Source organism: Erwinia sp. 2186 (assembly GCF_057812255.1).
In genome coordinates this window covers 3,895,787-3,953,457 of the sequence record NZ_CM173824.1, presented here as the reverse complement: position 1 = coordinate 3,953,457, position 57,671 = coordinate 3,895,787, and the positions used below count along the sequence as shown (strand labels likewise).

The 57,671-nt window shown below is 55.2% G+C and carries 46 protein-coding genes and 1 pseudogene (2 of these 47 running past the window's edge); 24 read left to right on the top strand and 23 right to left on the bottom strand.

All coding sequences use genetic code 11. The features are described from left to right. The 3 genes from ACXKZG_RS18530 to aroP form a co-directional block, all read right to left on the bottom strand. Window positions 1-47, bottom strand: the beginning of a protein-coding gene (locus ACXKZG_RS18530) for a glycoside hydrolase family 43 protein (protein ID WP_488875250.1). 931 nt of this gene lie to the left of the window's left edge; 47 of the gene's 978 nt are visible here — the first part of the coding sequence; the start codon lies at window positions 45-47; its stop codon lies beyond the left edge, outside the window. Beyond that, window positions 47-1,453 (bottom strand): glycoside-pentoside-hexuronide (GPH):cation symporter, encoded by a 1,407-nt coding sequence (locus tag ACXKZG_RS18525; RefSeq protein WP_013200780.1) that lies wholly within the window; start codon window positions 1,451-1,453, stop codon window positions 47-49. Before ACXKZG_RS18525 ends, ACXKZG_RS18530 begins: the two co-directional genes overlap by 1 nt. A gap of 221 nt (window positions 1,454-1,674) precedes the next feature. Next, entirely contained in the window at window positions 1,675-3,030 is a 1,356-nt protein-coding gene (aroP, locus tag ACXKZG_RS18520; protein ID WP_053140215.1) for an aromatic amino acid transporter AroP, read from the bottom strand. Between the two features lie 505 nt (window positions 3,031-3,535). On the opposite strand from aroP, the gene pdhR reads away from it, so the two are divergent. From pdhR to yacL, 6 genes are all read left to right on the top strand, one after another. After that, the gene (gene pdhR, locus ACXKZG_RS18515; RefSeq protein ID WP_013200782.1) at window positions 3,536-4,300 is read left to right on the top strand and encodes a pyruvate dehydrogenase complex transcriptional repressor PdhR; all 765 of its coding nucleotides are present in this window, start codon (window positions 3,536-3,538) and stop codon (window positions 4,298-4,300) included. 143 nt (window positions 4,301-4,443) lie between these two features. Next, a complete protein-coding gene (gene aceE, locus ACXKZG_RS18510) occupies window positions 4,444-7,107 on the top strand; it encodes a pyruvate dehydrogenase (acetyl-transferring), homodimeric type (protein ID WP_013200783.1) in 2,664 nt (887 codons plus the stop codon). 13 nt (window positions 7,108-7,120) lie between these two features. Further along, a complete protein-coding gene (gene aceF / locus ACXKZG_RS18505) occupies window positions 7,121-9,019 on the top strand; it encodes a pyruvate dehydrogenase complex dihydrolipoyllysine-residue acetyltransferase (protein ID WP_455916017.1) in 1,899 nt (632 codons plus the stop codon). Window positions 9,020-9,202: 183 nt separating this feature from the next. Further along, on the top strand, window positions 9,203-10,627 hold the full coding sequence (gene lpdA / locus ACXKZG_RS18500) for a dihydrolipoyl dehydrogenase (protein WP_013200785.1): 1,425 nt from the start codon (window positions 9,203-9,205) through the stop codon (window positions 10,625-10,627). 266 nt (window positions 10,628-10,893) lie between these two features. Next, window positions 10,894-13,491 carry a bifunctional aconitate hydratase 2/2-methylisocitrate dehydratase gene (gene acnB, locus ACXKZG_RS18495; RefSeq protein ID WP_013200786.1) on the top strand — a complete coding sequence of 866 codons (2,598 nt, stop codon included), beginning with the start codon at window positions 10,894-10,896 and terminating at the stop codon, window positions 13,489-13,491. Between the two features lie 183 nt (window positions 13,492-13,674). Beyond that, entirely contained in the window at window positions 13,675-14,037 is a 363-nt protein-coding gene (gene yacL, locus ACXKZG_RS18490) for a protein YacL (RefSeq protein ID WP_013200795.1), read from the top strand. Window positions 14,038-14,095: 58 nt separating this feature from the next. Here yacL and speD read toward each other — a convergent pair whose 3' ends face one another. The 3 genes from speD to ACXKZG_RS18475 form a co-directional block, all read right to left on the bottom strand. Next, window positions 14,096-14,905 (bottom strand): adenosylmethionine decarboxylase, encoded by an 810-nt coding sequence (gene speD / locus ACXKZG_RS18485; RefSeq protein WP_013200806.1) that lies wholly within the window; start codon window positions 14,903-14,905, stop codon window positions 14,096-14,098. A 14-nt stretch (window positions 14,906-14,919) separates the two neighbouring features. Beyond that, on the bottom strand, window positions 14,920-15,789 hold the full coding sequence (gene speE / locus ACXKZG_RS18480; protein ID WP_488875249.1) for a polyamine aminopropyltransferase: 870 nt from the start codon (window positions 15,787-15,789) through the stop codon (window positions 14,920-14,922). Between the two features lie 109 nt (window positions 15,790-15,898). After that, complete coding sequence (locus tag ACXKZG_RS18475; protein WP_013200808.1) at window positions 15,899-16,246, bottom strand: YacC family pilotin-like protein; 348 nt, start codon at window positions 16,244-16,246, stop codon at window positions 15,899-15,901. Window positions 16,247-16,432: 186 nt separating this feature from the next. Here ACXKZG_RS18475 and cueO point away from each other — a divergent pair, with 186 nt between their 5' ends. Together cueO and ACXKZG_RS18465 are read left to right on the top strand one after the other, a co-directional pair. Continuing rightward, the gene (gene cueO, locus ACXKZG_RS18470) at window positions 16,433-18,100 is read left to right on the top strand and encodes a multicopper oxidase CueO (RefSeq protein WP_488875248.1); all 1,668 of its coding nucleotides are present in this window, start codon (window positions 16,433-16,435) and stop codon (window positions 18,098-18,100) included. A gap of 404 nt (window positions 18,101-18,504) precedes the next feature. Continuing rightward, on the top strand, window positions 18,505-19,473 hold the full coding sequence (locus ACXKZG_RS18465; RefSeq protein WP_488875247.1) for a glycosyltransferase family 8 protein: 969 nt from the start codon (window positions 18,505-18,507) through the stop codon (window positions 19,471-19,473). Here the strand turns inward: ACXKZG_RS18465 and ACXKZG_RS18460 are convergent. Next, the gene (locus ACXKZG_RS18460) at window positions 19,470-20,753 is read right to left on the bottom strand and encodes a cystathionine gamma-synthase family protein (RefSeq protein WP_013200811.1); all 1,284 of its coding nucleotides are present in this window, start codon (window positions 20,751-20,753) and stop codon (window positions 19,470-19,472) included. The two genes, ACXKZG_RS18465 and ACXKZG_RS18460, sit on opposite strands and share 4 nt — an antisense overlap. 255 nt (window positions 20,754-21,008) lie before the next feature. On the opposite strand from ACXKZG_RS18460, the gene hpt reads away from it, so the two are divergent. Next, window positions 21,009-21,545, top strand: a complete 537-nt coding sequence (gene hpt, locus ACXKZG_RS18455) for a hypoxanthine phosphoribosyltransferase (protein WP_013200812.1) — start codon at window positions 21,009-21,011, stop codon at window positions 21,543-21,545. Window positions 21,546-21,615: 70 nt separating this feature from the next. Here hpt and can read toward each other — a convergent pair whose 3' ends face one another. After that, entirely contained in the window at window positions 21,616-22,278 is a 663-nt protein-coding gene (gene can / locus ACXKZG_RS18450) for a carbonate dehydratase (protein WP_013200813.1), read from the bottom strand. A gap of 107 nt (window positions 22,279-22,385) precedes the next feature. On the opposite strand from can, the gene ACXKZG_RS18445 reads away from it, so the two are divergent. The 3 genes from ACXKZG_RS18445 (at window position 22,386) to ACXKZG_RS18435 (ending at window position 25,536) form a co-directional block, all read left to right on the top strand. After that, a complete protein-coding gene (locus ACXKZG_RS18445; protein ID WP_013200814.1) occupies window positions 22,386-23,312 on the top strand; it encodes an ABC transporter ATP-binding protein in 927 nt (308 codons plus the stop codon). Next, window positions 23,309-24,079, top strand: coding sequence for an ABC transporter permease (locus ACXKZG_RS18440; protein WP_053140176.1), 771 nt, complete (start codon window positions 23,309-23,311; stop codon window positions 24,077-24,079). Before ACXKZG_RS18445 ends, ACXKZG_RS18440 begins: the two co-directional genes overlap by 4 nt. Window positions 24,080-24,522: 443 nt before the next feature. Continuing rightward, a complete protein-coding gene (locus ACXKZG_RS18435) occupies window positions 24,523-25,536 on the top strand; it encodes an acyltransferase family protein (protein ID WP_013200816.1) in 1,014 nt (337 codons plus the stop codon). Window positions 25,537-25,616: 80 nt separating this feature from the next. Here the strand turns inward: ACXKZG_RS18435 and panD are convergent, their stop codons facing one another. The 9 genes from panD to thpR all read right to left on the bottom strand — a co-directional run bounded on the left by panD (window position 25,617) and on the right by thpR (window position 32,638). Next, complete coding sequence (gene panD, locus ACXKZG_RS18430; protein ID WP_013200817.1) at window positions 25,617-25,997, bottom strand: aspartate 1-decarboxylase; 381 nt, start codon at window positions 25,995-25,997, stop codon at window positions 25,617-25,619. Between the two features lie 65 nt (window positions 25,998-26,062). Beyond that, window positions 26,063-26,917: a pantoate--beta-alanine ligase gene (panC, locus tag ACXKZG_RS18425; protein ID WP_013200818.1), complete on the bottom strand. Its 855-nt coding sequence runs from the start codon at window positions 26,915-26,917 to the stop codon at window positions 26,063-26,065. 15 nt (window positions 26,918-26,932) lie between these two features. Beyond that, on the bottom strand, window positions 26,933-27,727 hold the full coding sequence (gene panB / locus ACXKZG_RS18420) for a 3-methyl-2-oxobutanoate hydroxymethyltransferase (RefSeq protein WP_105760816.1): 795 nt from the start codon (window positions 27,725-27,727) through the stop codon (window positions 26,933-26,935). Between the two features lie 60 nt (window positions 27,728-27,787). Next, window positions 27,788-28,267, bottom strand: a complete 480-nt coding sequence (gene folK, locus ACXKZG_RS18415) for a 2-amino-4-hydroxy-6-hydroxymethyldihydropteridine diphosphokinase (RefSeq protein ID WP_041691910.1) — start codon at window positions 28,265-28,267, stop codon at window positions 27,788-27,790. After that, window positions 28,264-29,685 (bottom strand): polynucleotide adenylyltransferase PcnB, encoded by a 1,422-nt coding sequence (gene pcnB / locus ACXKZG_RS18410; RefSeq protein ID WP_206404491.1) that lies wholly within the window; start codon window positions 29,683-29,685, stop codon window positions 28,264-28,266. The genes folK and pcnB overlap by 4 nt, the downstream gene beginning before the upstream one ends. A 128-nt stretch (window positions 29,686-29,813) precedes the next feature. Then, complete coding sequence (gluQRS, locus tag ACXKZG_RS18405; protein ID WP_488876285.1) at window positions 29,814-30,698, bottom strand: tRNA glutamyl-Q(34) synthetase GluQRS; 885 nt, start codon at window positions 30,696-30,698, stop codon at window positions 29,814-29,816. Between the two features lie 62 nt (window positions 30,699-30,760). Beyond that, window positions 30,761-31,216: an RNA polymerase-binding protein DksA gene (gene dksA / locus ACXKZG_RS18400; RefSeq protein WP_013200823.1), complete on the bottom strand. Its 456-nt coding sequence runs from the start codon at window positions 31,214-31,216 to the stop codon at window positions 30,761-30,763. A 181-nt stretch (window positions 31,217-31,397) separates the two neighbouring features. Next, window positions 31,398-32,102, bottom strand: a complete 705-nt coding sequence (gene sfsA, locus ACXKZG_RS18395) for a DNA/RNA nuclease SfsA (RefSeq protein ID WP_013200824.1) — start codon at window positions 32,100-32,102, stop codon at window positions 31,398-31,400. Beyond that, a complete protein-coding gene (gene thpR, locus ACXKZG_RS18390) occupies window positions 32,099-32,638 on the bottom strand; it encodes an RNA 2',3'-cyclic phosphodiesterase (RefSeq protein ID WP_151038221.1) in 540 nt (179 codons plus the stop codon). The genes sfsA and thpR overlap by 4 nt, the downstream gene beginning before the upstream one ends. A gap of 56 nt (window positions 32,639-32,694) precedes the next feature. Here thpR and hrpB point away from each other — a divergent pair, with 56 nt between their 5' ends. The 6 genes from hrpB (at window position 32,695) to fhuB (ending at window position 44,003) form a co-directional block, all read left to right on the top strand. Continuing rightward, entirely contained in the window at window positions 32,695-35,157 is a 2,463-nt protein-coding gene (gene hrpB / locus ACXKZG_RS18385) for an ATP-dependent helicase HrpB (RefSeq protein WP_488876284.1), read from the top strand. 107 nt (window positions 35,158-35,264) lie between these two features. After that, the gene (mrcB, locus tag ACXKZG_RS18380; protein WP_488875246.1) at window positions 35,265-37,766 is read left to right on the top strand and encodes a bifunctional glycosyl transferase/transpeptidase; all 2,502 of its coding nucleotides are present in this window, start codon (window positions 35,265-35,267) and stop codon (window positions 37,764-37,766) included. A 293-nt stretch (window positions 37,767-38,059) separates the two neighbouring features. Further along, window positions 38,060-40,288 carry a ferrichrome porin FhuA gene (gene fhuA / locus ACXKZG_RS18375; protein ID WP_488875245.1) on the top strand — a complete coding sequence of 743 codons (2,229 nt, stop codon included), beginning with the start codon at window positions 38,060-38,062 and terminating at the stop codon, window positions 40,286-40,288. A 48-nt stretch (window positions 40,289-40,336) separates the two neighbouring features. Then, window positions 40,337-41,131, top strand: a complete 795-nt coding sequence (gene fhuC, locus ACXKZG_RS18370) for a Fe3+-hydroxamate ABC transporter ATP-binding protein FhuC (protein WP_053140150.1) — start codon at window positions 40,337-40,339, stop codon at window positions 41,129-41,131. A gap of 8 nt (window positions 41,132-41,139) precedes the next feature. Further along, window positions 41,140-42,024, top strand: a complete 885-nt coding sequence (gene fhuD, locus ACXKZG_RS18365) for a Fe(3+)-hydroxamate ABC transporter substrate-binding protein FhuD (protein ID WP_134823501.1) — start codon at window positions 41,140-41,142, stop codon at window positions 42,022-42,024. Continuing rightward, on the top strand, window positions 42,021-44,003 hold the full coding sequence (gene fhuB / locus ACXKZG_RS18360) for a Fe(3+)-hydroxamate ABC transporter permease FhuB (protein WP_488875244.1): 1,983 nt from the start codon (window positions 42,021-42,023) through the stop codon (window positions 44,001-44,003). Before fhuD ends, fhuB begins: the two co-directional genes overlap by 4 nt. Window positions 44,004-44,113: 110 nt before the next feature. Here fhuB and hemL read toward each other — a convergent pair whose 3' ends face one another. Continuing rightward, a complete protein-coding gene (hemL, locus tag ACXKZG_RS18355; RefSeq protein WP_013200832.1) occupies window positions 44,114-45,397 on the bottom strand; it encodes a glutamate-1-semialdehyde 2,1-aminomutase in 1,284 nt (427 codons plus the stop codon). A 221-nt stretch (window positions 45,398-45,618) separates the two neighbouring features. On the opposite strand from hemL, the pseudogene clcA reads away from it, so the two are divergent. The 3 genes and pseudogenes from clcA to ACXKZG_RS18340 all read left to right on the top strand — a co-directional run. Continuing rightward, window positions 45,619-47,013 (top strand): annotated as a pseudogene (clcA, locus tag ACXKZG_RS18350) (H(+)/Cl(-) exchange transporter ClcA); the annotation flags it as partial. Between the two features lie 89 nt (window positions 47,014-47,102). Then, window positions 47,103-47,447, top strand: a complete 345-nt coding sequence (gene erpA, locus ACXKZG_RS18345) for an iron-sulfur cluster insertion protein ErpA (RefSeq protein ID WP_041691911.1) — start codon at window positions 47,103-47,105, stop codon at window positions 47,445-47,447. Window positions 47,448-47,614: 167 nt separating this feature from the next. Further along, entirely contained in the window at window positions 47,615-47,827 is a 213-nt protein-coding gene (locus tag ACXKZG_RS18340) for a hypothetical protein (RefSeq protein ID WP_157868005.1), read from the top strand. A 50-nt stretch (window positions 47,828-47,877) separates the two neighbouring features. Here ACXKZG_RS18340 and btuF read toward each other — a convergent pair whose 3' ends face one another. Both btuF and mtnN read right to left on the bottom strand, forming a co-directional pair. Next, window positions 47,878-48,675, bottom strand: a complete 798-nt coding sequence (gene btuF, locus ACXKZG_RS18335; protein ID WP_134823504.1) for a vitamin B12 ABC transporter substrate-binding protein BtuF — start codon at window positions 48,673-48,675, stop codon at window positions 47,878-47,880. Next, on the bottom strand, window positions 48,668-49,366 hold the full coding sequence (mtnN, locus tag ACXKZG_RS18330) for a 5'-methylthioadenosine/S-adenosylhomocysteine nucleosidase (RefSeq protein ID WP_013200836.1): 699 nt from the start codon (window positions 49,364-49,366) through the stop codon (window positions 48,668-48,670). Before mtnN ends, btuF begins: the two co-directional genes overlap by 8 nt. A gap of 120 nt (window positions 49,367-49,486) precedes the next feature. On the opposite strand from mtnN, the gene dgt reads away from it, so the two are divergent. From dgt to ACXKZG_RS18315, 3 genes are all read left to right on the top strand, one after another. Further along, a complete protein-coding gene (gene dgt / locus ACXKZG_RS18325; protein ID WP_053140755.1) occupies window positions 49,487-50,992 on the top strand; it encodes a dGTPase in 1,506 nt (501 codons plus the stop codon). A 145-nt stretch (window positions 50,993-51,137) separates the two neighbouring features. After that, on the top strand, window positions 51,138-52,595 hold the full coding sequence (degP, locus tag ACXKZG_RS18320) for a serine endoprotease DegP (protein WP_013200838.1): 1,458 nt from the start codon (window positions 51,138-51,140) through the stop codon (window positions 52,593-52,595). 173 nt (window positions 52,596-52,768) lie between these two features. Continuing rightward, window positions 52,769-53,926: a CdaR family transcriptional regulator gene (locus ACXKZG_RS18315; protein WP_013200839.1), complete on the top strand. Its 1,158-nt coding sequence runs from the start codon at window positions 52,769-52,771 to the stop codon at window positions 53,924-53,926. A gap of 132 nt (window positions 53,927-54,058) precedes the next feature. On the opposite strand, the gene ACXKZG_RS18310 is transcribed toward ACXKZG_RS18315, so the two are convergent. The 3 genes from ACXKZG_RS18310 to glnD form a co-directional block, all read right to left on the bottom strand. Beyond that, entirely contained in the window at window positions 54,059-54,451 is a 393-nt protein-coding gene (locus tag ACXKZG_RS18310) for a DUF3461 family protein (protein WP_013200840.1), read from the bottom strand. A gap of 325 nt (window positions 54,452-54,776) precedes the next feature. Beyond that, a complete protein-coding gene (gene dapD / locus ACXKZG_RS18305; protein WP_013200841.1) occupies window positions 54,777-55,601 on the bottom strand; it encodes a 2,3,4,5-tetrahydropyridine-2,6-dicarboxylate N-succinyltransferase in 825 nt (274 codons plus the stop codon). 114 nt (window positions 55,602-55,715) lie between these two features. Beyond that, on the bottom strand, window positions 55,716-57,671 hold the 3' portion of the coding sequence (gene glnD / locus ACXKZG_RS18300) for a bifunctional uridylyltransferase/uridylyl-removing protein GlnD (RefSeq protein WP_013200842.1). It continues 690 nt past the right edge of the window; 1,956 of the gene's 2,646 nt are visible here — the last part of the coding sequence; its start codon lies beyond the right edge, outside the window; its stop codon occupies window positions 55,716-55,718.

Sequence of the window (57,671 nt, the reverse complement as noted above, 5' to 3'; positions counted from 1 at the left end):
TCGGCGCGCTGCTCGATTAACGGGTTTTGCCAGAGTGAGGAAGTCATTATGTATTCACCGGTTTGGTTGGGGATTTACTGTCGTGATAGTCGTTCAATTCCTGGAAATTCTGCCGACGCTTCTCCAGGTCCTGCTGGATTTGCAGCATCATCGGACGATCCACTTTCAGTAGGCGAACCACGCCGGCGGTGATCAGATAGCCCACGCCAGGGATCACGGTAAACAGCAGCATAATGCCGTTGATGGCACTCGGTGCCTGCGCTTTGGCGCCAGCGTCGTAGCCATAATAAGAGAGCAGGAAGCCCACCATGGCACCGGCGACCGCAAGTCCCACTTTCAGGAAGAACAGATTGCCGGAGAAGCTGATGCCGGTAATGCGTTTCCCGGTTTTCCATTCACCGTAGTCATCCACGTCGGCCATCAGCGACCAGTGCAGCGGCGAAGGGATCTGATGCAGGATATTCAGCACAAAGTACATCACTACCACCAGCACGGTAGCGTGAGGATCGAGGAAGTAGAAGCCGCTGGAGAAAATCGCCAGCACGATGTTGGTCCAGAAAAATACCTTCAGTTTGCACCAGCGGTCGGTCATCACCTTCGCCAGCGTACTGCCAATCATCATGCCAATGACGCCCAGGCTGATAAACAGCGTGGCGAAGTGCGTTGACTGGCCCATCACCCAGGTGACGTAGTACATGGTGGCCGCCATACGGATAAAGCCGGGGCAGACGTTGCAGAAGGTCAGCAAAAGGATGCGAACCCACTGGTCGTTTTTCCACACGGCCTTCAGGTCAGATTTCAGATCGTCATTGCTGGGCACCGCCGGGTGGATACGTTCGCGCACCGTGGCGAAACAGAACAGGAACATGCACAGGCCAATCAGCGCCAGCACGCTCATCGCCATTTGGTAACCGCGGGCTTTGTTTTCTCCGCCAAACCACTCCGCCATCGGCAGCAGGGAAAGGGACAGGATCAGGGTGGCGATACCGACCATCACAAAGCGGTAAGACTGGCAGGAGACGCGTTCGCTCGGGTCATTGGTGATCACGCCGCCCAGCGAGCAATAGGGAATATTGATCGCCGTATAGGTCAGCGACATCAGGAAGTAGGTGACAAAGGCATAGATAACCTTGCTGTTATAGGTCCATTCTGGCGTGGTAAACATCAGCACGCTGAACAGCACATAGGGCAGGGAAATCCACAGCAGCCAGGGCCGGAAGCGGCCATATTTGCTCTGCGTTCTGTCGGCAATCGCGCCCATGATTGGGTCGGTCACCGCATCGATAACCCGTACCGACAGCAGCAGCACGCCGACCAGCGCGGGCGCCAGACCAAACACGTCTGTGTAGAAATAATTAAGGAACAGCATGATGGCGCCGCCGATCATATTGCAGCCCGCATCGCCCATGCCGTAGCCAATCTTCTCTTTAATCGAAAGTGCAGTGCCCTTCATGGATTTTTCCCTTACTGGAATCATGAAGTGCAGTATTAATGGCTTAGGGGTGATTTGCGCTGGTGGAAAGCGTCGCAGAGATGGACAAAATCCCTGTCGGCGAGAAAGTGTGAGGTGGATAACATTTATGCTTTCAGGCGAGGAAGCCGACGATGAACAGTAAGCAGAACTGGTGAACGAGCGGAAGTAAAAGAAGAGGGCACGGGCGTGCCCTCTTGCTGTCAGGCTTTCTGAGACCGCGACTTGAGCATATAGCCCACGCCCAGAATGGCAATCCACACCGGGATCAACCAGACGGAGATCGCCATGCCTGGCGTCATCGCCATAATCACCAGAATACCGGCCAGGAACAGCAGGCAGAGATAGTTACCCACGGGATACAGCAGCGCCTTAAAGCGGGTGACCACGCCCTGCTGATCTTTCTTACGGCGGAACTTCAGGTGCGCCAGGCTGATCATCGCCCAGTTAATCACCAGCGCCGACACCACCAGAGCCATCAGCAGACCGAAGGCCTCACCCGGCATCAGATAGTTGATCAGTACGCAGAAGGCGGTGGCGGCAGCAGAAACCGCGATGGCCATTACCGGCACGCCGCGTGAATCGACCTTCAGCAGCGCTTTCGGGCCGTTGCCCTGTTGCGCCAGGCCAAACAGCATACGGCTGTTGCAGTAAACGCAGCTGTTATATACCGACAGCGCCGCCGTCAGGATCACCACGTTCAGCGCATTCGCCACCAGGCTGTCGCCCAGCTCGTGGAAAATCATCACGAACGGGCTGGCTCCGCCAATCACTTTGGTCCACGGATACAGCGACAGCAGCACGGTCAGTGAGCCGATATAGAAGATCAGGATGCGGTACAGTACCTGGTTGGTCGCTTTCGGGATGCTTTGCTCTGGGTTATCCGCTTCTGCCGCGGTGATGCCAACCAGCTCAAGGCCACCGAAGGAGAACATGATCACCGCCATCGCCATCACCAGACCGGAAATGCCGTTCGGGAAGAAACCGCCACGATCCCACAGGTTGGAGACGCGCGCTTCAGGTCCGGCATGGCCACCGAACAGTAACCAGCAGCCGAACACAATCATCGCCACGACCGCAGCCACTTTAATGATCGAGAACCAGAACTCCATCTCACCGTACACTTTTACGTTGGTCAGGTTGATGGCATTGATCACCACGAAGAACACGGCGGCAGACACCCAGGTCGGAATATCCGGATACCAGTACTGGATGTATTTGCCGACGGCGGTCAGTTCCGCCATCGCCACCAGCACATACAGGATCCAGTAGTTCCAGCCAGAGGCGAAACCGGCAAAATTGCCCCAGTACTTGTAGGCAAAGTGGCTGAAGGAACCGGCTACCGGCTCTTCGACCACCATTTCACCCAGCTGGCGCATAATCAGGAAGGCAATAAAGCCGCCGATCGCGTAGCCCAGCAGCACCGACGGGCCCGCCATGCGGATGGTATCGGCAATGCCGAGAAACAGGCCGGTACCCACGGCACCGCCCAACGCGATCAGCTGAATATGGCGGTTTTTCAATCCCCGCTTCAGCGTTTCGCCCTGTGTTTGTTCCATATAAACCTCATGATGTCGTTATTATTTTCAACAAAAGACGCGTCTTTGTCAGTCAGTTGTCACAGGTAACGTATTGAAAAATTTACAGTGCCAGAGACACTAAAAAGAGGCTCATGCTACCTTCGCGACAAGAATAGTGATAAGCGGGGGCTATTGCACTCGCTTTCGCTTTTTGTGCGGGAGAATGCCTAAAAATTCATCGCTTAATCACAATTCATGTTTCTGTCACAAACCCGACCAAAAGACGAATAACGTTGCCTTATGGCAGGTGGATTTTTACCCACTAAACGCTTGCCTTGTTTCAGAAAAGTTAAAAAATTTAACATTTGAAACACCCCGCTTTTCCACCCCATTTTCGGGACTCTTCCTCTATGGGAAAACGAGACGTGGGTCCTGTTTCAGTGGGTTGCCATATGGACATAAGGTGAATACTTTGTTAGTTTACGGGCACCTTTTTGCAATTGGTATTACCAATTAACTTCGGCAAATGGCAGAAGAAGGGATGATGGCCTACAGTAAAATCCGCCAACCAAAGCTATCCGATGCTATCGAGCAACAGCTCGAGTCCCTGATTATGGAAGGGACCCTGCGTCCGGGTGAAAAGCTGCTCCCGGAACGTGAGCTCGCAAAACAGTTTGATGTCTCCCGTCCTTCTCTGCGTGAAGCTATCCAACGTCTGGAAGCGAAAGGTTTACTGCTGCGTCGTCAGGGCGGTGGCACCTTTGTGCAAACCAGCCTGTGGCAAAGCCTGAGCGACCCGCTTGTTGAACTGCTGGCTGACCACCCGGAATCCCAGTTTGACCTGCTGGAAACGCGCCATGCACTGGAAGGGATCGCCGCGTATTACGCCGCGCTCCGGGGCACGGACGATGATTTTGAACGTATTCGCCACTGCCATGTGCAGATCCAGACCGCACAAGACAGCGGGGATCTGGACGCAGAAGCGGATGCGGTGATGCAGTATCAGATCGCTGTAACAGAAGCGGCCCATAATGTGGTGCTGCTGCATTTACTCCGCAGCATGGGGCCGATGCTGGAACAGAACGTCAGACAGAACTTCGAATTGCTCTACTCGCGCCGGGAAATGCTGGCAAAAGTAGGCGGTCACCGCGCCAGAATTTTTGAGGCGATTGTGGCACGCGAACCCGAAAAGGCGCGCGAAGCCTCACACCGTCACCTGGCGTTTATCGAGGAAATATTGCTGGACAGAAGTCGGGAGCAGAGTCGCAGAGAGCGCTCCTTACGACGATTACAGCAACGTAAGGACTAACGCGTAACCATAACGCGGAACTATGCCCTGCCACTGGCAAGGTATACACGACGAGCCTGTCTCACTGTGCCTGAAGGATTGCGGACACAGCGGGACAGGCTCCAGACAATTCAACGTATTAGACACAGATAAGGAATACCCCCATGTCAGAACGTTTACACAATGACGTGGATCCGATCGAAACTCGCGACTGGCTACAGGCGATCGAATCGGTCATCCGTGAAGAAGGTGTTGAGCGCGCACAGTTCCTGATCGACCAGGTAATGAGCGAAGCACGTAAAGGTGGCGTAAAAATCGCGGCAGGCGTGAATGCCCGCAACTACGTCAACTCTATTGCTGTTGAAGACGAGCCGGACTATCCGGGCAATACTTCTCTCGAACGTCGTATCCGTTCCGCAATTCGCTGGAACGCCATCATGACCGTTCTGCGTGCATCGAAGAAAGATCTGGACCTCGGTGGTCACATGTCCTCCTTCCAGTCTTCTGCGACCATCTATGAAGTGTGCTTTAACCACTTCTTCCGTGCGCGTAGCGAAAAAGACGGCGGCGATCTGGTGTACTTCCAGGGCCACATCTCTCCGGGCGTTTACGCACGTGCCTTCCTTGAAGGCCGCCTGACTGAAGAGCAGATGAACAACTTCCGCCAGGAAGTTGACGGTAAAGGCTTGTCCTCTTACCCGCACCCGAAACTGATGCCTGATTTCTGGCAGTTCCCGACCGTATCCATGGGCCTTGGCCCAATCGGCGCGATCTACCAGGCGAAATTCCTGAAGTACCTTGAGCACCGTGGTCTGAAAGACACCGCGGCGCAGACCGTTTACGCCTTCCTCGGCGATGGCGAGATGGATGAGCCAGAATCCAAAGGGGCGATCACCATCGCCACCCGTGAGAAGCTGGACAACCTGGTCTTCATCATCAACTGTAACCTGCAGCGTCTGGATGGCCCGGTCACCGGTAACGGCAAAATCATCAACGAACTGGACGGCATCTTTGCTGGCGCCGGTTGGGAAGTGATCAAAGTTATCTGGGGCGGACGTTGGGACGAACTGCTGCGTAAAGACACCACCGGTAAACTGGTTCAGCTGATGAACGAGACCGTGGACGGTGACTACCAGACCTTCAAATCCCGCGATGGCGCTTACGTGCGTGAGCACTTCTTCGGTCGTTACCCGGAAACCGCCGCGCTGGTTAAAGACATGTCTGACGACGAGATCTGGTCACTGAACCGTGGCGGTCACGATCCGAAGAAAGTCTTTGCTGCCCTGAAAAAAGCGCAGGATACCAAAGGGAAACCGGTGGTTATCTTGGCACATACCATCAAAGGCTATGGTATGGGTGAATCCGCTGAAGGCAAAAACATCGCTCACCAGGTGAAGAAAATGAACATGGATGGCGTGCGCTATATCCGTGATCGCTTCAACGTGCCTGTTGACGACAGCAACATCGAAAAACTGCCGTATGTCACCTTCGAGAAAGATTCCGAAGAGTACAAATACCTGCACGGTCAGCGTGAGAAACTGGGTGGCTACCTGCCAACCCGCCAGCCAAACTTCAGCGAGAAGCTGGAAATGCCTGCGCTGGAAGAGTTCTCCGCCTTGCTGGAAGAGCAGAACAAAGAAATTTCGACCACCATCGCCTTCGTGCGTGCCCTGAACGTGATGCTGAAGAACAAGTCGATCAAAGATCGTCTGGTTCCGATCCTCGCCGATGAAGCGCGTACCTTCGGCATGGAAGGTCTGTTCCGTCAGATCGGTATTTACAGCCCGAACGGTCAGCAGTACACCCCGCAGGACCGCGAGCAGGTTGCTTACTACAAAGAAGACGAGAAAGGCCAGATCCTGCAGGAAGGGATTAACGAACTGGGCGCAGGCGCCTCATGGCTGGCGGCGGCAACGTCTTACAGCACCAACAACCTGCCAATGATCCCGTTCTATATCTACTACTCAATGTTCGGTTTCCAGCGTATCGGTGACCTGTGCTGGGCTGCAGGCGATCAGCAGGCTCGTGGCTTCCTGGTTGGCGGCACTTCCGGCCGTACCACGCTGAACGGCGAAGGTCTGCAGCACGAAGATGGCCACAGCCATATTCAGTCTCTGACTATCCCTAACTGTATCTCTTACGATCCTTCTTACGCTTACGAAGTGGCAGTCATCATGCATGACGGTCTGGTACGTATGTACGGCGAAGCGCAAGAGAACGTCTACTACTACATCACCACGCTGAACGAAAACTACCACATGCCTGCGATGCCGCAGGGTGCGGAAGAGGGTATCCGTAAGGGTATCTACAAGCTGGAAACGGTAGAAGGCAACAAAGGTAAGGTTCAGCTGCTGGGTTCAGGCTCTATCCTGCGTCACGTGCGTGAAGCTGCGCAGATCCTGGCGAAAGACTACGGCGTTGGCTCTGACGTTTACAGCGTCACCTCGTTCACTGAACTGGCCCGTGATGGTCAGGACTGCGAGCGCTGGAACATGCTGCATCCGACAGAAGAACCACGCGTGCCATACGTTGCGCAGATCATGCACGATGCACCGGCCGTGGCCTCAACCGACTACATGAAACTGTTCGCCGAGCAGATCCGTACCTTCATGCCAGCCAGCGATTACCGCGTACTGGGCACCGACGGTTTCGGTCGTTCTGACAGCCGTGAAAACCTGCGTCACCACTTCGAAGTGGATGCGTCTTACGTAGTGGTTGCGGCTCTGGGTGAACTGGCTAAACGCGGCGAAATCGAGAAGAAAGTGGTGGCGGAAGCGATCATCAAATTCAATATCGATGCCGATAAAGTCAACCCGCGTCTGGCATAAGAGGGAAAGATTAATGGCTATCGAAATTACCGTACCGGATATCGGTGCAGACGAAGTGGAAGTCACCGAGATTATGGTCAAGGTGGGCGACAAGGTTGAAGTTGAGCAGTCGCTGATCACCGTAGAGGGCGATAAAGCCTCTATGGAAGTCCCTTCCCCTCAGGCGGGCGTGGTGAAAGAGATCAAGGTTGCTACCGGTGACAAAATTGAAACCGGCAAGCTGATCATGATCTTCGAAGACGCGGAAGGTGCTGCGGCACCGGCCAAAGCCGAAGAGAAAAAAGAAGACGCGAAACCGGCGGCAGCCGCTGCGCCTGCTCAGGCAGAAAGCAAAGACGTTGCCGTGCCGGACATCGGTTCTGACGAAGTTGAAGTGACCGAAATCATGGTCAAAGTCGGTGACACGGTGGAAGCCGAGCAGTCGCTGATTACCGTTGAAGGCGACAAAGCCTCAATGGAAGTGCCTGCACCTTTCGCGGGTGTGGTGAAAGAGATCAAAATCAGTACCGGCGATAAAATCAGCACCGGCTCGCTGATCATGGTCTTCGAAACTGCCGGTTCAGGTTCGGCTCCGGCTGAAGCGAAGCCAGAAGTGAAAGAAGAAGCGGCAGCGGCACCCGCAGCCGCCAGCGGCGCGAAAGAAGTCGCCGTGCCGGATATCGGTGATGACGAAGTTGAAGTCACCGAAATCATGGTTAAAGTGGGCGATAAAGTGGCTGCCGAGCAGTCGCTGATCACCGTTGAAGGCGACAAAGCCTCGATGGAAGTCCCGGCACCGTTCGCGGGCACCGTGAAAGAGATCAAAATCAGCACCGGCGATAAAGTCAAAACCGGCTCGATGATTATGGTCTTCGAAGTGGAAGGCGCTGCGCCAGCGGCGGCTGCGCCGTCAGCCGCACCACAGCAGGCTGCACCGGCTAAGCAGGACGCGAAAGCCGCTCCGGCTCCGGCGAAAGCGGAATCCAAAGGTGAGTTCGCTGAGAACGATGCTTACGTCCACGCCACGCCGGTTATCCGTCGTCTGGCACGTGAGTTTGGCGTCAATCTGTCGAAAGTGAAAGGCACTGGCCGTAAAGGCCGCATTCTGAAAGAAGACGTGCAGTCTTACGTCAAAGATGCGGTTAAACGTGCCGAGTCTGCACCCGCAGCAGCGGCCGGTGGCGGTATGCCGGGCATGTTGCCATGGCCGAAAGTGGACTTCAGCAAGTTCGGTGAGATTGAAGAAGTCGAGCTGGGCCGCATCCAGAAAATTTCGGGTGCCAACCTGAGCCGTAACTGGATCGTGATCCCTCACGTTACCCAGCACGACAAGGCCGACATTACCGAAGTGGAAAACTTCCGTAAGCAGCAGAACGACGAAGCCGCGAAGAAGAAACTGGATCTGAAGATCACCCCACTGGTGTTCATCATGAAAGCAGTGGCCAAAGCGCTGGAAGAGTTCCCACGTTTCAACAGCTCGCTGTCTGAAGATGGACAGAAGCTGACGCTGAAGAAATACATCAACATCGGTGTGGCGGTTGATACGCCAAACGGTCTGGTGGTTCCGGTGTTCAAAGACGTCAACAAGAAAGGCATTGTTGAGCTGTCTAACGAACTGTCGGTAATTTCGAAGAAAGCGCGTGACGGTAAGCTGACGGCCGGCGATATGCAGGGCGGCTGCTTCACCATCTCCAGCCTTGGCGGCATCGGTGGCACTTCGTTCACCCCTATCGTCAATGCGCCGGAAGTGGCGATCCTCGGCGTGTCAAAATCGTCGATGGAGCCGGTCTGGAACGGTAAAGAATTCGTTCCTCGCCTGATGCTGCCACTGTCGCTCTCCTTCGATCACCGCGTGATCGACGGCGCAGCCGGTGCACGCTTCGCGGCTTACATCGCAACAGTCATGGCGGATATCCGCCGTCTGGTGATGTAAACCGTTACAAGGCCGGCTTTTGCCGGCCTTCTCATAGCCGACTTTCGATGTGCTAAGTCGACAAGGTAGTTGAAAACGTTTCGTATCAAGCGGTTTGCAGTCTGTTAACAATTCTGTAAACTCTTGCGGTGTAAACGTACCGGTGGATGAATGAATATCCCAGCGGTTAACTAAGAGGTCATGATGAGTACAGAAATTAAAACTCAGGTCGTGGTACTTGGGGCAGGTCCTGCGGGCTACTCTGCAGCCTTCCGCGCAGCCGATTTAGGTCTGGAGACCGTCATCGTTGAGCGTTTCAGCACCCTGGGTGGGGTTTGTCTGAACGTGGGTTGTATCCCTTCCAAAGCGCTGCTGCACGTCGCGAAAGTGATTGAAGAAGCTAAAGCCCTGGAAGAGCATGGTATCGTGTTTGGTAAGCCACAAACCGACATCACCAAAATTCGTACCTGGAAAGAAAAAGTCATCAACCAGCTGACCGGTGGTCTGGCAGGGATGGCGAAAGGCCGCAAAGTGAAAGTGGTCACCGGTCTGGGTAAATTCACCGGCGCTAACACGCTGGTGGTTGAAGGCGAGAATGGTGCCACCACCATCAACTTCGACAACGCCATCATTGCTGCGGGCTCCCGTCCGATTCAGCTGCCATTCATCCCGCATGAAGATCCTCGTGTCTGGGACTCCACCGACGCCCTGGAACTGAAAGAAGTGCCTGAGCGCCTGCTGGTTATGGGTGGCGGTATCATCGGTCTGGAAATGGCGACCGTATATCACGCTCTGGGTTCACAGATTGACGTGGTTGAGATGTTTGACCAGGTTATCCCTGCGGCTGACAAAGACGTGGTGAAAGTCTTCACCAAGCGTATCAGCAAGCAGTTCAATCTGATGCTGGAAACCAAAGTGACCGCGGTTGAAGCGAAAGACGACGGTATCTACGTCACCATGGAAGGCAAAAAAGCGCCGGCCGAACCACAGCGTTACGACGCGGTTCTGGTGGCGATTGGCCGCGTACCTAACGGTAAAGGTTTGGATGCCGGTCAGGCGGGCGTGGAAGTGGACGACCGTGGCTTTATCCGCGTCGACAAGCAGATGCGTACCAACGTGCCGCACATCTACGCTATCGGCGACATCGTCGGTCAGCCGATGCTGGCGCACAAAGGCGTGCATGAAGGCCACGTGGCAGCCGAAGTGATCTCCGGTAAGAAACATTACTTCGACCCGAAAGTGATCCCATCGATTGCTTACACTGAGCCAGAAGTTGCCTGGGTCGGTCTGACCGAGAAAGAAGCGAAAGAGAAGGGCATCAGTTACGAAACTGCCACCTTCCCATGGGCGGCCTCCGGTCGTGCCATCGCCTCTGATTGTGCAGACGGTATGACCAAACTGATCTTCGACAAAGAAACTCACCGCGTGATCGGTGGTGCAATTGTCGGTACCAACGGCGGCGAGCTGCTGGGTGAAATCGGTCTGGCTATCGAGATGGGTTGTGATGCGGAAGATATCGCGCTGACCATCCATGCTCACCCAACGCTGCATGAATCCGTGGGTCTGGCTGCCGAAATGTTCGAAGGTAGCATCACTGACCTGCCAAACCCGAAAGCGAAGAAGAAGTAAGTCGCTACCTGGTTTACCAGACGGCTCCCAACGGGGGCCGTTTTTTTTTGCCCGATGAAAACGTCTGGTTATGGTAACGCGCAATACGTCCATGAAATCGCGCTTGGAGGGGAATTAATGTTGCTTTTTTGTAAACAGATTAACATGCTAACGAAATCCTGCTATGCTGCCCCTCGCGTAACCGGGCGCTTCACCCTACAGAATACGCACCTCACTTCGCGGTAAACCGCCCGGTATGCCATAACAATGTGAGCGAGGAGAACGTCGTGCTAGAAGAATACCGTAAGCACGTTGCCGAGCGTGCTGCCGAAGGGATCGTTCCAAAACCAATTGATGCTTCCCAAATGGCCGCGCTGGTTGAACTGCTGAAAAACCCGCCTGCGGGCGAAGAAGAATTCCTGTCTGATCTGTTAATCAATCGAGTTCCACCAGGCGTGGACGAAGCGGCTTACGTGAAAGCTGGCTTCCTGGCTGCTGTCGCCGCAGGCGAAGCGACCTCTCCTCTGGTTACCCCTGAAAAAGCTGTAGAACTGCTGGGCACCATGCAGGGCGGCTACAACATTCATCCGCTGATCGATGCGCTCGACAATGAGACGCTGGCCCCGATCGCGGCGAAAGCCCTTTCCCATACTTTGCTGATGTTTGACAGCTTCTACGATGTGGAAGAGAAAGCCAAAGCGGGTAACCCACACGCGCAGAAGATCCTGAAGTCCTGGGCTGATGCTGAGTGGTATCTGTCACGTCCCGAGCTGGCAGAAAAACTCACCGTTACCGTCTTCAAAGTCACCGGCGAAACCAACACCGATGACCTGTCTCCGGCCCCGGATGCCTGGTCCCGTCCTGATATCCCACTGCACGCGTTGGCGATGCTGAAAAATGCCCGTGAAGGCATTGAGCCAGACGACGCAGGCAATGTGGGCCCAATCAAGCAGATTGAAGCGCTGCAGGCGAAAGGTTTCCCTCTTGCCTACGTGGGTGACGTTGTCGGCACCGGTTCATCGCGTAAATCCGCCACCAACTCGGTGCTGTGGTTTATGGGTGATGACCTGCCGTTTGTGCCGAACAAGAAAGGCGGCGGCGTGGTACTGGGCAGCAACATTGCCCCGATCTTCTTCAACACCATGGAAGATGCGGGCGCATTGCCAATCGAAGTGGATGTGGCGAACCTGAATATGGGCGATGTGATTGACATCTACCCGTACAAAGGCGAAGTGAAGAACCACGAAACCGGCGAAGTGCTGGCGACCTTCTCACTGAAAACCGAAGTGCTGCTGGACGAAGTTCGCGCCGGTGGCCGTATCCCGCTGATCATCGGCCGTGGCCTGACCACCAAAGCCCGTGAATCTCTGGGCCTGCCGCACAGCGAGGTGTTCCGCCTGGCGAAAGACGTGGCGGTCAGCACCCGTGGTTATTCACTGGCGCAGAAAATGGTTGGCCGTGCCTGTGGCACCGACGGCGTGCGTCCTGGCGCCTACTGCGAACCAAAAATGACCTCTGTCGGTTCTCAGGACACCACCGGTCCAATGACCCGTGATGAACTGAAAGACCTGGCCTGTCTGGGCTTCTCTGCGGATCTGGTGATGCAGTCCTTCTGCCACACCGCAGCCTATCCTAAGCCGGTTGACGTCTCTACTCACCACACGCTGCCAGACTTCATCATGAACCGGGGTGGCGTCTCACTGCGTCCGGGTGACGGTATTATCCACAGCTGGCTGAACCGTATGCTGCTGCCGGATACCGTGGGTACCGGCGGTGACTCGCATACGCGTTTCCCAATCGGGATCTCCTTCCCGGCAGGTTCAGGTCTGGTGGCGTTTGCTGCGGCGACCGGCGTGATGCCGCTGGATATGCCTGAGTCGGTACTGGTGCGTTTCAAAGGGAAAATGGAGCCAGGCATCACCCTGCGCGACCTGGTTCACGCCATCCCGCTGTACGCCATCAAGCAGGGCCTGCTGACCGTTGAGAAGAAAGGGAAGAAAAACATCTTCTCAGGTCGCATCCTGGAAATCGAAGGTCTGCCAGAGCTGAAAGTTGAGCAGGCGTTTGAACTTTCTGATGCCTCAGCCGAGCGTTCTGCTGCCGGTTGTACCATCAAGCTGGGCCAGGCACCGATTATCGAGTACCTGAACTCCAACATCGTGCTGTTGAAGTGGATGATCTCTGAAGGTTACGGCGATCGTCGTACCCTTGAGCGTCGTATTCAGGGCATGGAAAAATGGCTGTCTGAACCGAATCTGCTGGAAGCCGATGCGGATGCAGAGTACGCGGCAGTGATCGAAATCGATCTGGCGGAGATCAAGGAGCCGATCCTGTGTGCGCCAAACGATCCGGACGATGCCCGTCTGCTGTCTGATGTTCAGGGCGAGAAAATCGATGAAGTGTTTATCGGCTCTTGCATGACCAACATCGGTCACTTCCGTGCGGCCGGTAAGCTGCTGGATAGCCACAAAGGCCAGCTGCCGACCCGTCTGTGGGTGGCACCGCCAACCAAGATGGACGCCGCGCAGCTGACGGAAGAGGGCTATTACAGCGTCTTCGGTAAGAGCGGTGCGCGTATCGAGATCCCGGGCTGTTCACTGTGCATGGGTAACCAGGCGCGTGTGGCAGATGGCGCGACGGTGGTCTCCACCTCAACCCGTAACTTCCCGAACCGTCTGGGTACCGGTGCTAACGTCTACCTGGCATCAGCCGAACTGGCTGCGGTCGCGTCGCTGTTAGGCAAACTGCCTACGCCAGACGAATACCAGCAGTTTATGTTGCAGGTCGATAAGACCGCGGTAGACACCTACCGTTATCTGAACTTCGACAAGCTGTCCCAGTACACGGACAAAGCTGACGGTGTGATCTTCCAGACCGCCGTATAACGTCGGTGCGGGATGAGAAAGGGAGGCCTGATGGCCTCCCTTTTTTTATTGCTTCGACCCGACCTGAAATCGCTGTTTTTCGTCTGACAGACTGCGATAATGCGGGCTATCCCCCATTAAAAGCGCACAATGCGCGGAAAATGCACGTTATCAGTGCAAAACAGGCAGTCAGAGGACAGCAGTATGGAATACGAATTTTTACGTGACCTCACCGGCGGGGTGAAAGTGCGCATGTCGATGGGACATGAAGCCGTTGGCCACTGGTTTAACGAAGAGGTGGAAGGCAACCTGGCGTTGCTGGATGAAGTGGAAGCCGCGGTAGAGAGCGTAAAAGGCAGCGAGCGCCAGTGGCAGCGCATTGGCCATGAATACACGCTGTGGCTGGATGAGGAAGAGGTGATTGTCCGCGCTAACCTGCTGAGCGTTGAAGGCGATGAGATGGAAGAGGGCATGAACTACTACGACGAAGAGAGCCTGTGCTTCTGCGGCGTGGAGGATTTCCTCGCGGTGATCGCTGCGTACCGTGCGTTTCTGCAGGGCCGTTAAACCGGGCGCCAAAAAAACGGGTGGCCCTGAGGCCACCCGCTTCTTAACGCCATAACCCTTACAGCGATTTTGATCCCACGGCCGGAATATTGCGCCCGTAGTAAATTTCACGCATCTCTTTCCACAGCAGATCGGTAATACGCTTGTGCTCTTGCGGGCTCAGGTCTTCCGGTCGGGTGTTAAACAGATAGTGTTTCAAATCAAACTCTTTCAGCAGCATCTTGGTATGGAAGATGTTCTCCTGATAGACGTTCACATCCAGCATGTCGTACATCGATTTCATGTCTTCAGACATAAAGTTCTGAATCGAATTGATCTGGTGATCGATGTAGTGCTTCAGGCCATTCACATCGCGGGTAAAGCCGCGCACGCGATAGTCGATGGTGACAATGTCGGATTCCAGCTGGTGAATTAAGTAGTTCAACGCCTTCAGCGGCGAAATCACCCCACAGGTGGAGACTTCAATATCCGCGCGGAAGGTGCAGAGTCCGCCTTCCGGGTGGCTCTCCGGGTAGGTGTGCACGCAGATATGGCTCTTATCCAGATGCGCCACCACCGAGTTAGGTAACGGGCCCGGATGTTCCGAGGTATCAATATCTTTCGGGTCGATCGGCTCTTCGCTGACCAAAATGGTCACGCTGGCCCCTTGAGGCTCGTAGTCCTGGCGCGCGATATTCAGCACGTTTGCGCCAATAATCGAACAGGTCTCGCTGAGGATCTCCGTCAGGCGGTTGGCGTTGTACTGCTCATCAATGTACGCAATGTATCCGTCACGCTCAGCATCTGTGTTGGCGTAACAGATATCGTAGATACAAAAACTCAGGCTCTTTGTCAGGTTATTGAAGCCGTGTAGTTTAAGCTTTTGCAATTTCGTTCACCCCCTTAAACGCCCGGCTGGTCGGCCAGCGCATTCAACAAATATTGTGGCAGGGCAAAGCTGCCCGTGTGGATCGCCGGATTATAGTAGCGACAGGTCAGGTTTGCCGCGGTAAAACGGGCCTGAAGCGTGGCGCTGTCAAGCTGGCGCAGCGCGGGATTGTTGCTGGCCCAGGCGAACGTCATAATGCCACCGTAATAGGTTGGGATCGCCGCCTGATAGAAGCTGACGTCGCTAAAGTAGTGGCTCAGTTTGCGGTGACTGTTAACCGCTTCCTCCTGCTGCAGGAAGCAAACGCCATTCTGCGCCACGAAGATGCCATTTTCATTAAGGCAACGCTGGCAACCTTCGTAAAATTCTGAGGTGAACAGGCTTTCTCCCGGACCGATCGGGTCGGTACAGTCAGAAATGATCACATCAAACTTTTCGCTGCACTGAGCGACAAAGTTCACGCCATCGTCAATCACCAGCGTAAAACGCGGATCGTCGTACGCACCGGCGCTGTGATTTGGCAGATACTGCTGGCAGAACGTCACCACGCCCGCATCGATCTCCACCATGGTGATCTGTTCGATATTTTTATGACGGCTGACTTCACGCAGCATGGCGCCATCGCCACCGCCAATAATCAATACGCGTTTTGCTGCGCCATGCGCGAGAAGGGGAACGTGGGTCATCATCTCGTGATAAATGAACTCATCGCGCTCGGTCGTTTGTACCACACCGTCCAGCGCCATAACGCGACCTAACGCGGCATTCTCAAAGATGACTAAATCCTGATGACCGGTCTGTTCACGGTACAGGATCTTATCGACAGAAAAGTACTGTCCAAACCCGGTATGAAGCGTTTCATACCACATTTCTTTTTCGGCCATGCTGGGATTCTCCTCATAACAGCCACGAAAAATGGGCGCGACATAATAGCTAACTCTGACCGTGGTTGCACGGTCAAATTATCAGCAAGAATTGGAAAAAGGGAGGGGATTATTTCACGTACGCGAGCAGGCTCAGGGAGTCACGTGCCAGGGATTTGCACTTCATGTCGTTCGGAACGGCGATACCGCTCAAATCACGATAACTGTCTTCGCCCAGCGCTTTCATATTAAAGCTGCTGTAATTGGCTAAATCCCAGCGGTTCTGCTGGGCAAAGAACACCAGCGCCCGTCGAATTTGCCCGTCCGGCAGATCCTGATATCCGCAGTCATTTTTCAAATAGACAAACACAGCCGTTAAATCGGCTAAATCTTCCGCTTCAGATTCGCTCAGTGCGAAACTGGTCGACGAGAAGCCAAAGAGACTCAGTAACAACAGAGCCTTGATGCTTTTCTTCATAATTGATCTCAATCGATTGCAATAGTCTGACGTTAGCACAGTTATTCGCAGGCTTCAGACAATTTTGCGGCAGAAAACTCCGGATCCGGCTATTTTACTGGCCCTTGGGTGGCAAAGCTTGACCTTCCCGGTAGGGAAGGGTTTATGCTTCCCAACAAGAATTTTCTGCCAGGGCGAACTGAATCAATGCAACGTCGTGATTTTATTAAGCTAACCGCGGCAATGGGCGCGGCCAGTGCCTTGCCATTATGGAGCCGCAGCGCCATGGCGGCTGAACGCCGTCCTGAATTGCCGATCCCGGCGCTGTTAACGCCCGATCCGCGCGGCGTGATGAATATTACGGCGAAGACCGGTTCTAAGGTCTGGCAGGGTAAAACCGTGCCAACCTGGGGTTATAACGGCGATCTGCTCGGTCCGGCGATCCAGCTGGAACGCGGCAAGCCGGTGACCATCAACGTGCGAAACCAGTTGCCCGAAGCGACCACCGTTCACTGGCACGGTCTGGACATCCCCGGTTCCGTGGATGGCGGCCCGCAGGCGCAGATCGCACCGGGACAGACCCGCACCGTCAGCTTCACGCCTGACCAGCGCTCTGCCACCTGCTGGTTCCACCCTCATCTGCATGGCAGAACCGGTTATCAGGTCGCTCAGGGTCTGGCTGGGCTGGTGATTGTGAAAGACATCGCCGGCGAGAAGCTGCTGCTGCCAAAAATCTGGGGCGTGGATGATATTCCGCTGATCCTGCAAGACAAACGATTAAGCAGCGACGGCAGTAAAATCGATTATCAGCTGGATATCATGAGCGCGGCGGTGGGCTGGTTTGGCGATACTATGCTGACCAATGGCGCCATTTACCCTCAGCACGCCGTGCCGCGCGGCTGGTTACGTCTGCGCGTGCTGAACGGCTGTAATGCGCGCACGCTGAACCTGACCGCCTGCGATCGTCGTTCGTTGTACGTTATCGCCAGCGATGGCGGATTGCTGGCCGAGCCGGTTGAGCTGACAGAGCTGCCGATGATGCCGGGTGAACGCTTTGAAATCATGGTCGATACCCGCGATGGCAAAGAGTTCGATCTGCAAACGCTTCCCGTGCGTCAGATGGGCATGTCGCTGGCACCGTTTAACCAGCCGTTGCCGATACTGCACATCGTGCCGCTGCAAATTATGGCCAGCGGTACGCTGCCGGACAGTCTGGTCGAGATGCCGGCTTTACCTTCCATTGAAGGGATTGCTGAACGACAGCTTAAACTGACCATGGATCCGGAGCTCGATCGCCGTGGCATGCTCGCCCTGATGGAGAAATACGGCCACGCGGCCATGGCCGGCATGAGCGGCGATGCGCATGATAACGACAGGGATGATGCGGGCATGGCCGGCATGGATCACAGCAAAATGGCCGGGATGGAACAGGCGCCTGTGGCCGGCACGGACCACAGCAAGATGGCGGGCATGGATGATGGCGCGATGTCCGGTATGGATCACGGCGGCGATAAGACGGCCCGGGATTTCCATAGCGGCAACCGTATCAATGGCAAAGCCTTTGATATGAATACGCCGTCCTTTGACGTCAAGCGTGGGGTTGTTGAGAAGTGGACGATTTCGGGTGAAGGCGACGAGATGCTGCACCCGTTCCATATTCATGGCACCCAGTTCCGTATCCTGTCAGAAAATGGCAAGCCTCCGGCAGCGCATCGCAGCGGCTGGAAGGATATTGTCAGGGTTGAGGGCTGGCGCAGCGAAGTGCTGGTGCGTTTTGACAACCTGGCGGCGAAAGATCAGGCCTATATGGCGCACTGTCATCTGCTGGAACATGAAGATACCGGCATGATGCTCGGCTTTACGGTGAGCGAGTAACGTCCGTAAAATCCCTCACCCGTGGAACAGTGACGCCTTCCACGGGTGAATTTCCTGCCTGACTTGCCCGCACGCCTTCTGTGAATAATCTGAATTTGGCTTAAGTTATTTGCGATTGAAAAATAAGACCAGCATTTATTTAATGAGATTTAACCGAGTCGACCTGAATATTACATGGTATTAGTTCTTATTTTAACCTGCTGTAAGATCTGTTTTTTCCTGCCTTAGCTGTTTTCTGAAATTAAAATCCCAGCCCGGATGAACTCTGTTATTGGCTGGTCTTGGTGATATTAAGCGAAAATATGCCTGCCCGTAGCAGTGTTGGAACGTTAATGCTTTCTTGACTGATATTCATTGCGGCAATAAGTTGAAATAACTTCCCCTTACACAAAGCTGACACTCTGATGAATGCGCATGAGCTGGTGAAAGAAAAAGTAACTTATACCGCAGATGGCAATCTTAATGCCGATATTCATATTCTGTTTACCACGGATAAACGCTATCTGACGTATTGTGGCGTCTGTATTTTTTCAATCATTGATAAAAATCCGGCACTGAATATTACCTTCCACCTGTTTACCGATGAGTATAACGACCTTTTCCCGGCGTCGTTCTTTACCCGTTATCCCAATGTCAGCGTGGTGGTGTATCTGTTGAATAATGCGGTATTCGATGGACTGCAGGTGTATGATTTCTATCCCAGATCAATCTACTACCGCATTGTGGCCTCCAACATCCTGCATGAGCAGGTGAGCCAACTGCTGTACCTCGACTGCGATATCGTCTGTGATGGCAACATTGCTCCGCTATTAGCCATCGACATGGCGGACTACACCATCGCTGCCGTGCAGGATAAGGGAATGAACAGCGACTATCTGACCTATCTGGGGTTAAGCAAAGAGAAAAAATACTTCAATTCTGGCGTGATGTTAATTAACACTCAGGCCTGGGTTGATCATGATGTGACGGCGGAATTCTTCGTTAAAATCAAAGATAAAAAATACACTTTCCCGGATCAGGATTGCCTGAATATTATCCTGGATAATGAAGTGTGTTTTATAGAACCAGAATTTAACTTTATTCCTAAAAATAAAAGCACCAATAAAGCGCCGGTGTTTATTCATTACGCCGGGCAGACTAAACCCTGGAGCGTTTCCATCGATGAGTCGGGTTATAACAAAAAATACATTGATATGTATAACCGCTCACCGTGGAAAGACGTCCCGCTGGAGTTGCCGAAAAAAGCCTTTGAATCCTATCACTACGCGAAAAAGCTGCTGATGAAGAAACGTCTGATTCAGGCAGCGTATTGGCTGACCGTCTCGACGTTTCAATTCACCGCCAAAAAATTGCGCAGCAAGGCCGCCGGTTAAAGGGCTGACAGCGCGATCTTGAGATCCTCAATCAGGTCATCTTTGTTTTCGATGCCGATTGAGACCCGCACGGTTGCCTCGCTGATGCCAATTCTTGCCCGGACATCAGCAGGGACGCCGGAGTGGGTGGTGCTGGCCGGATGGCTGGCCAGTGATTCTGTACCGCCCAGGCTAACCGCCAGTTTAAACAGTTGCAGGGTGTTCAGCAGCTTGAACGCGGCGGGCTGACCGCCAACCACATCGAAGGAGAAGGTCGAGCCTGCGCCGCTGCATTGCTTACTGAACGTCTTGCCCGCCGGTGAATCCGGCTCAAGGAACGACAGTGAATGCAGCTTGGCGATCTTCTCGTGCCCGCGCAGGAAGCCCGCAACGGCGACGGCATTGTCATTGGCCCGCTCCATTCTTAACGCCAGCGTTTCCAGCGAACGGCCAATCATCCAGCTGGAATGCGGATCAAGCTGGGTGCCAATCGCGCTGCGTAGTGCTTTAATCTGCCTGACCAGTGCTTTGCTGCCCATCACCGCTCCGGCAATCAAATCTGAATGGCCGCCAACATACTTAGTCAGCGAATAGAGCGACAGATCCGCGCCGTGCTCGATAGGGCGCTGGAAAACCGGGCCGAGCAGGGTGTTATCGCAGGCAATGATCGGGCGATGCTGCTGCTGCTGTTCAATGGCGTCGGCCACCCGTTTAATCAGGGCGATATCCACCAGACTGTTGGTCGGGTTGGCCGGTGATTCAATCAGGATCACCGACACGCGGCCCAGCTTCATCGCGTCTTCAGCGGCGGCCTGCACGATCGCCTCATCTAACCCATCAGAAAACCCTACCGCCGCCACTTTCAGCTTGCTGAAGGTCTTGCTTAACAGCGTCTCGGTGCCGCCATACAGCGGCTGAGAATGGAGGATCGCATCGCCAGGTTCGACCAATGCCAACAGCGTGGTGGAAATGGCGGACATGCCGGAGGAAAAGAGTGCGGCGCTCTCGGTGCGTTCATATATTGCCAGCCGGTCTTCAACAATCTCACTGTTAGGGTGATTAAAACGTGAATAGACCAGACCATTGGCGCCGCCCGCCGGTGGCTCTTTGCGTCCTGAGACGTAATCAAAGAAATCCCGGCCTTCTTCTGCGGTATTAAAGACGAAGGTTGAGGTAAGAAACACCGGCGGTTTGACCGCGCCTTCAGACAGCGCCGGATCGTAGCCATAATTAAGCATTTGGGTTTCGGGCTGAAGCTCACGACTGCCAATATGGGTCTTCTTAGAATGGGGAGAGGCCATGCAAACTCCTGCCGCTGAGGCATGCTGAGGGGGTTAAAGTGAGCATACGTTATCATGGGCCCAATCGCGCTGATAAATGAATTATCGTTCTATGGTTAAAACCTTTTGCATGATTAAATATGGCTTTCCCGACAGATAGAAGTCTATACGTCTGCTGAGAATTCCGCTGCGCGGTTTGCGCAACAACGGGAAAACGACGGCGGATCTGTGATAGACTTCGCTGCTTCCCTTAAGCCATCAAGAACGACAAAAGTTATGAAACATACCGTAGAAGTGATGATCCCCGAAGACGAGATCGCGAAACGCATTGCCGAGCTCGGCCAGCAGATTACCGAGCAGTATAAAGACAGTGGCAGCGACATGGTGCTGGTGGGCCTGTTGCGCGGCTCCTTTATGTTTATGGCCGATCTGTGCCGTAAAATTGAGGTGTCCCATGAAGTCGATTTTATGACGGCATCCAGCTACGGCAGCGGCATGTCCAGCACCCGCGATGTGCGCATCCTGAAAGATCTGGATGAAGATATTCGTGGCAAGGACGTGCTGATCGTTGAAGACATCATCGATTCCGGCAATACGCTGAGCAAAGTGCGTGAGATCCTCAGCCTGCGTCAGCCAAAATCTCTGGCCATTTGTACGCTGCTGGATAAGCCCGATCGCCGTGAAGTGGAGGTGCCGGTTGAATACGTCGGCTTCACCATTCCTGACGAGTTCGTGGTGGGATACGGCATTGATTATGCCCAGCGTTATCGTCATCTGCCGTACGTCGGCAAAGTGGTGATGCTGGAAGAGTAATTACGCAGGCAGGGTTACAGCACAAACGACTAAGGCCGGTTTTTCCGGCCTGATATAAGATGCGAACCCGTTAATCCGGGCTTTGTACGTCGTTCAGCAAGTTGGCGATACCATGGCGGTAACGTTGCTCAAGGATTTCACGGTTTGTGGCAGCCACTTCCAGATCGCGCAGATAGCCGTCCTGAATACCGTAAACCCAACCGTGGATAGTCACATTCTGACCGCGTTTCCACGCAGACTGCATCACGGTGGAATGACCCAGGTTATACACCTGCTCAATCACGTTGATTTCACACAGTTTGTCAAAGCGTTTTTCCGGCGGCAGTTCACCCAGTATCGCGCTATGCTTGTACCACAAATCACGGATATGCAGCAGCCAGTTGTTGATCAGACCCAGTTCTGGATTCTCAACCGCCGCCTGGACACCGCCGCAGCCATAGTGACCGCAGATGATGATGTGTTCCACTTCTAACACTTCAACGGCGTACTGCACCACGGACAGACAGTTCAGGTCCGTGTGAATGACCAGGTTGGCCACGTTGCGGTGAACAAACAGTTCGCCCGGCTCCAGGCCGGTCAGGCGCTCGGCGGGAACGCGGCTGTCAGAGCAGCCAATCCACAGAAAACGCGGCTTCTGCGCCAGTGAGAGACGCTCGAAGAAGCCTGGGTCCTCCTCTTTGAGCAGCTTGGACCACTCGCGGTTGTTGCTGATAAGGGTATCAATATCTTTCATGTTAGTGTCGACCAATACTCGAAATGCGTTGCAATAATATAGGCCAACGCGGCGTGATTTAAAACGGCAAACAAGAAAACCACACAAAACAGGGCACTCTTTTACCTATGACTTATGCACTGGAACTTGAAAAACTGACCAAAACCTATGCAGGCGGCGTTCAGGCCCTCAAGGGAATTGATCTCAATGTAGAAGCCGGTGACTTCTATGCGCTGCTGGGTCCGAACGGAGCCGGCAAGTCCACCACGATTGGCATTATCAGCTCGCTGGTTAACAAAACGGCCGGTAAGGTGCGCGTCTTTGGTTATGACCTGCAGCAGGATGTGGTCAATGCCAAACGCCAGCTGGGCCTGGTGCCACAGGAGTTCAACTTCAACCAGTTTGAGACCGTGATGCAAATCGTGGTCAGCCAGGCTGGTCTGTACGGCGTGGAAAAGCCGGAGGCGCTGAAGCGTGCTGAAAAATACCTGAAGCAGCTCGATCTGTGGGAGAAGCGCAACGAACGTGCGCGCATGCTCTCCGGCGGCATGAAGCGTCGTCTGATGATTGCCCGTGCCCTGATGCACGAGCCAAAACTGCTGATCCTTGATGAACCGACCGCCGGTGTCGACATTGAGCTGCGTCGTTCGATGTGGACCTTCCTGCAGGATTTGAATGCCAAAGGCACCACCATCATCCTCACCACCCACTATCTGGAAGAAGCTGAAATGCTGTGCCGCAATATCGGCATCATTCAGCGCGGTGAGCTGGTGGAAAACACCTCGATGAAAGGGCTGTTGTCGAAGCTGAAATCCGAAACCTTCATCCTCGATTTGGCCGCGAAAAGTCCGTTGCCACAACTGGAAGGTTTCCAGTATCGCCTGACGGACACCTCGACGCTGGAAGTGGAAGTGCTTCGCGAGCAGGGCTTGAACAGCGTGTTCAGCCAGCTCAGCCATCAGGGCGTGCAGGTATTAAGTATGCGCAACAAGGCTAACCGTCTTGAGGAGCTGTTTGTCGACCTGGTCAACGGTCGCAAAGGAGAGAAATCATGACACACCTTTATTGGGTCGCTCTGAAGAGCATCTGGGGCAAAGAAGTTAACCGTTTTGCCCGTATCTGGATCCAGACGCTGGTGCCGCCAGTGATCACCATGACGCTGTATTTCATCATCTTCGGTAACTTAATCGGTTCCCGTATCGGTGAGATGCACGGCTTCAGTTATATGCAGTTTATTGTGCCGGGCCTGATCATGATGGCGGTAATCACCAACGCCTATGCCAACGTGGCGTCGTCGTTCTTTAGTGCCAAATTCCAGCGCAATATTGAAGAGCTGCTGGTGGCACCGGTGCCGACTCACGTCATCATCGCCGGCTATGTTGGCGGCGGCGTTGCACGCGGTATCTGCGTGGGCGTGCTGGTCACGGCTATTTCGCTGTTCTTCGTGCCGTTCCAGGTTCACTCGTGGCTGATGGTGGCGGTGACGCTGCTGCTGACCGCGATCCTGTTCTCGCTGGCAGGTCTGCTGAATGCGGTGTTTGCCCGGACGTTTGACGATATCAGCCTGATCCCTACCTTCGTGCTGACCCCGCTGACCTACCTGGGCGGCGTGTTTTATTCGCTAACTTTACTACCACCGGTTTGGCAGATGATTTCCAAATTGAACCCGATTGTTTACATGATCAGCGGCTTCCGTTTTGGTTTCCTGGGCATTTCTGACGTGCCGGTGGTGTTCACTTTAGCGGTGCTGCTTGCCTTTATTGCGGTGTTCTATTTGCTGGTTTGGGTACTGATCCAACGTGGCAGAGGCCTGCGCACCTGATGTATTTCAGGATCTCTTCCCGTCGGGGAGAGATCCTGAATTCTTCCCCCTTGTGACTACCCATTGTCTTTATTGATAATCTTCTCTTTCTCCCGCTGCCTGTCGATCGGATTCACCTCCGCGTTATCACATAATTTTAATTAATCTAAGTCCATTATTTATTCAAGTCATTATGAAGAACCATTAATGATTATTGCGGTAATAAAGCAACCTCCTTCCTCCAGTAATAAATACAGGCAATAACTTTATAAATACCGTTGCAGTGCTTTAAGCATATTCTCATTTTACCCTTAGATCTGTTTCAGGCTGTTTTCTCAAATGTCAGTTTATGTATACTAGCGTTTCACAATCAATGCCTGACGTTTCTTATGGCCAAAATATGATTCGCCATCAGGCAGGCTTGTTATTGCTATTACAATAATAACTATTGGCACGGGATAAATATGAACAGACTAACATGGGTTGATAACCTGCGTGGGATGAGTGTGCTTGCCGTTATTTTTCTACATAGCACTATCGCCGTAAATGGCGATGCCGGGCACCTTACCATCGTAACGAACACCGTTAACCATCTGCTGGAGCCCGTCAGACTGGGCCTGATGTTTTTTGTCTCAGGGCTGTTTGTGGACAGTGGATTGAAGAAAGGCTTTGATAGCTTTGCGAAAAATAAGGTCAAAAGCATTCTTTACCCGTTTATCGTCTGGGTGGCGATTTATGGCGGGCTGAAACTCCTGTTTAACTCGGTCTCCAATAAACCACAGTCGCCCATGAATATCCTGCTTTCGCATTTGACCGGCGGCGGCGATATTACCTGGTTTCTGCATTCGTTATTCATTTTCTTCATGATCATTCCCTTAGTGCGGCGCGTTCCATTTTATATTGTCATTCCGCTGTCGCTGTTTATCAGTTATATCCTGCCAGAAATTCCCGCAGACAGCGTATTTGCTGGCTTTGATAACAGCCACGTTAACCGAATGTTTTACCTGTTCCCATTCTTTTTCCTCGGGGATATGCTGGTACGAAAGCAGGTCGATATTCCCGCCGTCATCAGCAAAAAATCCATTTTATTACCTTCACTGTTATGTTTTATCGCGCTCTCTTCGATGAATCTGTTGATTGAGGAAGGCATTTCCTGGCAGCTGCTGGCGCCACTGGCCCTGTGCTCGATCCCGATCTTTATCTTCCTGGCGCTGCACACCAACGTGAAGCTGGTGCATTTTGTTGGCGTTAACTCGATTGTCTTTTACCTGTCGCACTATCTGGCCGTGCAGGTGTTTGCCAAAGCGGTGAAAATCAACAGCAGCAATATCCTGATCAGCGATCTGAAATTTATCGCGGCTTTCCTCTCCGCACTGCTGCTGCCGCTGGCTATCTGCTGGATACGCAAGCACGGGATGCTGAACTTCTTGTTCACCCTGAAGAAAAAGCCCAAGGTCACCGCCACGCTGGTGCATTAAGACCAAGCTATTCAGATTAGCAGGCAATAAAAAAGGGCCGACAGCGGTCGGCCCTTTGCACGTTTGGACGGGGTAGGGGATCAGGCAACCTGAACCGGAACCGCTTTCGCCAGACGCTTCATGACGTTTGCGCCTTCAAAATAGGCCACTTTCGGCTGCCATTCGCGTGCCTCTGCATCCGGCATATCCACATAAGAGCAGATAATCAAAATATCCCCTTCACAGGCACAACGCGCTGCGGCACCGTTAACAGAGATAATCTTTGAGCCGCGCTCAGCCGCAATGGCATAGGTCGAGAAACGCTGGCCGTTAGTCACGTTGTAAATGTCGATCGCTTCGTATTGCAGAATGCCGGAAGCGTCGAGGAAATCCTGATCGATGGCACAGGAGCCTTCATAATTCAGATCCGCCTGAGTGACGGTCACCCGGTGAAGCTTGCCCTGCAGCATAGTACGGTTCATAACCTTGTTACCTTTCTCGGAAATCACAAAAACGAACGCCAGGAACCCCTGAGCGCCAGTGACTGTTACTGCGTCAGATCGACCTGTTGGTTGTCAATCAGACGCGCTTTACCTAACCAGGCGGCCATCAGGATCACCGCGCGCTGGCTGTCGACATTCAGCGGCAGCAGCGTGTCGGCATCGCAAATCGCCAGTCCATCAGCCCGTAAGCCTTTTTCTGCCAGCGCCTCTTCCGCGGCGGCAATGATCTCTTCGATATGCCGTTCACCGTTGGACAGCCGCTCGGCCATGCTGTTCATCACTTTGCTGACCACCGGGGCGATTTTACGCTCATCCGCGGTCAGATAGCCGTTACGCGAACTGAGTGCCAGACCATCTTTGGCTCTGACCGTCGGCACACCGATGATATCGATGTCGTAGCCCATATCCGCCACCATCTTGCGGATTAACGCCAGCTGCTGGTAATCCTTCTCGCCGAACAGCGCCATATCGGGCTGCACCAGGTTGAAAAGCTTACTGACAATGGTCGACACGCCACGGAAATGGCCGGGACGGCTGGCGCCTTCCAGCAGCGTTGAAAGGCCTGGTACATCGACAAAGGTCTGATCGCTCAGTCCCTTTGGATAGACTTCGCCCGGTGCCGGGGAGAAGACCAAATCGACTTTGCGGCGGTTCAGCTTCTCGCAGTCTTCCTGCAAGGTGCGCGGATAGCGGGCCAAATCGTCCGGACGTTCAAACTGCATCGGGTTAACAAAGATCGAGACAACCACAATGTCTGCCTGCTCGCGCGCTTCATCGACCAGTGTCATATGACCGTCATGCAGGTTGCCCATGGTCGGCACCAGCGCGATGCGCTTACCGTCCTGCCGCCAGCGCCGGATTTCACGGCGCAGCATCGGCAAGGTTTCAATAATCAGCACAGATCGTCTCCTGTGTTAGTGAAAACTGTGTTCTTCGGCAGGGTAAGTCCCCGTTTCGACGTCCGCAACATACTGCCTGATGGCGGCGCGGATATCGCCGGTTTCCGCGAGGAAGTTTTTAGCAAACTTGGGAATGTGGCCGCCGGTAATGCCAAAGGCGTCATGCATCACCAGAATTTGACCATCGGTGACGTTGCCGGCACCAATGCCGATCACCGGAATGCTCAGCGCGTCGGTGATGCGCTGAGCCAGCGCCACCGGCACACACTCCAGCACCAGCAGCTGCGCACCGGCCGCTTCCAGCGCCAGCGCATCGGCCAGCAGTGCATCGGCCGCCTCGCTTTCGCGACCCTGAACCTTATAGCCACCAAAGATATTCACTGACTGTGGCGTAAGGCCGAGATGTCCGCAAACCGGCACGGCACGTTCGGTTAACTGCCTGACCGTCTCTGCCAGCCATTTTCCGCCTTCCAGCTTGACCATGTTGGCCCCGGCGCGCATCAGCTGCGCGGCGCTGTCAAAGGTTTGCTCAGGCGTGGCATAGGTCATAAACGGCAGGTCGGAGAGCAGCAATGCAGCAGGCGCACCGCGGCGCACGGCCTGAGTGTGGTAAACGATGTCGGCAAGGGTCACCGGCAGCGTGGAATCATGTCCCTGAACCACCATGCCCAGCGAATCGCCCACCAACATGACCTGCAGGCCTTCATCGGCGAACAGTCGGGCAAAGCTGAAATCATAGGCAGTAATGGAGGCAAACTTGCGTCCGCTCTTTTTCCACTGGCGAAGGGTAGAGACCGTGGTCGGTTTCATCGCAACCTCTGTAAGCGTGTTCTGGTGGGCGTATCTTAATGGAAGGGAAGGGGGTTTGCACTACCAGCGCTGAATGGCGCTCGCATCCAGTTTAGCCAGCATGCGTTCGGCGGCGGTTCCATCCGGGAAGGTCAGATTGGGGGCGATCTCAAGCAGGGGAACCAGCATAAAGGCGCGATTGGCAATATCGTAATGCGGCACGGTCAGACGGGGGGTATTCAGCGTCAGGTCGCCAAACAGCATGATGTCCAGGTCCAGCGTACGCGGTCCCCAGCGTTCATCTTTGCGCACGCGTCCCTGTTCCAGCTCAATACGCTGGGTGTGATCGAGCAAGGCTTCCGGCGACAGTGAAGTGTTCAGCAAAACGGCGGCATTAAGGTAGTCAGGCTGGTCGGGTGGACCATAAGGTGGCGTGCGGTAGAAAGCGGAGGTGGCAACCAGCGTGGTGTGGGGGATAGCAGCCAATGCATCAAGTGCAGCCTGCACCTGATGCATTGGATCGGCAAGATTACTGCCCAGCGCTAAGTAGACGCGCATCATGCGTTGCTGTTGTTACCGTCACGACGCGGGCCAGGCACGCGCTTGCGCGGACGACGGGTGCGGCGACGTGGCACCGGATCGTCACCCAGGGTATTCAGCATGGTTTTTTGCTGCGGCGGCGCGGAAACCTGGAAATCGTTCCACCAGGCGGTCAGCTTCAGCAGTTCCTGATTGTTTTCCACTTCAGCACGCAGCGCCAGCAGGTCATAGGCGGCACGGAACTTAGGATGCTCCATCAGCTTCCAGGCGCGTTTGCCGTGACGACGGGACAGACGCAGCTGCAGCTGCCAGATATCACGAACCAGCGTGGTGATGCGCTTTGGAATTGCCAGCGAACGGCAGGCTTCATCCAGCACGTCATTCATCGCCAGCGCGAAGGCATCGTAGTAGGCCAGGCCGCTTTCCTGAGCAATCTTCTGAGCCGCTTCTAATTGCGGATACCAGAACATGGCGGAGAACAGGAATGCCGGGTTAACGCGCATCTGATTGTGAATACGGTGATCGGTGTTTTTCAGCACCTGCACAATCATCCGCTCCATATTGCTGTCGCCCTTTTCCGTAAAGTAACGGGTAATGGTCGGGAACAGTGGCTGGAACAGCTGGTATTCACGCAGTTGCAGATAGGTGCTGTAGCCGTATCCCGCCTGCAGCAGCTTGAGGGTTTCTTCAAACAGACGGGCCGGCGGAATGTCATGCAGCAGCGTCGCCAGACGGGGGATCGGCTCGGCGGTTTCAGCGGCAACCGACATATCCAGCTTGGCGGCGAAACGCACCACGCGCAGCATCCGCACCGGATCTTCACGGTAGCGGGTTTCAGGATCGCCAATCAGACGGACAATGCCCTGCTGCAGGTCGTTCAGGCCACCAACATAGTCACGGACTGAGAAGTCCGAGACGCTGTAATAAAGGCTGTTGATGGTTAAGTCACGGCGCTGAGCATCGTCTTCGATGGTGCCGAAAATGTTGTCGCGCAGCAGCATGCCGTTCTGGCCGCGCTGAGAGGTGTTGCGATCTTCAGCGACCTGCTCGGCTTCGTGATGACCACGGAAGGTCGCCACTTCGATAATTTCCGGGCCAAACATCACGTGGGCCAGGCGGAAACGACGGCCAACCAGACGGCAGTTGCGGAACAGTTTACGCATCTGATCCGGCGTGGCGTTGGTGGTGACATCGAAATCTTTCGGTTTTTTACCCAGCAATAAGTCGCGGACGCCGCCACCGACCAGATAGGCTTCGTACCCTGCTTTATTCAGGCGATACAAGACCTTGAGGGCATTTTCACTGATGTCTTTGCGCGAAATAGTATGACGATCGCGAGGGATCACGGTCATCTGATGCACTACACCGACCTCAGCAGCTGGCGCTTCGTCTTCGCGACTCAAAACTTTTCGGCAAAAATTAGCAACTCGGGTAAAAATGGGACACCTCGATAGTGACATTAAAATCTGGGCGATAAAAAACAGCGGCTAATCATAGCTCAGAGAAGCGCATTTGAGAATGCTCATCTGACATCCCGGACATCTTCCCGATAGTAACCGGGTTTTTGTCAGGTCTGCGCACGATTATAAACAGCGTTTTCTGAGGGGATCTTAGCCACATTCCAGTGAACAATTGCCTGCTGCAACGTCGCTGACAGCGGCAGATCCTGCCAGCCTTCACTGACCGACTGGCCCAGAAAACGTAATGCCTGGACCACCGCCGGGCGCGCATCACCCGTGGGCAGCGGCGTGGCGTAATTCTGTTTCGACAACTTATTGCCATCCGCACCGATGGCCAGCGGCAGGTGCAGATAGTCAGGCACCTGCCAGCCAAACTGCTGATACAGGGCAATCTGTCTGACCGTCGGGTCAATCAAATCGGCTCCGCGGACCACGTCGGTAATGCCCTGGAAATGATCGTCGACCACCACCGCCAGGTTATATGCAAACAGGCCGTCACGGCGATGAATAATAAAATCCTCGCCTGCCATGCCGGCATTCGCCACTATTTCACCGCGCAGCGCATCCTGAAACTGACTAACAGGATGGTCTACTCGCAAACGGATCGCGGCGTTTTCCGCACCCAGATGCAAATCGCGGCAGTGCCGATCGTACAGGCCGCCAAGTTGTTGAATGCGGCTTCGCGTACAGGTGCAGTAGTAACTGCGCTGATGTTCTTCCAGCCAGGCCAGCGCGTCGCGGTAGGCCTGATGACGCGCTGACTGCCAGAGCACGTCGCCATCCCACTCAAGACCGTGCTGTTCCAGCTGTTGCAGGATCCTGTTTGCCGCGCCGGGGACTTCACGGGGCGGATCGATATCTTCAATGCGCACCCGCCACTGGCCATGCTGAGCGCGGGCCTGCAGGTAGCTGCCAACCGCAGCAATCAGGGAGCCAAAATGCAATTCACCAGAGGGAGAGGGGGCAAAACGCCCGATGCAGGAAGTGAGCATGGTAGTAGAGACAGGCAGTGAAGCGGGTAACGTACCAGCCTCACTGCACAATCCATTAGCCATTAACCGGCCATTTGTTTTTCGCGGATTTCCGCCAGCGTTTTACAGTCGATGCAAAGATCGGCAGTAGGACGTGCTTCAAGGCGACGGATACCGATTTCAACGCCACAGGAATCGCAGTAGCCAAAATCGTCGTCTTCGACTTTCTTCAACGTCTTCTCAATCTTCTTGATCAGCTTGCGCTCACGGTCGCGGTTACGCAGTTCAAGGCTAAATTCCTCTTCCTGTGCAGCGCGGTCAACCGGATCGGGGAAGTTGGCGGCTTCATCTTGCATATGAGTTACCGTGCGATCAACTTCATCCCGGAGCTGGTTGCGCCAGGCTTCAAGGATCTTCTTGAAATGCACCAGCTGGGCTTTGTTCATGTACTCTTCGCCCGGCTTCTCTTGGTATGGCTCCACCCCAGCGATGGCGAGAATACTCAGGGACGAGGTTTTACGGGTTTGCCCTTCTTGCATGTTGTTTCTCCTGGATAACACGCACTATCGATCCCCAATGGGGATAAAAACAGGTCGCTATAAATAGCAGAAGCGATCAAGGTTGGCAATTATTCCTCAACATGCCTTGACAAGCCTGTGAGGAAAAGCGTATTTGGGCGCCAGCTAAGAGCTTTCCTATAACAGCAAATTGCGCCTTACTTTACAACTCCACAGCCAGTGGCTTTTTCAATGACATGCCATCGGATGATAACTGCGCTTTATAACAAAGCACTTCAACCCCGCTCTGCTGAGCCTGTGCCAGTAGTTCTGCGTAGCGCGCATCAATATGACGCGCCGGGGAAACGTCCTCAATCCCCGAGTGCAAAACGGCAAAAAACAGAACCGCACGCTGACCATTTTCAGAAATCTTCGCCAGTTCGCGAAGGTGCTTTTGGCCGCGTTCGGTAACCGCATCCGGAAAATACCCTTTACCTTGCTGGAGTAGCGTCACGGATTTGACTTCAATATAGCAGTTTACCCGATCCTCCGCCTGTAACAGAAAGTCGATGCGGCTCTTTTCTGCGCCGTATTTCACCTCAGCGCGGATGTCGGTGTAACTGGAAAATTCTGGAATCGCGCCGAGCGCGAACGCTTCTTTTACTAAGCTGTTGGCTCTCAGCGTGTTCACACATATCCAGTCGCCTTGCTGTGTCTCGGTCAGTTCCCAGCTGTGCGGGTATTTCCGCGTCAAACTGTCGGACGTGGAGTACCACACGGTGTCGCCTGGTGTGGCGCAACCGGTCATCGCACCGGTGTTGGCACAGTGTATTGTCAGCGTTTCGCCGTCGGGTGTGACAACATCGGCCAGAAAACGTTTGTAACGCTTTATCAGCGTTGCCGACTGTAGCGCAGGGCTAAATCTCATATCACTTCCTGTGTTAATGCCCATTCTGCGAGCTGCTGATAGCGGGTTCGGCCACCGGCGTAAACGGACTGAAACAGCGCGAAGCGCTCGACGCGAAACGGCCAGCTAAAATTGCGTGGCGGCAACGAGACGGGCTGCGTAGCGTTGCGCAGTAATGTGACATGCGGATGAAAGGGCATCGGGCTTTGATAACAGCCACTTCTGGCTGCCTGCGATCGCAACAGTTCCGCCAGTTGCAGCAGTCCACGCGGCGACTGTTTTGGCCCCAGCCAGACCACGCCGGAGCGCGGCCAGTGCCCGGCATCATCCAGCGTCAGCGTAAACGGACGCTGTTGGATGCGGCCCGCCAGCTGCGCTAACGCGCCGGCCTTTTCGTCACTGATTTCACCGAGGAACGCCAGCGTCAGATGTAAATTCGCCGCGGCGACCGGACGACCGGCCTCGGCGGGGAAGGTGTCAGCACGCCATTGAATGACGCTCTGACTGATTTCATCCGGCAATGCGATGCCGAAAAACAGCCTTTTTTGCTCACTCATGGGGCTCTCCGGTATTCCAGAAACAGGGATGCTACAATGCCCGGCTATTTATGACCATGACGTTCTGGAGCAAAAACGTGAGTTCATTACCGGTGAGTGCCGTATTACCCGAACTGCTTTCGGCGCTGCGGACCTCTTCGCAAGTGCTGCTGGCGGCACCTACCGGCGCAGGCAAATCCACCTGGCTGCCGCTGCAAATCCTGCAGCAGGCGGATTTTAGCGGACGTATTTTGCTGCTGGAACCCCGTCGGCTGGCGGCGCGGAATGTTGCACAACGACTGGCCGAATTGCTCGGGCAGCAGCCCGGCGACACCGTTGGCTACCGCATGCGTTCTGAAAGCCGTGTCGGGCCCACTACGCGGATAGAAGTGGTGACCGAAGGGATCCTCACGCGCATGTTGCAGCAGGACCCGATGCTGGACGGCGTTTCGCTGGTGATCCTCGATGAATTCCATGAGCGCAGTCTGCAGGCAGATCTTGCGCTGGCGCTGCTGCTGGACGTGCAGCAAGGCCTGCGTGATGACCTCAAAATCCTGCTGATGTCCGCCACGCTGGATAATCAGCGGCTGCAGCAGTTGCTGCCTGACGCGCCGATGATCGCCTCTGAAGGCCGTTCTTTTCCCGTCGACCGGCGCTATACCTCGCTGGCCACCCACCTGCGTTTTGATGACGCGGTGGCAAAGCAGGTCAGCCAACTGCTGCGGGAAGAGTCCGGATCGCTGTTACTTTTCCTGCCGGGCGTTGGCGAGATCCAGCGCATCCAGACCCAGCTTGCCTCACTGATCGGCAATGATGTCGATCTCTGTCCCTTATATGGCGCGCTGCCGCTGAGCGAGCAGCAAAAAGCCATCCTGCCGGCGCCAGCAGGGCGGCGCAAAGTGGTGCTGGCCACCAATATTGCCGAGACCAGCCTGACCATTGAAGGCATCCGCCTGGTGGTGGACAGTGCGTTAGAACGCACCGGCCAGTTTGATCCTCGCAGCGGATTAACGCGTTTGCAGACGCAACGCGTCAGCCAGGCGTCGATGACCCAGCGTGCCGGACGCGCCGGACGACTGGAGCCCGGAATTTGCCTGCATCTGACGGCGAAAGAGCAGGCCGAGCGGGCAGCGACGCATGCCGAAGCGGAGATCCTGCACAGCGATCTGGCCTCGCTGTGGCTGGACCTGCTGCAGTGGGGTTGTCATGACGTCAGCCAGTTGCAGTGGCTGGATACCCCGCCGGAGAATAATCTGATTCAGGCCCGAAAATTATTACAGCAGTTAGGCGCGACGGATAAAACGGGTATGCTGACCGCGAAAGGCAGAAGCATGGCCAATCTGGGCAGCGATCCCCGTAATTCTGCGCTGTTAGTGGATGCCGGCCGCGATGCGGACCGAGTCGCCACCGCGGCCCTGCTGGTGGCTATTCTGGAAGAGCCTGCGCGGGGAAGCGCCGACCTTCGCGACAGTTTTCACCGCCGACAGCCCAACTGGCTGAAGCGCGCCACCCAGTTGCAGCAGCGGTTGCAGGTGACCGGCGGCACTGCGGACAGCGACCTTATCGTGCCACTGCTTGCCGGTGCGTTTCCCGACCGCATTGCCCGTCGGCGCGGTTCAGAAGGACGCTATCAGCTGGCGAACGGGATGGGCGCCATGCTGGATAATGACGCGGCGCTGACCCGCTACGAATGGCTGATTGCACCGGCACTTTTACAAGGCAGCTCACAACCTGACGCGAGAATGCTTCAGGCCACGCCGTTCGACATTGACAGCCTGACCAGCGAATGCCCACAGTTGCTGGATCGCCGCACGGAAGTGGAATGGGATGAAGAGCGCGGTACGCTGCGGGCCTGGCAACGGCAGCAGATCGGCGAGCTGGTCATTAGCTCGCAACCGCTGGCTAAACCCGACGAGGCCGAACTGCATCTGGCGATGCTGCGCTGGATCCGCAGCAAAGGGTTATCGGTACTGAACTGGACCCCGCAGGCGGAACAGCTGCGGATCCGGCTGGTTTGCGCCCGCCAGTGGTTAGCGGAAGAAGCCTGGCCTGCGGCCACAGAGGCGGACCTGCTGGCGTCGCTGGAGCACTGGTTGTTGCCGGCGATGGGTGGCGTGCGTGATGGCCGGGGCTTGAAGCAGCTGGATATTGTCGGGGCTTTATTACAATTGCTCACATGGTCACAGCGTCAGCAACTGGATACTGTCCTGCCAACTCATTACACTGTGCCGACCGGAAGCCGGCTTCCGATCCGATATGATGAAGAGAAGCCCCCGGCGCTGGCCGTTCGCCTGCAGGAAATGTTTGGCGAAGCGCAAAATCCCGTGGTCGCGGGTGGGCGAGTCCCTCTGGTGCTTGAGCTGCTTTCACCGGCTCAGCGCCCGCTGCAAATTACCCGCGATCTCGCCGGGTTCTGGCAGGGTGCGTACCGCGAGGTACAAAAAGAGATGAAAGGACGCTATCCAAAACATGCCTGGCCCGATAACCCGGCAACCGCGCTGCCGACACGGCGCACCAAAAAATTCTCGGCACCTTCCTGAAGGAAGCGGCTGGAGTACGCATTTCGGAAGGTTCCAGTTCCGAAGCTTATTGAGTAAGAACATAGTAGTCGGCTTTGCCGACGGCAGTTCCCGGAGAAGAAAAACGAATGTCTGACGATCGCGAACCGATTGGGCGCAAGGGAAAACAGCCCAAACCCCCGCGCAAGGTGGCGGGCAAAGGTCGCCGCAGGGATGATGAGCACGATGATTATGATGATTTTCAGGATGATGACCATGAAAACGAGGAGGTAGAACCGGTGCCACGTAAAGGAAAAGGGCGTCCACCCGGTAAGAAAAGAGGCTGGCTGAGCTTATTGATTAAGCTACTGCTGGTCTTTATCGTGGTGATGGCCGTGTACGGGGTTTACCTCGATTCACAAATTCGCAGTCGTATTGATGGCAAAGTCTGGCAGCTGCCGGCCACCGTGTATGGCCGTATGGTCAACCTTGAGCCGGGCATGTCCTACAGCAAGAAAGAGATGGTCGCCCTGCTGGAAGGCACACAGTATCGTGAAGTGACGAAGATGACGCGTCCTGGCGAGTTTACCGTGCAGGCCAACAGCATTGAGATGATCCGCCGTCCGTTTGACTTCCCGGACAGCAAAGAAGGGCAGATCCGCGCGCAGTTAAGCTTTAGCGGCGACACCTTAAGCGAGATCAAGAACCTCGACAGCGGCCGTGACTTCGGCTTCTTCCGCCTCGATCCGCGTCTGATCACCATGCTGCAATCGCCAAACGGCGAGCAGCGTCTGTTCGTCCCGCGTGCCGGCTTCCCGGACTTGTTGGTCGACACCCTGGTGGCAACAGAAGACCGTCATTTCTATCAGCATGACGGTATCAGCCTGTACTCGATTGGCCGTGCGTTCCTTGCCAACATCACTGCCGGTAAAGCCGTGCAGGGTGGCAGTACCTTGACGCAGCAACTGGTGAAAAACCTGTTCCTGACCAACGAGCGTTCGCTGTGGCGTAAAGCCAACGAAGCCTATATGGCGCTGATCATGGATGCGCGTTACAGCAAAGACCGCATTCTTGAGCTCTATCTGAATGAGGTGTACCTCGGCCAGGCCGGCAACGATCAGATCCGCGGCTTCCCGCTGGCCAGCCTTTACTACTTCGGCCGTCCGGTTGATGAGCTGAGCCTCGATCAGCAGGCATTGCTGGTTGGCATGGTAAAAGGCGCGTCACTGTATAACCCGTGGCGTAACCCGAAACTGGCCCTCGAGCGCCGCAACCTGGTGCTGCGTCTGTTGCAGCAGCAGAAAGTGATCGACCAGGAGCTGTATGACATGCTCAGCGCCCGTCCGTTAGGCGTGCAGCCTAAAGGCGGCGTGATCACCCCTCAGCCAGCCTTTATGCAGATGGTGCGTAACGAACTGCAGGCCAAGCTGGGCGATAAAGTCAAAGATCTCTCCGGGGTGAAAATCTTCACCACGCTGGATCCGGTCTCACAGGATGCGGCCGAGAAATCGGTGGAAGACGGCATTCCGGCGCTGCGTAAACAGCGTGGGCTGAAGGATCTGGAAACCGCGATGGTGGTGGTTGACCGCTTCAGTGGTGAAGTACGTGCGATGGTTGGCGGTGCCGATCCGCAGTTTGCCGGTTATAACCGTGCGCTGCAGGCGCGCCGTTCTATCGGCTCCCTGGCAAAACCGGCCACCTATCTGACGGCGTTAAGCCAGCCAGATAAGTACCGCCTGAATACCTGGATTGCCGATAACCCGATTGCGCTGAAACAGCCTAATGGCCAGGTGTGGAAACCGGAGAACGATGACCATCGCTTTAGTGGTCAGGTGATGCTGGTGGATGCATTAACCAACTCGATGAACGTTCCGACGGTCAACCTGGGGATGACGCTTGGGCTGCCACAGGTCATTGATACCTGGACCAAACTGGGCGTGAACAAAGATCAGCTGCAGCCGGTGCCTTCAATGCTGCTGGGTGCGTTGAACCTGACGCCAATTGAAGTCGCGCAGGCCTTCCAGACCATCGCCAGCGGCGGTAACCGTGCCTCGCTATCCGCGCTGCGTTCGGTGATCGCTGAAGACGGTACCGTGCTGTATCAGAGCTTCCCGCAGGCTGAACGTGCGGTTCCGGCTCAGGCCGCTTACCTGACGCTGTATGCTATGCAGCAGGTTGCGGATCACGGTACGGCACGTGCGCTGGGTGCCCGTTATCCGAAGGCTCATCTGGCCGGGAAAACCGGGACCACCAATAATCTGGTCGACAGCTGGTTTACCGGTGTCGATGGCAAAGAGGTGACGGTGACCTGGGTTGGGCGTGATAACAACCAGCCGACCAAGCTCTATGGCGCCAGCGGTGCGATGCAGATTTATCGCCGCTATCTGGATAACCAGGCACCGATGCCGCTGACGCCAACGCCGCCGGAAGACATTGCGCCGATGACGGTGGATTCAGCCGGTAACTTTGTCTGTGGCACCGGCAGCAGCACCTGGCGAACGCTGCCAGTCTGGACCATCGATGCCAGTGCGCTGTGTCAGCAGCAACAGCAGCAGGTTCAGCAGCAACAACAGTTGCAGCAACAGCAGCAGAGCGAGCAGAAAGACAGTAACGGTGTGGCGGGTTGGATTAAGGATATGTTCGGCAAGTGATCCTCCTGACCTGAAGAAGCCGGCTCATGATGAGCCGGCTTTTTTTATGCCTGTCAGATCGCGCTGGGCCTGAATGATCACCGGTAAAAGATCATAATTCGCCTCTTAGACGCAACATCGTGTTCAATGCGTCATTTCCCACACTTAACATGCGGTTATTCCTCAGCCAAACGGCCTGTCAACCGGGCATTTCTTCTTGCAGAAACGCCGCCAGTTCGCATATTATCCAATCGTTATAATAATAATTCTCGTTTACGTTTACATTCAATCAATCTCATTCAGAGAAATGCTAAATGGCTACTTTGTCTTTTGATCGTTTATCTTTGCCAGTGAATACCTCAAAACGTCGTCTGGCTCTCCTTGTTGCAATGACGATTTCCTCTTCTGCTTATGCTGCCAATGAACAAACCTTGACGGTTAGCGCCGATGCAAATAGCTCCGCGCCGCAAGAAAGTGCCTGGGGACCCGCCCCAACCATCGCGGCTAAGCACAGTGCCACCGGCACCAAAACCGATACGCCGATCGAAAAGAATCCTCAGTCTGTCTCCGTGGTGACCCGTCAGGAGATGGATACTCATCAACCAATGTCAGTGAAGCAGGCGCTGGGTTACACGCCAGGTGTGACAGTGAGCAGCCGTGGCGCTTCCAATACATATGACTTTGTTATTATTCGCGGATTCTCTTCACGCGGCCTTAACCAGAATAATTATCTGGATGGGCAAAAGTTGCAGGGCGACTTTTATAACGATGCAGTGATCGATCCCTATTTCCTGGAGCGCGTTGAGTTAATGCGCGGCCCAACCTCGGTGCTTTACGGAAAAAGCAGCCCGGGCGGGATCATTTCGATGGTCAGCAAGCGTCCGACGACTGAGCCACTGCGCGAAATCCAGTTCAAAATGGGCACGGATAACCTGATGCAAACTGGTTTCGATTTCAGCGATTCGCTGGACGATGCCGGAGAGTTCTCCTACCGCCTGACCGGTTTGGCTCGCTCTGCCAACGAACAGCAGACCAATGCGGAAACACAGCGTTATGCCATTGCGCCTTCCTTCAGCTGGAAGCCGAATGACAAAACCAACTTCACCTTCCTCTCCTATTTCCAGAATGAACCAGAAACCGGTTACTACGGGTGGTTACCGAAAGAGGGAACGGTTGAGCCATTACCGAATGGCGGCCATCTGCCGACAAACTTTAATGAAGGTGCGAGCAACAACAGTTATTCGCGCAACCAGAAAATGGTCGGCTACGCATTCGAACATGGTTTTAATGACACCTTCACCGTACGTCAGAATCTGCGTTATTCAGAGATGAAAACCTCTCAGCAAAGCGCATATGGCACTGGGCTGTGTAATAACAGCATGAATGGTTTCAACAGTTACTGCCAGGCACTGACTCCAGCCCAGCAGGCTCATTATCTGGGCCGCGGTACTGTTGTGGATCAGGAACGTTTGCAAAACTTCAGCGTGGATACCCAGTTGGAGAGCAAATTCGCTACCGGCGATCTGGGCCACACTCTGTTAACGGGCGTTGACTATTCGCGGATGCGTAACGATATCAGCGCAACCTATGGCAACGCGCCAGCCCTGGATCTGGATAATCTGCCGTCGATGAGTGATGTCGATTTTGACAACGCTGAACCCTACCAGATGAACGAGTCGAAGCAGACTGGCATTTATGTTCAGGATCAGGCTGAGTGGGACAAATGGGTGTTTACGCTCGGTGGACGTTACGATTGGTCTACTCAGGCGACTACCGTGCGTGCTGATAACGGTTATGTTGAGCGCAACGACCGTCAGTTTACCTGGCGTGGTGGTGTGAACTATCTGTTTGATAACGGAGTTTCACCTTACTTCAGTTACAGTCAGTCATTCGAACCTAACGCATTTAGCCTGTTCAGCGATCCACGCGTGGCATATGCGCCATCAAAAGGTGAACAGTACGAAGCCGGCGTGAAGTTTGTGCCAAAAGACCGTCCAATTGTGATGACCGCAGCCGTCTTCCAGTTGACCAAAAGCGATACGCTGACGGCGGATCCAACCAACGCTCTGAACCAGGTTCCATCAGGTGAAATTCGTGCTCGCGGTGTTGAGCTGGAAAGCAAGGCTGCGCTGACACCTAACATCAACATGACCGCGTCATACACTTATACCGAAGCCGAGTTCACTAAAGACACCACCCTGAAAGGCAATACGCCAGAGCAGGTGCCTAAACACATGGCTTCATTGTGGGGTGATTACACCTTCAATAGCGGTGCAATCAGTGGGTTGACTGTCGGTGCTGGCGGACGCTTTATCGGATCAAGCTACGGCGATCCGGCGAACAGCTTCAAAGTAGGCAGCGCTGCAGTGATGGATGCTGTAGTGAAATATGACCTTGGACGTTTCGGCCTGTATGGCTCCAGCCTGGCAATTAACGTGAACAACCTGTTCGATCGTGAATACGTGGCCAGTTGCTTCCAGACTTATGGTTGCTTCTGGGGCGCGGAACGCCAGGTCGTTGGAACAGCGACCTTCCGTTTCTAATCTTTAAATCGGGCGCGGTTCGCCGCGCCCACCAATCAGAAGACCGCTATGTCTCATCCGCACGCTACAGAAACAATCTTCTCGCTTGATCATGCCTCGTTTACCGTCCCGGGCAGAACGCTGTTGCAGCCGCTGTCACTGACCTTTCCTGCCGGAAAAGTCTGTGGCTTGATTGGCCACAACGGCTCCGGGAAATCGACGCTGTTAAAGCTGCTTGGCAGACACCATCCGGCCACAGAAGGCCAGGTTTTGCTGAACGGTAAAACGATTTCAGAGTGGCAAAGTAAAGCGTTCGCCCGTGAGGTGGCCTATTTGCCGCAGCAGCTTCCGCCGGCTGAAGGTATGACGGTGCGCGAGCTGGTGTCGATGGGGCGTTATCCCTGGCACGGCGCGCTGGGCCGGTATGGCGCAGAAGATCGTGAGCGGGTCGAGGAAGCGATTACGCTGGTTGGCCTTAAGCCTTTTGCTCAACGCCTGGTAGACAGCCTCTCCGGCGGGGAGCGTCAACGTGCCTGGATAGCGATGCTGGTGGCACAAAACAGCCGCTGCCTGTTGCTGGATGAGCCGACCTCGGCGCTTGATATCGCCCATCAGATTGAGGTGCTGGCGCTGATCCAACGTCTGAGCCGTGAGCGCGGACTGACGGTGATTGCCGTCCTGCACGATATCAATGTTGCCGCTCGTTACTGCGACCATCTGGTGGCGTTGCACAGTGGTCGGGTGATCGCCCAGGGCGATGCCATTGAGATTATGCAGGCCGATGTGCTGAACAAAATTTATGGTATCCCGATGGGGATCCTGCCTCACCCTAACGGCGGTGCGCCGGTGAGCTTCGTTTACTAAGGGTTTCCATGCCGGACTTAATTCGCCGACGCCTGCTGATGGCGATGGCACTTTCCCCGTTGTTGCCAGCCTTGCGAACGCAGGCTGCCGCCTCTGTCGACACGCAGCGCATTATCTCGCTGGAGTGGCGGCCGACGGAGCTGCTGATGGCCCTCGGCGTGCCGCCGATGGGTGCCGCTGAACTCTACAACTACGGTCTTTGGGTGGGTGAGCCTGCGCTGCCGGCTTCGACGGTGGATGTCGGGCTGCGAACCGAACCGAACATCGAACTGATGATTCAGATGAAGCCCTCGTTGCTGCTTTACTCCTCTGGCTATGGTCCTTCTGTCGACACCCTCAACAAGATTGCCCCAAGCATGGGGTTTGCCTTCAGTGACGATCGCGGCAAGCCGTTGACCGTCGCCCGTGAGTCGCTGATGCAGCTCGCCAGGCGGTTAGATCGGGTGCCTGTGGCACAGAAGCACCTCGCGGAATATGACGACTTTACCGCGCAGATGAGAAATCAGCTGTCCCATCGGCCAAAACGCCCGGTGCTGTTGATGTCGGTACTGGATCCCCGCCACACGTTGGTGTTTGGCAAAGGCAGTTTGTTCCTGCAGGTAATGGGCGATCTGGGGCTGGAAAATGCCTGGCAAGGCGAAACTAATTTCTGGGGCAGTGCGGTGATTGGTATTGAACGCCTGGCGTCGATTGCTGAAGATGTGGACGTGGTCTGCTTCGATCATGGCGAGGATCTGATGATGGCGCAGGTGACGTCGACGCCGCTGTGGCAGTCGATGCCTTTCGTGCGCAAAAATCGTTTCCACCGCGTTCCTCAGGTGTGGTTCTACGGCGGCACGCTGTCTGCGATGCGCTTTAGCCGGCTGTTGAGCAGTGCACTGGTGACCGCATGAAAACCACACTGCGTTTCCCATTCCTTCTGCTGACCGCCTTGCTGCTGGTGACCGCCGGACTGACCTTTTACAACCTGAACCAGCATTTACCCGTCGCGCAATGGCGCGAGGCGTTCTATTCAGCGGATCCCGATCGCGTGGATCAGATGGTGTTTCACTTCAGCCTGCTGCCACGGCTGACGCTGTCGCTGCTGGTTGGCGCGGGGTTGGGGCTGGTCGGTTTGCTGTTCCAGCAGGTGCTGCGCAACCCACTGGCCGAACCCACCACGCTCGGCGTGGCGACCGGCGCACAGCTGGGCCTGACGGTGGTTACCCTCTGGAACCTGCCCGGTGGCCTGTTTACCCAGCAGATCGCCGCGATGGTCGGCGCGATTGCCGTCGGACTGATCGTGTTTGGTATCGCCTGGGGCAAACGCCTCTCGCCGGTGACGCTGATCCTTGCCGGGCTGGTGATGTCGCTCTATTGCGGCGCGGTGAATCAGATCCTCGGGCTGTTCAATCACGAACGGCTACAAAGCATGTTTCTGTGGAGTACCGGCACGCTGAATCAGATGGACTGGCACAGCGTCAGCTTTATCTGGCCGAAGCTGCTGGTGGGCTTTGTGCTTTCGCTGCTGCTGCTGCTGCGCCCAATGGCGCTGATGGGACTGGATGACGGCGTCGCCAAAAATCTGGGACTGGCCTTATCGGCTGCCCGGCTTGGCGTGCTGGCACTGGCGATTGTGCTGAGCGCACAACTGGTCAACGCCGCAGGGATCATCGGCTTTATTGGCCTTTTCGCGCCCCTGTTGGCAAAAATGCTCGGTGCCCGGCGCCTGTTGAGTCGGCTGTTACTGGCACCGCTGATTGGCATGTTGCTGCTATGGCTGGCCGATCAGATCGTGATCTGGCTGACCGATAACTGGCAGGAAGTCTCTACCGGCACCGCAACTGCGCTGATTGGCGCGCCGCTGTTGCTGTGGTTACTGCCTCGTCTGAAGACTGCGGGGACGCCGCCATCGACCAGTTATGGCGACCGCGTTCCGGCCGAGCGCAATAATGTCTGGCTGTGGGCGGCCATCGGCGGCGGCGTGCTGCTGGTTTTGTCGATTGTGGCGTTAAGCTTCGGTCGCGATGCTCAGGGCTGGAGCTGGGTGTCCGGCGATCTCTGGCAACAGCTGCTGCCGTGGAGAATGCCGCGTCTGGTCGCCGCCATCGCCACAGGCATGATGCTGGGCGTGGCGGGATGCATTGTCCAGCGTCTGACCGGCAACCCAATGGCCAGTCCGGAAGTTCTGGGGATCAGTTCCGGCGCGGCTTTTGGCGTGGTGGTAATGCTGTTCCTGGTGCCTGGTGATGCCTTCGGCTGGCTTCTGCCGGCGGGAAGCCTGGGTGCGGCGGTGACGCTGCTGATCATTACGGTGGTTGGCGGACGCGGCGGATTCTCGCCCGAGCGGATGCTGCTGGCGGGAATGGCGCTGAGTACCGCTTTTGCCACGCTGCTGCTGATGCTGTTAGCCAGTGGCGATCCGCGCATGGCGAACCTGATGACCTGGATCTCCGGGTCGACCTACAGCGTTGATGCGGCGCAGGCGTGGCGCACGGTGATAATCACCGTGGTGCTGTTGGCCCTAGTGCCACTCTGCCGCCGCTGGCTGACGCTGCTACCACTGGGCGGAGAGACCGCCCGTGCGCTGGGTGTGGCGCTGAAACCCTCGCGCTTTGCTCTGCTGCTGTTGGCGGCCGGATTAACCGCGGCGGCGACGCTGACCATTGGTCCGCTGAGCTTTATCGGTTTGATGGCGCCGCATATTGTCAGAATGCTGGGCTTCCGCCGCGCGGTGCCGCAGGTGGTCATGGCCGCGCTGATGGGCGGGGGGTTAATGGCGATAGCGGACTGGAGTGGTCGGATTGTGGCCTTCCCGAACCAGATCCCGGCAGGGCTGCTGGCGACGTTTATCGGCGCACCTTACTTTGTTTATCTGTTGCGTAAGGTGTGAGGGCAAAAACCCGCCGCTAAAAAAAACGCCAGACGAGTCATCGTCTGGCGTTTTTTTATGGGCAACGTGCTATCCGCTGGGCGGAAGCACGTTGGTCAGCGCGATGGCGATCAGGCCAGTTTAGCGAAGCACCGGCGTGCCGCATCTACCGTGCGCTCGATATCCTGCTGGCTGTGCGCCAGAGACATAAAGCCCGCTTCGAAGGCCGACGGTGCCAGATATACGCCTTCTTCCAGCATCAGATGGAAGAACTTCTTGAAGCGCTCGACGTCACACTCAGTCACGTCCTGGTAGCTGGTCACTTCTTTCGCCGACGTGAAGAACAGACCGAACATGCCGCCAACGTGGTTCATCACCAGCGGGATCCCGGTCTCTTTCGCTGCCGCCAGCAGGCCGTCCGCCAGTTGCGTGGTCAGCGCGGTCAGCTTGTCGTGGCTGCCAGGCTTGGCAATTTCGCTCAGGCAGGCAAAACCCGCCGCCATGGCAATCGGGTTGCCGGACAGCGTTCCCGCCTGATACACCGGGCCAGTCGGCGCCAGCGCTTCCATCACGTCACGGCGGCCACCAAAGGCGCCTACCGGCATGCCGCCACCGATAATTTTTCCGAGGCAGGTCAGATCGGGCTTCACGCCGTAATGCGCCTGAGCGCCAGCCAGCGCCACACGGAAGCCGGTCATCACTTCATCAATAATAAACAGCGCACCAAATTCGTCGCACAGCGCACGCAGGCCTGGCAGGAAGTCAGCATGCGGTGGAATGCAGTTCATGTTGCCGGCAACCGGCTCAACGATGATACAGGCGATTTCGTGCGGGTATTGCTCAAAGGCCGCGCGCACCGAATCCAGATCGTTGTAGGTACAGGTCAGCGTATGCTTGGCGAAATCCGCAGGCACGCCCGGAGAATTCGGCTGGCCCAGGGTTAACGCACCTGAACCGGCTTTTACCAGCAGGCAGTCAGCATGGCCGTGATAGCAGCCTTCGAACTTGATGATCTTGTCACGGTGAGTGAAGCCACGCGCCAGACGGATCGCGCTCATGGTCGCTTCAGTCCCTGAGTTCACCATACGCACCATGTCCATGGTGGGCACCAGGTCGGTGACCAGCTTCGCCATCTTCACTTCCATCTCGGTCGGCGCACCGAAGCTCAGGCCGCGTTGGGCCGCTTCAATCACCGCATCACGGATGGCAGGATGGTTATGACCCAGCACCATCGGGCCCCAGGAGCCGACGTAATCGACGTACTCTTTGCCATCGGCATCATATAAGTAAGCGCCGTCAGCGCGTTCAATAAAGAGCGGTACGCCGCCAACGCCGCTAAACGCGCGCACCGGGGAATTCACGCCACCGGGAATTAGTTGCTGCGCCTGAGCATACAGATTTTCAGACTTACTCATGGTTCCGCTCCTGAGGATGCATTAAGAAAAACCCGACCATTCTAAGGGAACATGGGGGGCGGATAAAAGGCAAGTCGCGCTTTTGACACGATTAGAGAGGAATTTTCCCCGGGACATCGCCACGCAGCGGAGTAAGATATTGGCCTGCCTTTACTGAACAATGAACAGGATATGAACGAGACGACGTCATCTACTGAGCAGTTGAACACCGTACCGGCGCGGCGCGGCGCGGCGACTTTTTACGCCTGCTGCTGCGCAAGGATAAAACACCCGCTGCGGTGTTGATTGTGGCGGGTATTGTTGGCACCCTGGCGGGCCTGGTCGGGGTGGCGTTCGAAAAGGCCGTCAACGCGGTGGTCAGCCAACGCCTGTCGATGCTGGCCACGGTGGAGAAGCACTGGGTGCTGGTGTTCCCGTTAGCGTTCATTCTCTCTGCGCTGCTGGCGATGGTGGGTTACTACCTGGTCAGGCGCTTTGCGCCGGAAGCCTCAGGTTCTGGCATCCCGGAAATTGAAGGCGCGCTGGAAGAGTTACGTCCGGTTCGCTGGTGGCGCGTGATCCCGGTGAAGTTTGTCGGCGGCATGGGCGCGCTGGGTGCGGGCATGGTGCTGGGGCGGGAAGGGCCGACCGTTCAGCTGGGCGGGAATATCGGCCGCATGGTGCTGGATATTTTCCGCATGAAAAGCACCGAAGCCCGCCACTCGTTACTGGCCACGGGCGCGGCTGCCGGACTGTCCGCCGCGTTCAACGCGCCACTGGCCGGCATCCTGTTTATTATCGAAGAGATGCGGCTGCAGTTTCGCTACAGCGTTATCTCGATCAAGGCCGTTTTTATTGGCGTCATCATGTCGAGCATTGTTTTCCGCATCTTCAACGGTGAAGGCGCGGTAATTGAAGTCGGCAAACTGGCGAATGCACCGGTGAATACGCTCTGGCTCTATCTGCTGCTGGGAATGCTGTTCGGTGTGGTCGGCGTGCTGTTTAACACGCTGATTTTCCGCACCCAGGATATGTTTCAGCGCCTGCATGGCGGCAACATGCGCAAAGTCCTGATTATCGGCGGCGTGCTGGGCGGTATCTGTGGCGTGTTGGGCGTGATTGAGCCAGAAGCGGCGGGCGGGGGCTTTAACCTGATCCCGATTGCCGCAGCCGGAAATTATACCGTCGGCATGCTGCTGTTTATCTTTATCACCCGCGTAGTCACCACGCTGCTTTGTTTCGGCTCCGGCGCGCCGGGCGGTATTTTTGCCCCGATGCTGGCGCTGGGCACGCTGCTCGGCACGGCGTATGGCATGGCCAGCGCCTCTCTGTTTCCGGCCTATCATCTGCAGGCCGGTACGTTTGCCATTGCCGGAATGGGGGCGCTTTTCGCCGCTTCGGTGAGGGCGCCGTTGACCGGGATCGTGCTGGTTTTGGAAATGACCGACAATTATCAGCTTATTCTGCCGATGATTATTACCTGTTTAGGGGCAACCTTACTGGCACAGTTTCTTGGCGGCAAACCGCTCTATTCCTCACTTCTGGCGCGCACACTGGCAAAACAGCAGCAGAAAGATGATGACAAAGTGGCAGCACAGAGTGCCACGCAGGCGGCAGTGAAAACGGCGGATACTTGATTGCTATACTTGTGTATAAGATAATGATGCGATAGATGGTCGATTTATGACCTGGCAGGCAACCGCCTGAATGCATACTGGAGTATTAAATGAGTGACGATATAGCTCTGCCCCTGCAGTTTACTGAAGCAGCGGCCAGTAAAGTCAAAAATCTGATTTCAGACGAAGAGAACCCGGATCTGAAACTGCGTGTGTATATCACCGGTGGTGGCTGCAGCGGTTTCCAGTACGGCTTTACCTTCGATGATAAGATCAACGATGGCGATATGACCATTGAGAAAGCGGGCGTGTCGCTGGTTGTAGACCCGATGAGCCTGCAGTATCTGGTTGGCGGCGCAGTCGATTATACCGAAGGCCTTGAAGGCTCCCGGTTTATTGTGACCAACCCGAACGCGAAAACCACCTGCGGCTGTGGTTCTTCGTTCAGCATCTGATGATGTTGCCCCGGCGGCTTAAGCCGGGGTTCCTACCATTCTACCGTAATCAACTTCGACGCTTCCCGATCCCGACTCTTTGCAGAGAGTACCGTTTCAGTCACTTTTGGCTGGGCCGATAGCTGCTGGCCGCAGTTTACTGAGGGTGAGTTTGCTGGTGTCGTGCTTTGCCCGTCAATGTGACATTGCGAGTAAATGGTCAGTTTGACCCCAATGCTGCCCGTTATGGACGCAGCACAGGCATGACCAGCCATCATAAGGCCAAGGGCCAGATAAACGGCTTTCATTGTATGTTCTTTCCTGGTGAAGAAAAATCAGGGCTTTCGCCTAAAAATTGGGCAGCGAGAATAAAATATTTCGCCGCCTCGTTATTTGATTAACGACAAATTTTGTTGAAACTTTAACCGGCTTTGATGCGGTTTTTAAGGTTTCAGGGTTTTTGCTCTGGATGCAGTTGGCTGCACAATTGTTGAGCTGCCAGCATAATACGGGGTCCGGGGCGACTGAACCAGTCATCATTAACAATAATCACCGGTACCGTTAATTGCGGACGCCAGAAGTTTTCGACTTCTGCGGGCGTTGCCTCTCCTCCCGTCACAATGACGTCGGGTTTACGCATCAGTACCTGCTCGCGGCTCACCTGCGGCCAGGCCACCCGACTGTCAGCAAAGATATTCTCCCCACCACACAGCTGCAAAATCTCATTCTGTACCGTTCTGCCCGAGGCGGTGAACAGAGGATGCTGACCAAACTGTAAAAACACCTTCTTCTTTGGCAGGCCGGCATAGCGACGGCTCAGGGTTTGCTGCTGATGAAGCAGACTATCCGCGGCCGCATTGGCCTTCGCCGGATCGGGGCTCCAGTTCTTAAGCTGCCGCAGGTTGGCTATTACTTCAGAAACGCGGGTGGCGTCAATCCACACGACTTTGACGCCAAAGGCGCTGAGTTGATCCACCTGACGGCTGGGGTTGCCGCTGCGCCAGGCCAGCACCACATCAGGCTTGAGGGCCAGAATGCGTTCGGTATTAATGCCCTGCCAGTTTGCCACTTGCTCAATGTGCGTCGCGGCAGGCGGATAATCGGACCAGGCGCTGACGCCAACTGGGGTAATCCCGGCAGCGAACGCCAGTTCTGTCAGGTTGGGGGCCAGGGTGACCACCCGGGGCGATGCCGCTGCTGTGGCAAAACAGGCCAGCAGCAGCAGACAGGCGAAGAAACGCTTAGCCACGTGACAAATTGGTCAGCAGGGTTTCTACCATCAGAGAGGATTGTTTTGCCGCGACCACCAGGAATTCATCAAAGCTCAGGTGCGATTCTTGATCGGCCACGTCGGAAATGGCACGAACCACTACAAACGGCACGTCGAACTGATGGCAGACATGGGCAATCGCCGTGGCTTCCATTTCGACACCGATAGCATCTGGGAAGGTAGAGCGAATGCGCGCCAGCGGTTCAGCACCATTAATGAACGCATCACCACTGACCACCAGACCACGAACCGCGTGCAGGCCGAGTTGTTTAATACAGGCTTCAGCCGCTTCGATCAGTTTTGCATCCGCAGTGAAGGCCGCCGGGCAACCCGCCATCTGACCTGGCGCATAGCCAAAAGCAGTCACATCCGCATCGTGATAACGCACTTCATCCGACACCACGATGTCGCCCACTTTCAGTGAAGGCGCCAGCCCACCCGCAGAGCCGGTGTTGATAATAAAATCGGGTTTGCAGAGTTGCAGCAGCAAGGTCGTTCCGAGCGCGGCAGAGACTTTACCGATGCCCGATTTCAGCAGCGCAACCTCAACGCCATTGAGCGTCCCGGTATAAATTTCGCAGCCTGCCAGCGTCAGCGTTTGACGGTTTTCAATCTTGTCGCGCAGCAGAGTCACTTCCTGCTCCATTGCACCAATAATGCCTGCTTTCATAGGGATACTCGCTAATGTTGTGGAATTAATCTGTGGTTTCGGCGCATAGTCTATCATGGCAGGATGAAAGGCATCACGCGTACCAGGCTTGAATCTGGTGCCGGACAACGGGAAGCAGGCATGACCGAAATCGACTTCAGAAAAAAGATCAATTATCAGCGCCGTTATCGCCCGATGCAGGGGATGAAAGACGAGCATGAGATTCTGCGTATTTTTGAGAGCGACCGCGGGCGCATTATCAATTCGGCGGCTATCCGCCGCTTGCAGCAGAAGACCCAGGTTTTCCCACTTGAACGCAATGCCGCCGTTCGCTCAAGGTTGACTCACTCCCTTGAAGTGCAACAGGTTGGACGCTATATCGCCAAAGAGATCCTGACCCGTCTGAAGGAGTCAGGGCAGTTGGAAAATTACGGCCTGGATCAGCTAACCGGCCCGTTTGAAAGCATCGTTGAAATGGCCTGCCTGATGCACGATATCGGCAATCCGCCTTTCGGCCATTTTGGTGAATCGGCGATCAATGACTGGTTCCGTCAGCGGATGGATAACGATTTTCTCCCGCCAGACGATCGCGCAGACCGTTGTGAGCCGGAAGTCCTGCGCTATCAAACCGATGGCTTTAACGATCTTCGTGCAAAGATTCGTCAAGATTTATCCCAGTTTGAGGGGAATGCGCAGGCGATCCGCATGGTGCATTCGCTGTTAAGAATGAACCTGACCTGGGCACAGGTGGGCTGTATTTTGAAATATACCCGTCCGGCGTGGCACAGAGGAAAAATTCCGCCAGGCCACGATTATCTGATGAAAAAACCGGGATATTATCTGGCGGAAGCAGAATACGTCGCCAGATTACGCAAAGAACTGGATCTTCAACCGCACTGTCGCTTTCCATTGACCTATATCATGGAAGCCGCGGACGATATCTCTTATTGCGTGGCCGATCTTGAGGATGCGGTAGAAAAAAACATTTTCAGCGTTGAGCAACTTTACGAGCACTTATATGCATTATGGCCGAGCCATAAGCCGAATGATTTATTCAATTTAGTGGTAACCAACGCGCTGGATAAATCCAGAAGTTCCCAAACCAGCCGCAGCAGTGAAGATCAGTTCTTTATGTATTTGCGGGTGAATACGGTTTCCCGCCTGGTGCCACATGCGGCCAGCCGCTTTATTGATAATTTGCCGGAAGTCTTTGACGGGAAATTCAATGGCGCACTGCTGGAAGATGGGAATGCCCAGAGTCAGTTACTGGAAATTTTCAAAAAAGTTGCCTTTCGTCATGTGTTTAACCATCCTGACGTTGAACAGCTCGAGCTGCAAGGCTATCGTGTGATCAAAGGGCTGTTGGATATTTATCACCCTTTACTGATGCTGAGTCAGGACGAATTTGCCGAACTGATCGAAAAAGATTACTTAAAAGGCTATCCGATTGAGACACGCCTTTTCCATAAATTGTCGACGCGCTTTCGTCTGGCATATAGTGAGGCCGTGGGTCGTCTGGATAATCGCGCGGGCGATATCGCTATCTGGGAATATTATTACCGGGCGAGAATGCTGCAGGATTACGTCAGTGGAATGACGGATTTATATGCATGGGATGAGTATCGCCGCCTGATGGCGGTGGAATAACGTTTACGCCCGGTTGAATTGTAAAGCCAGAGAATAAATATTTACCTTTGGCTGAAACTTTTTCATGAACTTAGCGTTAAAACGTGAATCTCATCATCACGACCACAGCAATGGTTGCATAATTGGACACTAGAGAAACAGACGCATGAAAAAAACACTTTTAGCAAGCGCGTTGGCTCTGAGCCTGGGAATGGCGATGACCCCGCTGGTTGCTTCCGCAGCCGAAACCGCTTCTTCCTCCAGCCAGCAGCTGCCAAGCCTGGCTCCGATGCTCGAAAAAGTGATGCCCTCCGTTGTGAGCATCAATGTTGAAGGCAGTACCACGGTGAAAACGCCGCGTATGCCACAACAGTTCCAGCAGTTCTTCGGTGATAACTCGCCATTCTGTCAGGACGGCTCGCCATTCCAGAGCTCTCCGATGTGTCAGGGCGGCGGTGCGCAGGGCCAGGGACAAGACCAGGGCCAGGATCAGGGCGGAGCCGGAACCCAGCAGGAGAAATTCCGTGCGCTGGGCTCGGGAGTGGTGATTGATGCCGCGAAAGGCTATGTCGTGACCAATAATCATGTGGTCAACAATGCTACCAAAATCCAGGTTCAGCTGAGCGACGGCCGCAAATATGATGCGAAAGTCATCGGCAAAGATCCAAGTTCAGATATTGCGTTAATCCAGCTAAAAGATGCCAAAAACCTGACGGCCATTAAGATTGCTGATTCTGACGATCTGCGTGTGGGCGACTACACCGTGGCGATCGGTAACCCGTATGGACTGGGTGAAACGGTCACCTCCGGGATCGTTTCTGCATTAGGACGCAGCGGCCTGAACGTTGAAAACTACGAAAACTTTATTCAGACCGATGCCGCAATCAACCGGGGTAACTCCGGCGGCGCGCTGGTCAACCTTAACGGTGAACTGATCGGTATCAATACCGCGATCCTCGCACCGGACGGCGGCAACATCGGCATTGGCTTCGCTATCCCAAGTACCATGGTGAAAAACCTGACCGCGCAGATGGTTGAATATGGCCAGGTGAAACGCGGCGAGCTGGGCATCATGGGTACCGAGCTGAACTCCGAGCTGGCGAAGGCGATGAATGTCGATGCCCAGCGTGGGGCGTTTGTCAGCCAGGTTCTGCCGAACTCTTCCGCTTCTAAAGCGGGCGTGAAGGCGGGTGACGTGGTGACGTCGATCAACGGTAAGCAGATCTCCAGCTTCTCCGCACTGCGTGCGCAGATTGGATCGCTGCCGGTGGGCACCAAAATGTCGCTGGGCTTGATCCGTGACGGTAAGCCGGTGACGGTGAACGTTGAGCTTCAGCAAAGTACTCAGACCAAAGTGGAATCGGCAACGATCTACACCGGCATTGAAGGCGCCGATCTGAGCAACTTTGACGAGAAGGGCACCAAAGGCGTTAAGGTCGATAACGTGAAGGCCGGCTCTGCCGCTGCACGCATTGGTCTGAAGAAGGACGATGTGATCCTCGGCGTTAACCAACAGGCGATTGCGAATCTTGGCGAACTGCGCAAGATCCTCGATACCAAACCTTCAGTACTGGCGCTGAATATTCAGCGTGGTGACAGCACAATCTACCTGCTGATGCAGTAAACCCTCAGGTGTCGGCGACCATCGCCGGCACCGCTTTATGCCCGCGTTAACCCCTTCTCTTTGTGATGCTCCCCGCAATTTTCACAGACCAAACGCCGCTTAGTGCAGATGCACAATGTACCGTCGGTATTGCACAGGTATGCTGACTGAATAACGCTTTTCAGGAGCAGTGAATGGCTACCTATCATCTCGATGCCCGCCTGGCACAGGACATTGTCGCCCGCACCATGCAAATTATTGACAGCAATGTCAATGTGATGGATGCGCGTGGCCGGATCATCGGCAGCGGTGACCGCGAACGTATTGGTGAAATGCACGAAGGCGCGCTGCTGGCGTTATCGCAGGCGCGCGTGGTGGATATCGACGAAGGCGTGGCGAAACATCTGCACGGCGTTCGGCCCGGCATCAATCTGCCGATGCGCATCGACGGCGATATTGTTGGCGTCATCGGTCTCACCGGCGCGCCAGAAACCTTAAGGCATTATGGCGAGCTGGTCTGCATGACCGCGGAAATGATGCTGGAACAGGCCCGCCTGCTGCATATGCTGGCGCAGGACAGCCGTCTGCGAGAAGAGCTGGTGCTGAACCTGATCCGCAGCGACACGCTGTCGCCCGCGCTGGTGGAATGGGCGCAGCGTCTTCGCATCGACCTTAACCAACCCCGGGTTGTGGCGGTCGTTGAAGTGGACAGTGGCCAGCTGGGCGTAGACAGCGCAATGTCGGAACTGCAGCAGCTGCAAACGCTGCTGACCACGCCCGAAAGGGACAATCTGATTGCCATAGTTTCCCTGACCGAAATGGTAGTGCTCAAACCGGCGTTTAACGCCCATGGCCGCTATGACGCCGACGATCACCGCAAGCGGGTGGAGCTGCTACAGTCACGCATGACCGAAAGTGGCCATCTGCGGATGCGTATCGCCTTAGGGAATTTCTTCACCGGGCCGGGCAGTATCGCCCGTTCGTACCGTACCGCGCATACCACCATGGTGGTGGGCAAGCAGCGGATGCCCGAGCAACGCAGCTATTTCTATCAGGACCTGGTGTTACCGGTACTGCTCGACAGCCTGCGTGGAGGCTGGCAGGCCAATGAGCTATCTTTGCCGCTGGCGAAACTCAAGTCGATGGACAACAACGGATTGCTGCGAAGAACGCTGATTTCCTGGTTCAGCAATAACGTCCAGCCGTCGGCGACGGCTAAAGCGTTGTATATCCACCGTAATACGCTGGAATACCGTCTGAACCGCATCTCTGAGCTGACCGGGCTTAACCTGAGTAATTTTGACGACCGCTTGCTGTTGTATGTTGCGCTGCAGCTTGATGAACAGCCTTGAGTGAGGGAAGGGCAGGGAAGGATTCAGCGAAAGACGTTGCGACGTGACGCGTAGGGATACTGCGGAAGGGAGTATTTCAGGCATAAAAAAAGGCGGAGTGATCTCCGCCTTTCTGTTGCAGATTGCCGGGAATTAACGGCCGCTGCGGGTCAGCTTTTCCAGATCGGATTCGATCTCGCTGATTTTGTTGGAAACCACGTGCTCCAGATGGCGCAGGTCTTCCAGAATTTTACGTTTCAGATCCACTTCAACCTGGTCGCGCTGGCAAATCTGGTCCAGCTCATCAATCACATAACGCAGGTTCGGGCTGATTTCCTGAATTTCTTTATAACCCTGGCTGGCGTTATCGGCCACCACGGTTTTGCGCTGACGTGGGTATTTAAACTTCACGCTCTTGGCAAAGAACTCGCCTTTATCCTTACGGAAATAGATTTTCAGGATGTCGTTACTGGCTTCCTGACGCAGGCTGTAACGGTCGATGTCGTCAGGAGAAGAGATGCCCAGACCTTTCAGATTGTCATACATAATGTCGTGTTCCTTTGCGGGAGATTGTCGATTCGGCTGCGCGTTACAAATCCTGCGTTAACCCTGCATGCCTGTGCTTGCGTACTGCATGTACGCTGCGGTGGCAGTGCCTGGTCGCGATGTCTTTGCTGAGCTCGCTCATCCCGTACTCAAGGTGAAAACTGTGAAATCTGGAGGCGATGGGGGAGCGTCTGTGCGCTTAACGGCGCGGATTATCGCTCAGTTGTTGCGCAATAGCATCAGTTATTTCGATGCGCGAAACAGGTAGTTGCTGGGGGAAGTGTAAAGAAAAGATTACGGGCCACTGAAGGTGGCCCGGATGACGTTAGTCGATAGTGCGCAGCAGCTCGTTGATGCCGACTTTCGCGCGGGTTTTCGCGTCCACTTTCTTCACGATAACCGCACAGTACAGGCTGTAGCTGCCGTCTTTCGAAGGCAGGTTACCTGAAACCACAACAGAACCTGCTGGCACGCGGCCATAGGTCACTTCGCCGGTTTCGCGATCGTAGATTTTGGTGCTCTGGCCGAGGTACACGCCCATGGAGATCACCGCGCCTTCTTCAACGATCACGCCTTCAACCACTTCTGAGCGTGCGCCGATAAAGCAGTTATCTTCGATGATGGTTGGGTTAGCCTGCAGTGGCTCTAGTACGCCACCGATGCCCACGCCGCCAGACAGGTGAACGTTTTTACCAATCTGCGCACAAGAACCCACGGTCGCCCAGGTATCCACCATTGAGCCTTCATCAACATACGCACCGATATTGACGTAAGACGGCATCAGCACGGTGTTACGGGCGATATAGGCACCCTGACGCACGGCGGCGGGTGGCACAACGCGGAAACCTTCTTTCTTGAAGCGCGCTTCATCGTAGTCAGCAAACTTCATCGGAACTTTGTCGTAGAAACGGCTTTCTGCACCGTCAATCACCTGATTGTCATTGATGCGGAACGAGAGCAGCACGGCTTTCTTCAGCCACTGATGCGTCACCCACTGACCGTCGATCTTTTCTGCGACACGCAAGGCACCGCTGTCCAGCAGGGCGATAACCTGGCTGACCGCTTCGCGGGTGACGGTGTCGGCGTTAGCGGGGGTGATCTCAGCGCGACGCTCGAAAGCGCTCTCAATAACATTCTGTAATTGTTGCATTAATTCAGATTTCCTGTGTCAAATCGTGTTCCAGGTGCGGGAAGGTTGCGCGGTTTTCGGCTGGCCGAATCCGCTCACTCTGCCCCACAAGGCGTGTTAAAAATTAAATCTGGGTCACACTTTATCGTTTGGATTAAGGGCCTCTGTCAACCGTTGTTGCAACACTTCACGCAATTCCGGACTCAGGGCACGACGTTCGCTGTTCGCCAGAATAAACAAATCCTCGACGCGTTCGCCAATGGTGCTGATGCGTGCGCCGTGCAGCGAAACACCGAGATCGGCGAACACTTCACCCACTCTGGCAAGCAGCCCAGGTTGATCCAGCGCGATCAGTTCCATATAGGTTCGGCGATCGGTATGGGTCGGTAAAAATTTGGCTTCAGTATCGACACTGAAATGCTTGAGCCGGGATGACTGGCGGCGCGGACGCGGTGACTGCCAGCTGGTCTGACTGATGGATTGCTCCAGCGCCTGGCGGATCATTTCATGGCGATCGGCAGCCAGCGGACTGCCATCCGGTTCCAGAACGATAAAGGTGTCCATCGCCATGCCATCACGGCTGGTGAAGATCTGCGCGTCATGCACGCTGAGGTTCCGTCGGTCCAGTTCTCCGGCTACCGTGGCAAACAGGTATGGGCGATCCGGACTCCAGATAAAGATCTCCGTGCCGCCTCGGGTTGCCTGCGGGCTGACCAGCACCAGCGGTTTGGTCAGATCGTGATTCATCAGATGGCGCGCGTGCCACGCCAGCTGGTTTGGCGTGTGACGCAGGAAATAGTCGGCACGGCAGCGTCCCCAGATATGGTTTAACGCCTGCTCATCGATATTGTCCATCCGCAGCAGCGCCAGCGCCTGCAACCGGTGATGACGTACCCGTTCACGCAGGTCAGGGCTGTTCTCCATACCCCGACGCAGCTGTTTCTCGGTGGCGAAAAACAGTTCGCGCAGCAGGCTCTGTTTCCAGCTGTTCCACAGGTTTTCGTTAGTGGCGCAAATATCGGCAACGGTCAGGCAAGCCAGGTAACGCAGGCGATTCTCATTCTGCATCACTTCGGCAAATTGCTGGATCTCGGTCGGATCCTGAATATCCCGACGCTGAGCGGTGACGGACATCAGCAGATGATGGCGAACCAGCCAGGCGACCAGCTGGGTTTCACGGGAATTAAGCCCGTGGAGTTCGGCAAATTCCAGCGCATCCTGCGCCCCGAGAATGGAGTGATCGCCGCCACGTCCTTTCGCAATATCGTGGAACAGCGCGGCCATCAGCAGCAGTTCAACCTGTGGCAGGCGCGGCCAAATCTCAACACACAGCGGATGACGAGGACGCGTGGCTTCACTGGCGAAACTTTCCAGCTTTTGCAGCACGCGAATGGTGTGTTCATCAACGGTATAGGCATGGAACAGATCGAATTGCATCTGTCCGACAATGTTGGCCCACTGCGGCATATACGCCCACAGCACGCTGTGGCGATGCATCGGCACCAGCGCCCGGCTGACGGCTCCCGGATGACGCAGGATGGCAAGGAACAGCTGACGCGCTTCCGGAATGTTACACAGCGGCTCCTTCAAATGGCGACGCGCATGCCTGAGCTGGCGCAGCGTCGTTGAATAGATGCCGGTGATACTTTGCGTACGCACCATGACGTAGAACATCCGCATGATTGCTTCCGGCTCGCGGGCGAACAGCGTTTCATCAATCAAATCGATCAGCGATCCACGGACCTGGAACTCATGGTCAATGGCGCGGGGTTTTTCATCGGTGCCCAGCGCCAGAATCGCCTCATCAAACAGCTGCAACAGCATATGGTTGAGCTCGCTGATGCGGCGGGTGACGCGGTAAAAATCCTTCATCATCCGTTCGACCGGCTCATTCACCTCGCCCTGATAATTCAGGCGTTGAGCCACGGTCAGCTGACGATCGAACAACAGGCGGTTGTCGTAGCGCGGCAGCGTCAGATGCAGGGCAAAACGGATGCGCCACAGGAACGTCTGGCACTCGTTAAGCTCATTACGCTCCACGTCGGTCAGGAAGCCAAAACCGACCATCTCATCCAGCGAGGTGGCGCCGAA

Coding starts and splice junctions, on each gene's coding strand:
- folK (WP_041691910.1), bottom strand. CDS start 28,267: ATGATGCGCGTCTACTTAGCGCTGGGCAGTAATCTTGCCGATCCAATG.
- panB (WP_105760816.1), bottom strand. CDS start 27,727: ATGAAACCGACCACGGTCTCTACCCTTCGCCAGTGGAAAAAGAGCGGA.
- panD (WP_013200817.1), bottom strand. CDS start 25,997: ATGAACCGTACTATGCTGCAGGGCAAGCTTCACCGGGTGACCGTCACT.
- speE (WP_488875249.1), bottom strand. CDS start 15,789: ATGGCCGAAAAAGAAATGTGGTATGAAACGCTTCATACCGGGTTTGGA.
- lpdA (WP_013200785.1), top strand. CDS start 9,203: ATGAGTACAGAAATTAAAACTCAGGTCGTGGTACTTGGGGCAGGTCCT.
- dgt (WP_053140755.1), top strand. CDS start 49,487: ATGACCGAAATCGACTTCAGAAAAAAGATCAATTATCAGCGCCGTTAT.
- sfsA (WP_013200824.1), bottom strand. CDS start 32,102: ATGAGATTTAGCCCTGCGCTACAGTCGGCAACGCTGATAAAGCGTTAC.
- ACXKZG_RS18475 (WP_013200808.1), bottom strand. CDS start 16,246: ATGAAGAAAAGCATCAAGGCTCTGTTGTTACTGAGTCTCTTTGGCTTC.
- fhuB (WP_488875244.1), top strand. CDS start 42,021: ATGAAAACCACACTGCGTTTCCCATTCCTTCTGCTGACCGCCTTGCTG.
- dapD (WP_013200841.1), bottom strand. CDS start 55,601: ATGCAACAATTACAGAATGTTATTGAGAGCGCTTTCGAGCGTCGCGCT.
- hrpB (WP_488876284.1), top strand. CDS start 32,695: ATGACGTTCTGGAGCAAAAACGTGAGTTCATTACCGGTGAGTGCCGTA.
- gluQRS (WP_488876285.1), bottom strand. CDS start 30,698: ATGCTCACTTCCTGCATCGGGCGTTTTGCCCCCTCTCCCTCTGGTGAA.
- fhuC (WP_053140150.1), top strand. CDS start 40,337: ATGTCTCATCCGCACGCTACAGAAACAATCTTCTCGCTTGATCATGCC.
- ACXKZG_RS18465 (WP_488875247.1), top strand. CDS start 18,505: ATGAATGCGCATGAGCTGGTGAAAGAAAAAGTAACTTATACCGCAGAT.
- fhuA (WP_488875245.1), top strand. CDS start 38,060: ATGGCTACTTTGTCTTTTGATCGTTTATCTTTGCCAGTGAATACCTCA.
- ACXKZG_RS18440 (WP_053140176.1), top strand. CDS start 23,309: ATGACACACCTTTATTGGGTCGCTCTGAAGAGCATCTGGGGCAAAGAA.
- hpt (WP_013200812.1), top strand. CDS start 21,009: ATGAAACATACCGTAGAAGTGATGATCCCCGAAGACGAGATCGCGAAA.
- hemL (WP_013200832.1), bottom strand. CDS start 45,397: ATGAGTAAGTCTGAAAATCTGTATGCTCAGGCGCAGCAACTAATTCCC.
- ACXKZG_RS18525 (WP_013200780.1), bottom strand. CDS start 1,453: ATGAAGGGCACTGCACTTTCGATTAAAGAGAAGATTGGCTACGGCATG.
- mtnN (WP_013200836.1), bottom strand. CDS start 49,366: ATGAAAGCAGGCATTATTGGTGCAATGGAGCAGGAAGTGACTCTGCTG.
- erpA (WP_041691911.1), top strand. CDS start 47,103: ATGAGTGACGATATAGCTCTGCCCCTGCAGTTTACTGAAGCAGCGGCC.
- can (WP_013200813.1), bottom strand. CDS start 22,278: ATGAAAGATATTGATACCCTTATCAGCAACAACCGCGAGTGGTCCAAG.
- thpR (WP_151038221.1), bottom strand. CDS start 32,638: ATGAGTGAGCAAAAAAGGCTGTTTTTCGGCATCGCATTGCCGGATGAA.
- fhuD (WP_134823501.1), top strand. CDS start 41,140: ATGCCGGACTTAATTCGCCGACGCCTGCTGATGGCGATGGCACTTTCC.
- ACXKZG_RS18435 (WP_013200816.1), top strand. CDS start 24,523: ATGAACAGACTAACATGGGTTGATAACCTGCGTGGGATGAGTGTGCTT.
- aroP (WP_053140215.1), bottom strand. CDS start 3,030: ATGGAACAAACACAGGGCGAAACGCTGAAGCGGGGATTGAAAAACCGC.
- cueO (WP_488875248.1), top strand. CDS start 16,433: ATGCAACGTCGTGATTTTATTAAGCTAACCGCGGCAATGGGCGCGGCC.
- dksA (WP_013200823.1), bottom strand. CDS start 31,216: ATGCAAGAAGGGCAAACCCGTAAAACCTCGTCCCTGAGTATTCTCGCC.
- mrcB (WP_488875246.1), top strand. CDS start 35,265: ATGTCTGACGATCGCGAACCGATTGGGCGCAAGGGAAAACAGCCCAAA.
- ACXKZG_RS18310 (WP_013200840.1), bottom strand. CDS start 54,451: ATGTATGACAATCTGAAAGGTCTGGGCATCTCTTCTCCTGACGACATC.
- aceF (WP_455916017.1), top strand. CDS start 7,121: ATGGCTATCGAAATTACCGTACCGGATATCGGTGCAGACGAAGTGGAA.
- ACXKZG_RS18445 (WP_013200814.1), top strand. CDS start 22,386: ATGACTTATGCACTGGAACTTGAAAAACTGACCAAAACCTATGCAGGC.
- ACXKZG_RS18460 (WP_013200811.1), bottom strand. CDS start 20,753: ATGGCCTCTCCCCATTCTAAGAAGACCCATATTGGCAGTCGTGAGCTT.
- ACXKZG_RS18315 (WP_013200839.1), top strand. CDS start 52,769: ATGGCTACCTATCATCTCGATGCCCGCCTGGCACAGGACATTGTCGCC.
- yacL (WP_013200795.1), top strand. CDS start 13,675: ATGGAATACGAATTTTTACGTGACCTCACCGGCGGGGTGAAAGTGCGC.
- aceE (WP_013200783.1), top strand. CDS start 4,444: ATGTCAGAACGTTTACACAATGACGTGGATCCGATCGAAACTCGCGAC.
- pdhR (WP_013200782.1), top strand. CDS start 3,536: ATGGCCTACAGTAAAATCCGCCAACCAAAGCTATCCGATGCTATCGAG.
- degP (WP_013200838.1), top strand. CDS start 51,138: ATGAAAAAAACACTTTTAGCAAGCGCGTTGGCTCTGAGCCTGGGAATG.